This window comes from Serratia sp. T13T92, from assembly GCF_047530105.1.
Classification (GTDB): domain Bacteria; phylum Pseudomonadota; class Gammaproteobacteria; order Enterobacterales; family Enterobacteriaceae; genus Chania; species Chania fonticola.
In genome coordinates this window covers 1-57,671 of record NZ_JBLJAK010000016.1, presented here as the reverse complement: position 1 = coordinate 57,671, position 57,671 = coordinate 1, and the positions used below count along the sequence as shown (strand labels likewise).

48 protein-coding genes (1 of these 48 running past the window's edge) are annotated in these 57,671 nt (G+C 50.4%); 20 read left to right on the top strand and 28 right to left on the bottom strand.

The window, feature by feature from the left end; all coding sequences use genetic code 11:
* The 12 genes from ACMV5I_RS16070 to galU (ACMV5I_RS16015) form a co-directional block, all read right to left on the bottom strand.
* Window positions 1-601, bottom strand: the start of a protein-coding gene (locus ACMV5I_RS16070; RefSeq protein WP_414824829.1) for an undecaprenyl-phosphate glucose phosphotransferase. It extends 824 nt beyond the left edge of the window; the window shows 601 of its 1,425 coding nt (coding positions 1-601); the start codon lies at window positions 599-601; its stop codon lies beyond the left edge, outside the window.
* A gap of 217 nt (window positions 602-818) precedes the next feature.
* Window positions 819-2,276 (bottom strand): oligosaccharide flippase family protein, encoded by a 1,458-nt coding sequence (locus tag ACMV5I_RS16065; RefSeq protein ID WP_414824804.1) that lies wholly within the window; start codon window positions 2,274-2,276, stop codon window positions 819-821.
* A 140-nt stretch (window positions 2,277-2,416) separates the two neighbouring features.
* Complete coding sequence (locus ACMV5I_RS16060; protein WP_414824803.1) at window positions 2,417-3,739, bottom strand: hypothetical protein; 1,323 nt, start codon at window positions 3,737-3,739, stop codon at window positions 2,417-2,419.
* A complete protein-coding gene (locus ACMV5I_RS16055) occupies window positions 3,723-4,898 on the bottom strand; it encodes a glycosyltransferase family 4 protein (RefSeq protein WP_414824802.1) in 1,176 nt (391 codons plus the stop codon). The genes ACMV5I_RS16060 and ACMV5I_RS16055 overlap by 17 nt, the downstream gene beginning before the upstream one ends.
* A gap of 106 nt (window positions 4,899-5,004) precedes the next feature.
* Window positions 5,005-5,745: a WecB/TagA/CpsF family glycosyltransferase gene (locus tag ACMV5I_RS16050; protein WP_414824801.1), complete on the bottom strand. Its 741-nt coding sequence runs from the start codon at window positions 5,743-5,745 to the stop codon at window positions 5,005-5,007.
* The gene (locus tag ACMV5I_RS16045) at window positions 5,696-6,661 is read right to left on the bottom strand and encodes a glycosyltransferase family 2 protein (RefSeq protein ID WP_414824800.1); all 966 of its coding nucleotides are present in this window, start codon (window positions 6,659-6,661) and stop codon (window positions 5,696-5,698) included. Before ACMV5I_RS16045 ends, ACMV5I_RS16050 begins: the two co-directional genes overlap by 50 nt.
* The gene (locus ACMV5I_RS16040; protein ID WP_414822362.1) at window positions 6,658-7,818 is read right to left on the bottom strand and encodes a hypothetical protein; all 1,161 of its coding nucleotides are present in this window, start codon (window positions 7,816-7,818) and stop codon (window positions 6,658-6,660) included. The genes ACMV5I_RS16045 and ACMV5I_RS16040 overlap by 4 nt, the downstream gene beginning before the upstream one ends.
* Window positions 7,819-7,930: 112 nt before the next feature.
* Window positions 7,931-10,108 carry a tyrosine-protein kinase Wzc gene (gene wzc / locus ACMV5I_RS16035; RefSeq protein WP_414824799.1) on the bottom strand — a complete coding sequence of 726 codons (2,178 nt, stop codon included), beginning with the start codon at window positions 10,106-10,108 and terminating at the stop codon, window positions 7,931-7,933.
* Between the two features lie 16 nt (window positions 10,109-10,124).
* Complete coding sequence (locus tag ACMV5I_RS16030) at window positions 10,125-10,559, bottom strand: protein tyrosine phosphatase (protein WP_414822360.1); 435 nt, start codon at window positions 10,557-10,559, stop codon at window positions 10,125-10,127.
* 23 nt (window positions 10,560-10,582) lie between these two features.
* Window positions 10,583-11,719, bottom strand: coding sequence for a polysaccharide export protein (locus ACMV5I_RS16025; RefSeq protein ID WP_414824798.1), 1,137 nt, complete (start codon window positions 11,717-11,719; stop codon window positions 10,583-10,585).
* Window positions 11,720-12,033: 314 nt separating this feature from the next.
* A complete protein-coding gene (galU, locus tag ACMV5I_RS16020) occupies window positions 12,034-12,930 on the bottom strand; it encodes a UTP--glucose-1-phosphate uridylyltransferase GalU (protein ID WP_121606397.1) in 897 nt (298 codons plus the stop codon).
* Window positions 12,931-13,122: 192 nt separating this feature from the next.
* Complete coding sequence (galU, locus tag ACMV5I_RS16015; protein WP_414824797.1) at window positions 13,123-14,022, bottom strand: UTP--glucose-1-phosphate uridylyltransferase GalU; 900 nt, start codon at window positions 14,020-14,022, stop codon at window positions 13,123-13,125.
* A 667-nt stretch (window positions 14,023-14,689) separates the two neighbouring features.
* On the opposite strand from galU (ACMV5I_RS16015), the gene ACMV5I_RS16010 reads away from it, so the two are divergent.
* Window positions 14,690-16,276: a TerC family protein gene (locus ACMV5I_RS16010; protein WP_414824796.1), complete on the top strand. Its 1,587-nt coding sequence runs from the start codon at window positions 14,690-14,692 to the stop codon at window positions 16,274-16,276.
* 77 nt (window positions 16,277-16,353) lie between these two features.
* Here ACMV5I_RS16010 and dcuC read toward each other — a convergent pair whose 3' ends face one another.
* A complete protein-coding gene (gene dcuC / locus ACMV5I_RS16005) occupies window positions 16,354-17,709 on the bottom strand; it encodes an anaerobic C4-dicarboxylate transporter DcuC (protein ID WP_141131766.1) in 1,356 nt (451 codons plus the stop codon).
* A gap of 569 nt (window positions 17,710-18,278) precedes the next feature.
* On the opposite strand from dcuC, the gene ACMV5I_RS16000 reads away from it, so the two are divergent.
* The 7 genes from ACMV5I_RS16000 (at window position 18,279) to araD (ending at window position 26,105) form a co-directional block, all read left to right on the top strand.
* Window positions 18,279-19,346 carry a zinc-binding dehydrogenase gene (locus tag ACMV5I_RS16000; RefSeq protein WP_261445440.1) on the top strand — a complete coding sequence of 356 codons (1,068 nt, stop codon included), beginning with the start codon at window positions 18,279-18,281 and terminating at the stop codon, window positions 19,344-19,346.
* 133 nt (window positions 19,347-19,479) lie between these two features.
* Entirely contained in the window at window positions 19,480-20,397 is a 918-nt protein-coding gene (locus ACMV5I_RS15995; protein ID WP_261445441.1) for a substrate-binding domain-containing protein, read from the top strand.
* A gap of 182 nt (window positions 20,398-20,579) precedes the next feature.
* The gene (locus tag ACMV5I_RS15990) at window positions 20,580-22,070 is read left to right on the top strand and encodes a sugar ABC transporter ATP-binding protein (RefSeq protein ID WP_414824795.1); all 1,491 of its coding nucleotides are present in this window, start codon (window positions 20,580-20,582) and stop codon (window positions 22,068-22,070) included.
* Window positions 22,067-23,056, top strand: coding sequence for an ABC transporter permease (locus tag ACMV5I_RS15985; RefSeq protein WP_021805043.1), 990 nt, complete (start codon window positions 22,067-22,069; stop codon window positions 23,054-23,056). Before ACMV5I_RS15990 ends, ACMV5I_RS15985 begins: the two co-directional genes overlap by 4 nt.
* 16 nt (window positions 23,057-23,072) lie before the next feature.
* Entirely contained in the window at window positions 23,073-24,563 is a 1,491-nt protein-coding gene (locus ACMV5I_RS15980; protein WP_414824794.1) for an FGGY-family carbohydrate kinase, read from the top strand.
* Window positions 24,550-25,419, top strand: coding sequence for an L-ribulose-5-phosphate 3-epimerase (locus ACMV5I_RS15975; protein WP_121606391.1), 870 nt, complete (start codon window positions 24,550-24,552; stop codon window positions 25,417-25,419). Before ACMV5I_RS15980 ends, ACMV5I_RS15975 begins: the two co-directional genes overlap by 14 nt.
* A complete protein-coding gene (araD, locus tag ACMV5I_RS15970) occupies window positions 25,413-26,105 on the top strand; it encodes an L-ribulose-5-phosphate 4-epimerase (RefSeq protein WP_121606390.1) in 693 nt (230 codons plus the stop codon). The genes ACMV5I_RS15975 and araD overlap by 7 nt, the downstream gene beginning before the upstream one ends.
* A gap of 209 nt (window positions 26,106-26,314) precedes the next feature.
* Here araD and ACMV5I_RS15965 read toward each other — a convergent pair whose 3' ends face one another.
* The 4 genes from ACMV5I_RS15965 to udk all read right to left on the bottom strand — a co-directional run bounded on the left by ACMV5I_RS15965 (window position 26,315) and on the right by udk (window position 30,700).
* Window positions 26,315-27,319: a LacI family DNA-binding transcriptional regulator gene (locus tag ACMV5I_RS15965; RefSeq protein WP_202712353.1), complete on the bottom strand. Its 1,005-nt coding sequence runs from the start codon at window positions 27,317-27,319 to the stop codon at window positions 26,315-26,317.
* A 155-nt stretch (window positions 27,320-27,474) separates the two neighbouring features.
* Window positions 27,475-29,316 (bottom strand): outer membrane assembly protein AsmA, encoded by a 1,842-nt coding sequence (gene asmA / locus ACMV5I_RS15960; RefSeq protein ID WP_414824793.1) that lies wholly within the window; start codon window positions 29,314-29,316, stop codon window positions 27,475-27,477.
* A 34-nt stretch (window positions 29,317-29,350) separates the two neighbouring features.
* The gene (gene dcd, locus ACMV5I_RS15955; protein ID WP_021805049.1) at window positions 29,351-29,932 is read right to left on the bottom strand and encodes a dCTP deaminase; all 582 of its coding nucleotides are present in this window, start codon (window positions 29,930-29,932) and stop codon (window positions 29,351-29,353) included.
* A gap of 126 nt (window positions 29,933-30,058) precedes the next feature.
* A complete protein-coding gene (gene udk, locus ACMV5I_RS15950) occupies window positions 30,059-30,700 on the bottom strand; it encodes a uridine kinase (protein ID WP_021180590.1) in 642 nt (213 codons plus the stop codon).
* Between the two features lie 256 nt (window positions 30,701-30,956).
* Here udk and ACMV5I_RS15945 point away from each other — a divergent pair, with 256 nt between their 5' ends.
* Window positions 30,957-31,598, top strand: a complete 642-nt coding sequence (locus ACMV5I_RS15945; RefSeq protein WP_024486866.1) for a phosphatase PAP2 family protein — start codon at window positions 30,957-30,959, stop codon at window positions 31,596-31,598.
* A 242-nt stretch (window positions 31,599-31,840) separates the two neighbouring features.
* Here the strand turns inward: ACMV5I_RS15945 and apbC are convergent, their stop codons facing one another.
* The gene (apbC, locus tag ACMV5I_RS15940) at window positions 31,841-32,953 is read right to left on the bottom strand and encodes an iron-sulfur cluster carrier protein ApbC (RefSeq protein WP_021805051.1); all 1,113 of its coding nucleotides are present in this window, start codon (window positions 32,951-32,953) and stop codon (window positions 31,841-31,843) included.
* 160 nt (window positions 32,954-33,113) lie between these two features.
* On the opposite strand from apbC, the gene metG reads away from it, so the two are divergent.
* Window positions 33,114-35,144, top strand: a complete 2,031-nt coding sequence (gene metG, locus ACMV5I_RS15935; RefSeq protein WP_024528561.1) for a methionine--tRNA ligase — start codon at window positions 33,114-33,116, stop codon at window positions 35,142-35,144.
* A 339-nt stretch (window positions 35,145-35,483) separates the two neighbouring features.
* On the opposite strand, the gene ACMV5I_RS15930 is transcribed toward metG, so the two are convergent.
* Window positions 35,484-35,849, bottom strand: a complete 366-nt coding sequence (locus tag ACMV5I_RS15930; RefSeq protein WP_164721872.1) for an endonuclease domain-containing protein — start codon at window positions 35,847-35,849, stop codon at window positions 35,484-35,486.
* Window positions 35,850-36,077: 228 nt separating this feature from the next.
* Here ACMV5I_RS15930 and ACMV5I_RS15925 point away from each other — a divergent pair, with 228 nt between their 5' ends.
* The 7 genes from ACMV5I_RS15925 to sanA all read left to right on the top strand — a co-directional run bounded on the left by ACMV5I_RS15925 (window position 36,078) and on the right by sanA (window position 43,543).
* Entirely contained in the window at window positions 36,078-37,151 is a 1,074-nt protein-coding gene (locus tag ACMV5I_RS15925) for a sugar ABC transporter substrate-binding protein (protein ID WP_414824792.1), read from the top strand.
* Between the two features lie 135 nt (window positions 37,152-37,286).
* Window positions 37,287-38,510, top strand: a complete 1,224-nt coding sequence (locus tag ACMV5I_RS15920) for an MFS transporter (RefSeq protein WP_414824791.1) — start codon at window positions 37,287-37,289, stop codon at window positions 38,508-38,510.
* A 139-nt stretch (window positions 38,511-38,649) separates the two neighbouring features.
* Window positions 38,650-39,057 carry a CidA/LrgA family protein gene (locus ACMV5I_RS15915; protein WP_021180584.1) on the top strand — a complete coding sequence of 136 codons (408 nt, stop codon included), beginning with the start codon at window positions 38,650-38,652 and terminating at the stop codon, window positions 39,055-39,057.
* The gene (locus ACMV5I_RS15910) at window positions 39,054-39,749 is read left to right on the top strand and encodes a CidB/LrgB family autolysis modulator (protein ID WP_261457011.1); all 696 of its coding nucleotides are present in this window, start codon (window positions 39,054-39,056) and stop codon (window positions 39,747-39,749) included. The genes ACMV5I_RS15915 and ACMV5I_RS15910 overlap by 4 nt, the downstream gene beginning before the upstream one ends.
* A gap of 137 nt (window positions 39,750-39,886) precedes the next feature.
* Window positions 39,887-40,771, top strand: a complete 885-nt coding sequence (gene cdd / locus ACMV5I_RS15905) for a cytidine deaminase (RefSeq protein ID WP_414824790.1) — start codon at window positions 39,887-39,889, stop codon at window positions 40,769-40,771.
* 156 nt (window positions 40,772-40,927) lie between these two features.
* Window positions 40,928-42,625 (top strand): NAD-dependent malic enzyme, encoded by a 1,698-nt coding sequence (locus ACMV5I_RS15900; RefSeq protein WP_141131753.1) that lies wholly within the window; start codon window positions 40,928-40,930, stop codon window positions 42,623-42,625.
* Between the two features lie 165 nt (window positions 42,626-42,790).
* Window positions 42,791-43,543, top strand: a complete 753-nt coding sequence (gene sanA, locus ACMV5I_RS15895) for an outer membrane permeability protein SanA (RefSeq protein ID WP_074028798.1) — start codon at window positions 42,791-42,793, stop codon at window positions 43,541-43,543.
* 301 nt (window positions 43,544-43,844) lie between these two features.
* On the opposite strand, the gene mglC is transcribed toward sanA, so the two are convergent.
* The 7 genes from mglC to ACMV5I_RS15860 form a co-directional block, all read right to left on the bottom strand.
* Window positions 43,845-44,855: a galactose/methyl galactoside ABC transporter permease MglC gene (mglC, locus tag ACMV5I_RS15890; protein ID WP_046808124.1), complete on the bottom strand. Its 1,011-nt coding sequence runs from the start codon at window positions 44,853-44,855 to the stop codon at window positions 43,845-43,847.
* Between the two features lie 11 nt (window positions 44,856-44,866).
* Complete coding sequence (gene mglA / locus ACMV5I_RS15885; RefSeq protein ID WP_021180578.1) at window positions 44,867-46,375, bottom strand: galactose/methyl galactoside ABC transporter ATP-binding protein MglA; 1,509 nt, start codon at window positions 46,373-46,375, stop codon at window positions 44,867-44,869.
* Window positions 46,376-46,502: 127 nt separating this feature from the next.
* On the bottom strand, window positions 46,503-47,495 hold the full coding sequence (mglB, locus tag ACMV5I_RS15880) for a galactose/glucose ABC transporter substrate-binding protein MglB (RefSeq protein WP_021180577.1): 993 nt from the start codon (window positions 47,493-47,495) through the stop codon (window positions 46,503-46,505).
* Window positions 47,496-47,752: 257 nt separating this feature from the next.
* On the bottom strand, window positions 47,753-48,790 hold the full coding sequence (gene galS / locus ACMV5I_RS15875; RefSeq protein WP_024485749.1) for an HTH-type transcriptional regulator GalS: 1,038 nt from the start codon (window positions 48,788-48,790) through the stop codon (window positions 47,753-47,755).
* Between the two features lie 129 nt (window positions 48,791-48,919).
* Window positions 48,920-50,101, bottom strand: a complete 1,182-nt coding sequence (yeiB, locus tag ACMV5I_RS15870; RefSeq protein ID WP_414824789.1) for a DUF418 domain-containing protein YeiB — start codon at window positions 50,099-50,101, stop codon at window positions 48,920-48,922.
* A 67-nt stretch (window positions 50,102-50,168) separates the two neighbouring features.
* Window positions 50,169-50,834, bottom strand: coding sequence for a GTP cyclohydrolase I FolE (gene folE / locus ACMV5I_RS15865; protein WP_021180574.1), 666 nt, complete (start codon window positions 50,832-50,834; stop codon window positions 50,169-50,171).
* A 316-nt stretch (window positions 50,835-51,150) separates the two neighbouring features.
* Complete coding sequence (locus tag ACMV5I_RS15860; protein WP_414824788.1) at window positions 51,151-52,308, bottom strand: YbfB/YjiJ family MFS transporter; 1,158 nt, start codon at window positions 52,306-52,308, stop codon at window positions 51,151-51,153.
* A 105-nt stretch (window positions 52,309-52,413) separates the two neighbouring features.
* On the opposite strand from ACMV5I_RS15860, the gene ptrR reads away from it, so the two are divergent.
* The 3 genes from ptrR (at window position 52,414) to fghA (ending at window position 55,390) form a co-directional block, all read left to right on the top strand.
* Complete coding sequence (gene ptrR, locus ACMV5I_RS15855) at window positions 52,414-53,316, top strand: putrescine utilization regulator PtrR (RefSeq protein WP_261143209.1); 903 nt, start codon at window positions 52,414-52,416, stop codon at window positions 53,314-53,316.
* Window positions 53,317-53,407: 91 nt separating this feature from the next.
* Window positions 53,408-54,532: an S-(hydroxymethyl)glutathione dehydrogenase/class III alcohol dehydrogenase gene (locus ACMV5I_RS15850; protein WP_024485753.1), complete on the top strand. Its 1,125-nt coding sequence runs from the start codon at window positions 53,408-53,410 to the stop codon at window positions 54,530-54,532.
* Window positions 54,533-54,547: 15 nt separating this feature from the next.
* Window positions 54,548-55,390 (top strand): S-formylglutathione hydrolase, encoded by an 843-nt coding sequence (gene fghA, locus ACMV5I_RS15845; RefSeq protein ID WP_174333418.1) that lies wholly within the window; start codon window positions 54,548-54,550, stop codon window positions 55,388-55,390.
* A gap of 184 nt (window positions 55,391-55,574) precedes the next feature.
* On the opposite strand, the gene gsiD is transcribed toward fghA, so the two are convergent.
* Window positions 55,575-56,480: a glutathione ABC transporter permease GsiD gene (gene gsiD, locus ACMV5I_RS15840; protein ID WP_024485755.1), complete on the bottom strand. Its 906-nt coding sequence runs from the start codon at window positions 56,478-56,480 to the stop codon at window positions 55,575-55,577.
* A gap of 12 nt (window positions 56,481-56,492) precedes the next feature.
* Window positions 56,493-57,413 (bottom strand): glutathione ABC transporter permease GsiC, encoded by a 921-nt coding sequence (gene gsiC / locus ACMV5I_RS15835; protein WP_414824787.1) that lies wholly within the window; start codon window positions 57,411-57,413, stop codon window positions 56,493-56,495.
* Between the last annotated feature and the right edge of the window lie 258 nt (window positions 57,414-57,671).

The window sequence follows — 57,671 nt, the reverse complement described above, 5'->3', positions numbered from 1 at the left end:
CAAGAAATGTGACATCTGCATCATATACCACATTATCCTGACTTGTTATAGTACTCTCTGAGCTACTATAAAAACCTTTTAGCAAAAGTCCGAGCCAAGGAGCCGAAGTAAGTGATTTAGCCAAATGAACGCCAGGTAAAGTTCTCCCAACTATAACGACATTTCTCGTATTGTATCCCATGGAACGAAGAGAATTGATGGTAAGTCTTATAAGATAGCGAGCAAGGCAACCAAATATCAGAACTAAAAAATACCAAAGAAGGAAAGATGAATCATCGATATTAAAGTATTCAAGCCCCCCTGTAAATAACATTATAATTACAGTAATAATGGCACTTAAAGACCAGTTCTTGACAAACCCTAGCAACTCTTTAAATAAAGACATTCCTCGCCAAGAGCGATAAAAGTCAGAGACACCACCGATTAACTGGAATATAACAATTGCTAATAACGCAATGATATTACTATGGATACTAAAACTTTCATTATTTATGTAACACAACGCTAGTATACTAAAATATATTATTGATAAATCAGAAATCCTTTGCAAAAGTGAAATCACTGATGCATTAGCTTGTCTCGTATGATTTACAGTCGACATCATTTTATTCACTTAATTGATAAGCCTATCGGTTAGCTGCTATAATAATTCAAAAATAGCGAAGCAATAAAACAGGTAAGATAGCAGTACAATTTAAATAACAAATAAAATATAACACTATAAAATACCTTTTATTCTATAACTATAATTCTACCTCAAAGAAGCATAATTAGCTTTCGATATTACATGTCTTAACCACTACTAAAATAAAGCCTATTTATTCTTTTCTATCATCGCTAATCATTTTACCCTTGACTACATTAATCAACAGAGGACTGAACAATGCTGTAATAAGCACTCCTTTGATCAGTATTGATACGTAATTATTGATATATACTTTACTTTCAAAACCCGTAATATAAGAGAGTATGCATATAGATAGAAAAAGCAAAAATATTACAGTATGTATTGTCAAATATTTTATTGAACTCTTTGAAAAACATTCTTTATACATAATATAATAATTGATATAAAAATTAATATAAAATGCAAGTACAATTAACATTGATAATGACACAAGGTTTTTTTGTACTATACCGATAAAGATCATCGTGACCATTATCCCCATGGAATACAGTCCCGTTTTGAATAGTACTTTAGCTTTCCCCATTCCTTGAAAAAAACTTCCACTTGTAGATAATACGACTTGCACAGGTATTGAAAGAGCTAATATTTTTATTATGCTTGCAACATCTGACCATGAGTCACCTAATATTATATCTACTATTTCCTTAGAGCAGATAAATATACCTAGACCTAAAAAGGAGCCAATTATGGCTAGTTGCCTAGAAAAAGCCCTATGGACACTTTCTATCACAGATAAATCTTTACTCCCTTGTATAACTGGTTGTATAGCAGGTGTCATCGCGAATGTTAATAACATTAATGGATAACGCATCAGTTGATAACTTCGGTCATAAATACCAAGTGATGACATACCTAAATATCTACCAACAAGTATATTATCCAAGTTTCTTGAGAAGTAGTTCACAAAATTAAATAAAAATTGGTAGATAGCAAAGTGATATATGATTTTTATTTGATGAATTTCCTTTCCAACCTTCGCTCTTCCGAAGAAAGTATCCTTAGATGATATGTAATATGATAAAAATCTAAATGAAGCAGTAAGCAGACCTTTAATAGACAAACAAATCAATGGTGAAAATATTGAGTACGCGAAAAAAATCAAAACCAAAATTAACGTAACCATTTCACTAAGCACATCGCAAACACCAATTCTTATAAATTGCCTATCCTTTTGCATACTTGCCAATGGTAAAATGGATGCACAGAAAAATAAAATACTAAACGCAACATAAGGTACTGCCAGAGAAATTTCACTATCATTATAAAATGAGACTAATAAAGGGGTAGCCGAATAAAAAACAATGGAGAGAACACATCCTAGTAAAATTGTGAATGAAAAAATCCCATCTCTCTGTTCGATTGAAAGATTATTTTCATTAATAAGTGCTGGTCCAATTCCAGCTTCTGACAACAATTGAAAGAAAACATAGAAAACCTGAATCGATGCTACAATTCCAAATATTTCAGGAGGGAAGAGACGTGAATATATTACAAGTGAAAGAACTTGAAAAATGTAATTTAAATAACGCCCTCCCATACTCCTTATGACAGAGTGATGAAGTGACTTAGTGACTTTACTTTCTGTCATTATCATTCCTTATCTACTACAGTTTCCCGATAGTATCATCCTTGATGTTATAAAAATCCACATATGCAGCATTAATTTTAAATGTAAAGTATCGGTGATAATATGTTTATATAACTTATTTTTCCCTTAACAACTACCAATTAATTTTTAATGGCACTATCACTCATTCCAATGTTACCACTGATAGCATATTTAGCAGGAATACTAATAAGATTCCAAGTCCTCTTTGTACAACCTGTTAAATCACACCCAGTGATAATTAGTTTTTGATTTTCGGAATTACCGCAAGTTGTTAAGCTATATGCAGGTGAAACGACACCGTCTTTATGGTCATTTTGTCCAATTGCGGTGTAAACACCATTAAGAATTAATTCTGCATCTTTTCCTTCCATGTAAAAATGGGAAGAATCCTTTGACTCCTCTGCTTTCGAACCATTTCTTCTGAAAATTGCCCCACTAATTATCCATGTGGACTCAATTGATTTGACACCGCAAAAAGCAGCTCTATCACATATACCAGATGTAATTACATTGTTTTTCGCTCGGAATGCAGAGTAGTTACTCCCTCGATTCCACTCATTTTTTATATTTATAAATACATTATCATTCGCTCCTTCTTGTAAATTCACCCCATCATCATGATTGTTATTAATTGTACCGCCTTGAATTTTTGAGTCTAGTATATTTTGCACACCTCTAAAATTTGATGAAATCATACAACTGTTTAAATCAACTCCAACGTATCTATTGTTTTCACCAATAGCAATTCTAAAACCATAAAAACCGCAATAGAAAGCTCTAAACGTTCCTATTAAAGATTTGTCTACAACCTGTAGTCCATCAATTTTGTAAGACGGCCCGCCATATTGGACTATTCCAAAGAACGTTGCATTAGTATTAAACTTAAAAATAGCCTTCCCGCCATCAGCGAGCACAATCCCTGCTCCAACACCAAGAATATCCTCTTTATTTTCAACAGTATAAGGAAGCGAAGAATAGCCAACTAGCCAACAGCCCTTTGGCAGTACAACATCTTTTATTAGATAGTACCCCTTAACATTAGGGAAATAAACATGTGGGGAGATTCGCAAAGCCTTAATTAAAGCCTTCGAATGGTCCAACCTTGGTTTCGAAGAATTAGCATCCGCTATTTCATAGTCAGACATGAAATCTTGAATACTTACTAATTTTTTATTCATACTTCTGATGCTATTAATTTTGCCGTCCATTATTTGTGCTTCGTTGCCAAACTCCTCATCATCTTTGTCATTTTTATGTTCTCCTTTTTCAAGGTCATGCCCAACTCCAGCACGTGTATTCCCCATAACAAACGGGGTTGCTATGGTGCTTAATATAATTTTTTTAAGCAGGCCCCTTCTCTGAAGGGAGTGTTTTTCTTTATTCGAACCGCCTTGCCCCCGTTCATTTACAAGCCAATGAATAGCTTTACGAACATTTATCATAAATTTTTTCTAATTGAGATTTATAATCTTCAGGATCGTGCTGAGCAATTATCCTGTCTAAAGAGTTTGTACTTTTAACTTGTATCAATCCACGTTTAGAATTTAATTCTAGTATTGCATTTTCAATCCCAGAGATAATTGTATTTCGAAAACTATCTTTTTTCTCTTGTGAATCTATTGCTAGCTCTGAATATTTATTAAGAGGAAGCTTAATCACCCAACCACAGTGTTCATTGTTTATCTCTGTGAGAGCCCTAACGTTTGTAGTTATTACAGGACAACCGCTTGCTTGCATTTCTAAAACTGAATATCCATATGTATCTGACCATGTGGGAAGCAAGCCCACATGACTTTGCTGCATTAAGTTAAGTACTTCATAATTACTCAAAGATTGATGATGCACTATCCATGGTTCTTGCTCAATTATTTCTGAAACCTTCTTGTAAAAACCCTCATCATCCTTCCATTCTTTTAATACATAATTATTTTTTCTTGCTAGATCTCCAATCACCGTAAGGCTCAATTTAATATTATTTTTTCTCACAATATTATTTAGTGCTATTACAGTTTCTGCACCACCTTTCCTATAAAAATCTCCACCAACAAATAAAACCCTAATTTCATCAGTTTCATTTAATTCTTTTTTGCTATTATTCGATATCAATATTTTCTGAGGAGGAGCTACAACATGAATCTTATTCTCTATCGTATCTTTATACTCCGAATAAACATTCAGAATATTTTTTTGGATTTTTTTTGCTGATTGTGATAATGCAATAATAGCCTTACAGTGTTCAGATGCAATCCATTTTAATTTTTTTTCCACCGCAGGACATCGTTTGATTCCATCAACATAATCTGGGTTATGATGGATGCTTATTAGCTCTCTACAGCGAGGTAAGCTAGTTTCAAATGTTGTAACCCAGTTTTTCTTTTGAGGTGTAATAAAATTAAAAAAGTGCATCATTTTAACGCTACTCGGCACTATACCTATAAATATAAACTGAAAGTTAGAGAAGTCTGCACCGCGTAATTTATCTATATAATAAGCATAGCGAGCAAAATTAAATCTAGATAAGTTTACATAATTATTTTTTGTTTTATTAATAATGCATCGCTGCTCTGGATATTTATTTTGTATATAACCAATTCTATTCATTATTCCACCATGTAGACAGTGTATAAAATTTCGACATTTAATATCGTCACCGTTAGTATGCAGCACAATATCAATTTATAGTTATCATCTAACATTTGAGAATAAATTATTTTCTAAAATAATTCACAATGCAATATTTAAAATAGTCATAGTAAAATGCACTAACTGACAAAGGGTAATATAAAACATATCTTTTTAGTAATTTAGGCTCATCCCAAATCCGATAGGCCCAGCGTAAATTTAGCTTATTAATTAATTTGGGATAGTAGTTAATGCCTTTCTTGCATGTCTGATGGAGAAAACCTCCGCAAGTAAAACCAATCCCCTGCCAACCTGCATATTTCAATTCGACTATAAAGTTCTCTTGATGTGGTGTTCCCATGCCAGCAATTACATATGTAGGGTTAATTTTTATAATATAGTCAATATATGCTAGTCGTTCCGTTTCATTTAGAAAGAAACCATGCCTTACATCAATGATTTTTATATTCTCAAAGCTCTCAGTTAATATAGCTTTTACCCTCATTGCGACACCTTCTTCGCTACCAATAAGGACCAATGTTTCATCATGCTCACTTGCATGATTAAAAACAATTGGAGCTAATGATGTCATGTCAAAACTAACTCTTGATGCTTTAATTTTTATAGAGCGCATCATTTTTTCAAAAATTATCCCATCACAAAATATTGCATCTATATACTTAAATGAGTTAGTGTTTTTTCTAAAAACATAGTAAGAATAACAATTTAAAAATGTATATATTTTATTCTTTTTAGTTAAATTAATGCATGCTTCTTCAGTGACTTTTTCTTTTATTATTTTTATGTTCTCTATATTCCATGACATAACATTTCAACCTTTTATAATTAATATAAAATAAATTTTGCAATGAATATGGTATAACTAATACAGTACAATATGTAAGTAATTTATTTACTGTCACTACTTCTTTTTTTAATTTCATTGCAGCTTTTAAACTGTATTTTTTATTATTATTTCTTGCTGCTTTTAAAACCACAAAATTATAATAAAATTCATTTATAGCCGATGGAGACATTCTATCTTCATTTTCGATCAACCAATTATACGAATAATCAAAAGACTCCCCTTTTAAGTTTGGTCTATCTTTCGAATTCCAAAATATTGCTGTTCCAACTGTATCAACAAACTCTATCTTTAACCCGCTGAATTCGAAAGACAAACATAAGTCGTAGTCTTGATGCCTTATATATTTTTCATTAAATCCATTATCATCAAAAAATGACCTTCTAACTGTTAAAGTCGAAGTTTGCATTAACTCTTTGGACGTAAATAGGTAATCACTGATATGCTCATTGTCTTTAATCGGTCTACTAGGAACTATTGACTCAAGTTTATTGTTAAAGTAAACAAGGGCTTTGTTATAGTACACATCAGACTCTGAGGATACTGCATTTGCTAGAGATATCAGTTTACCTGGCATAAAAATATCATCGGAATCAAGGAAGCTAACCCATTTTGTTTTTGCCAGTCTAGCCCCCTGATTTCTTGTCACTGCTGCATTGCTTTTGAAACTGTTATTAATCATCATTATCTTTGTAGAGTTCAGTTTTTCTACAGCCGCAATGATTTCATCTATGTTATCACTATAATCATCAACAATAATTATTGAATCTAATAGCTCTTCACTAAGTTCCTGGCTGAGGACACTCTCTAAAGCTCTGACTAATTCTGTCACTCTTTTAAAATTTGGAATGACGACAGTAAATTTACTATTATTCAATTTATTACTCCTTCCTCACTATCCTCTTGCCTTTTTTTCTTAAAATCACTATCAATACCAATAAATAAAATAAGTGACAAAGCCACGTATACATTATTTAATGAGGAAACGGATAGAGCTGTAGCGAGCAAGATCAAAATTACACAAATCTTGTGTTTTGTTTTAAATTTGTATAGATATACCCATATAGGGATAAGTAGCATGAAAAAACCAATTATGCCATGATCATAAATCACTCTAAGTAGAAATGAATGCAATATCACTGAATAGCATTCTCCATTTCCTGCATAACTAAATAACGACTCATAGTAAGCTAGATCATGGCATGAGCCTATTGATAGAGGAGTTATTGCCTCTGAACCTATAAAGAAACGCCACCAAGGCCAGTCAGAAACTGAGTAGATAAACTCTAATAAAAATCTATATCTATCAATAGACTCTAGTGATGAGCCTGATGTTAACCTCTCACTAAATATGAAAAACACCAAAGAAAGAACTATTGGAATTAAAACCATATACAACATCTTTCGTATATCTAACTTCCTATCCATAGAAAATAAAATTGCTATCAGAAGTGCTGAAAATGAAGATCTTGAACCTGATATAAAGCATACAACAAGTATAATCATAGTATCAAGAATACCTAATTTCCCTCTTATTATATTCACTAGATAATATGTCAATATCAACATTATTAATTCAAAGTTATTTTCAATCAACAATGTTGGTCTTTCAACATTTAATAGGAACTTATCTGCACTGTACTTAATCAGGAATAATATAACTATAAATCTGTAAAATTTAACCACATTCTCTTCAGAAAACACTCGCCTCTTATAAAAAAAACCAAGCAGTATAAGATAATAATAAGACTTATAGGCCTGAATGAAATCTATTATATTTTTTTGCGTAACTAAAAGCACAAAAAATAGCGAGTACAGCAGATAAAAAAGTGATAACAATGAAAAGACAAGTGCTATTTGGTTAATCCCATACTTAAAAAAAGCAAGGAGAGCAGCTATGAAGAATATTATTTCCAGAAATCCGGTTTCAGGTATTATCAAGAAACCCGAGAGGTAAGTAGCCCCCAATAAGCATAACAACGTTATCGAGTATAATGAAAACCACTCACACCGATTTTTAGTTTCTAAATACATATTTTTTTATCTTCATAATTTATCTAATATTAATTAAAGTTTAGAATATTATTGGCGAGAACAACCTAAATGCTGAACTCGCCTTGAATGACTTTTATATCATGTAATAAACCTAATCTTTTGACTTGTATTCATAGTTATAATAGTCATAGCCATAGTTATAGTAATTAGCCGCCTTCCTCATAACAGCATTAAGAATCACGCCCTTAATTTCAATACCATTTTGCTCAAATCGTCTAAAACTAACCTCCACCTCTTTAGGGCTATTCAACTCAAATCTAGCAACCATTAATGATGTTCCAACGTGCTTACCGATAATTGCCGCATCTGTAACTGCAAGAATCGGAGGGGTATCAACCAAGACTAAATCATAATTCTTTGATGCCCAGTCCAATGTAGCTGTAAATCTTGAGTGCATCAGTAGTTCTGAAGGATTTGGTGGGATTTGACCCCGAGGAAGAAAATCGAATCCCTCATGCTTGGTTTTCTGAATGACCTTTGATAAATCTAGTCTACCCGCAAGAACATCAGATAGCCCTATCTTACCCTCTACACCAAGTAGCTCATGCGCGTAACCCTTTCGCATGTCACTATCAATAAATAAAACCTTTTGTCCACTTTGGGCAATTACTGCGGCCAAGTTGGCGCTAATGAACGTTTTCCCTATCCCAGGACTAGCACCTGAAATCATTAGAATATTATTCTTTGATTCCATCATTGCAAAGTGCAAACTCGTACGTAAACTTCGTATTGCTTCTATGGCTAGATCCGCTGGATTACCAAATGCTAATAGTGAGTTAGAGTCTGTATTAATCTTCCTTCCTTTATGCTTGCTGACAAACTCCAAATCTCTCTTTCTCTGCCATTCAGATAATGGAACACTTGCATAAACATTAATACCCAAAGATTCTAACTGTTCAGGACTTTCAATTCCTCTATGTAAGAAAGAGCGCGTAAGTATATAACCTATAGACAAGACTCCACCGAAGATAACGCTTAGGATAAGAATAATTATTTTTTTCGGTTGAACTGGAGTAGGCTGAGTTATTGCATGGTCGATTATTCTTACATTACCTACAGTACTAGCCTTCGAAATACTTAACTCTTGCTCTTTATTCAACAGCTGCATGTATACTTCTTGCCCTGACTGAACATCACGGCTAAGGCGTAGTATTTCCTGTTGTGTTTTGGGCATTGAGCTAACACGTTTATTTAGTTTTTCACGTTGATCTTCTAAGGTCTGCCTTTTTTCTAAAAGAGCCCGATAAGATGGGTGTTCCTTTGTATACAGTTTTGATATTTCGGCTTCTTTAAATGTCAACTCATTTAATTGCGTATCGACTGATACTATAGAATCTAAAACAGACTTTGCTTCTAAAGATAGATCAACAGAGTCGTTCTGTTGTCTATATTTATTTAACGTATTCTCTGCAGAATCAAGTGCATTTCTAACTTTGGGAAGCTGCTCTCGCAAGAAATCAAGACTACGAGCATCTTCTTCAGATTTTCTTTCAACATTTTGTTCTAGATAGTTTTTAGTAATTCTATCCAATATCTTTTGTATTTTGATAGGGTTTTCGCCAGTTAATGTTAATCCTAGCACCCCAGTATTTTTTCCCTTATCTGCAACATCAAACTGCTTTAGCAATAAATTGATTGCTTCTAACTCTGTATTTTTACTGATATCAAATAAAGTTCCTGGCTTTGCATCAATATCGCTGACCAAAATAGAAAAACCATTTTTGCTGAGTATACTTCCAACTTTGCCTTCAGCAAAATTACTACCATCCCTGGTTATTGTATATTCATTATTCTCACCTACGTTTAAACTCAACGTAGGATCTGCTGCCCAAGACTCCGGCAATTCTAGCCTCGACACAACAATCCTAGCTTGATCTCGTTTCATTAACCGAGCCAGCCCTTTCCCAATAATTGGAAAGTGTCGTTCTTCTATTACTGTCCGTAAATTTAAGTCATCAACTGTTTTACTTAAAATCATTCTTGACTTTAGCAGTTCAATTTCAGGCGCTGATTCTGGCTGCCCACTTGGAAGCATCTGATTAATATTATTCAGTAATGAATTACCAACACTTTGTTCAACTTGGACCATAGCATCTGCACGGTAAACTGGCGATGCAAAAAGACTGTACAAAATACCAATTGTTAAGAATGTTGCGGTAACACCAATAATTAGCCATTTATTATCAACCAATTCACCAATTAGGCGTCTTACGTCAATTTCATCAGATTTTTCATTTCTAATATTATTTGCTTTATTTTTTTCTAACATTTGAAGTCCTGGCTAGCTATCTGCTTAGTGCTTTAGCCCATTTTTGGGCTGATTCATCAAGAAGTTGGTACACAAACTCAAAAGATTCTCGACTTTGGCGATATGGGTCTGCAATTTCTCGTTGGTTCAGCCAATGACCAAAAAGCATAGTTTTACCCCGAACCTCTGGAGCTAATCTGCATACGCCATCGATATGACCTTTCTCCATAACTAGTATTAAGTCATATTCTCGACACATCTTGCCAGTGAGTTGTTTTCCCTGATGCCCTTCAAGAGAGAGTGAATGGTTTTTAGCAACATCAGTTGCTGTCGCATCTGCCGGTTTACCAACCAAAGCGCCTAGTCCAGCGGAAGATATTTCTTTATCTGGCAATACCTGTTTTAGCAAACGCTCCCCCGTGGGGGAACGGCAAATATTACCTACACAAACCACTAGAATAGAATTAAACATATTGCCATCCTACATAATCACTACTATGGCCAGTTACGTACACGCAATGCACCTTCGCTTAAGTTGTTAAACCCACTTATTGTAGGCACTAACTGCATAATCAAACGGTTCCAACGCGCAACAGGCGCTGTAGTAACATAAACTATATCATACGGCTGTAATTGGAATTCTGTACCCATTACCAAAGCCGTCGCGTCAGAGGCATTTAGCTGATAAATGCTGGCAAGCTTGCTGCCTTCAGTACCCCGTAGTGGGCGAATAACAAAAATCCCAGTTGCATCCGATACCGTCTGGTCCATACCTTGAGCATTGCCTAAGGCTTCTGTCAACGTCATGCCACTGCGGTCCATCTTCAAGGTAGTCTGTTGCTTGACTTCACCCATCACGAATACTTTCAGATCGTCATTACGCGGAACATAAAGAATATCACCTGGATAAAGCAGATGGTTCTGCATCAGGTCACCCTTCTGCATTAGTGCCTGAAGCGATATACGCTGCTCTTTGCCATTGTGTGTTAACACCACGTTTCGCCAGTCAGCATTTTCTGCAAGCCCACCTGCTGCGTTGATTGCATCCATCACGGTTAACGGCACATTGGTAATCGGCTGTTGGCCTGATTTTGCCACCTCGCCCGTCACATACGCTTTTTGCGAACGGAAGGCCGCAATGCTTACATCTACCTGCGGGCTTTCAATATATTGAGCAAGACGTCCTGCGATATCATTTCGCACTTGGCTAGCAGTTTTTCCTGCTACTTTCACCTTGCCAATATATGGGTAGAAGATAGTACCATCTGCATTCACCCAGTTACCTGTGTCACTGGCGCTACGGTACTGGCCTGCGGGAGTGGTTAGCTCAGGGTGATCCCAAACGGTCACCATCAGCACATCGCCCACACCAATGCGGTATTCATAGCTCTGCAGGTCACGTTCCAGTGCCGGGTTATTTTGCGCGGTGACAGATTTTGGTCGCATTTTATCAACCAAGCTCGGCGTCATCGGGTAGATATTGACCAATTCGTTCAGATTAAAATCGCTGTCTTCCTGCTTAACAACGTTTTTACCGCTTGTAGAGAGGTGGGTGCCAGGGACCACGGTACAACCGCTGATCACACTGATCGATACCAGGAGCGGTATCAGCTTCCATTGTTTCTTTGCCATCGAATTTTCATCACTTTCAAAGTAAGTAAACTTGCAACGCTAAACACCTGGCCAACCATGGCCGCTTGGGGTGGTGCTTAGCAAAATTTTTTGTTTGCGCTATGTACGGCAGTCCTGCGATACATGCATGAAAGCACTCATTGAGCAAACGTTGAGCCTGGGTTTGCTAAGATGCCTCTCAGACTCGTAGTGAGTGGCGCATGCACCAGGAGTGTTTTCATGTGCGAACCGTCTCGGACAAGTCAAAAGGCCCGCCGAGATTTCCGCAGGCCTCTAACTATAAAGATTTTTTAGCTCTTTTTCAGTACAAATTACTACAATTTTAGCTGCTCGGCCCATTCACGGAAGGCTTTGCCCTGCGTAGGGTGGCGTAGACCATAGGTCACAAACGCCCGGAGATAACCTAGTTTTTCACCGCAGTTGAACGACTCTCCCACCAGCTCCATCGCTTCTACCGTCTGTTGTTTCATCAGGTCAGCAATCGCATCGGTCAGTTGAATTCGGCCCCAGGCGCCTGGCTGAGTTTTTTCCAAAATCGGCCAGATGTCGGCAGAGAGCACATAACGACCTACAGCAGAATAATTGGATTTCAGCTGCACTTCGCGGCTTGGCTTCTCAATGATCGACGTCATGCGTGAGCTTTCACCTGGTTTTAGGGTCGTGGTCTCACATTCTGCCACCGAGTAGTCATGCAGCACATTTTCATCCGCAGGCTGTACCAGTACTTGGCTCAGCCCGTTATCTTCGAAGCGGGCAATCATATGCGCCAGGTTGTCTTTGTGCATATCGGCCTTGGCGTCATCCAGCAGCACGTCCGGCAGCACCACCACAAAAGGTGAATCACCTACCAGTGGTTTGGCACACAGTACCGCATGCCCCAGCCCTTTCGGTTGTCCTTGGCGGATGTGCATCAGGGTTACGCCCTTCGGCGTGATGGATTTAACTTCATCCAGCAGCTGACGCTTCACGCGCGCTTCAAGCATCGCCTCAAGCTCATAAGACGTGTCGAAATGGTTTTCGATCGCGTTCTTGGAGGAGTGGGTAACCAGAATGATTTCTTTGATCCCGGCAGCCACGCATTCGTTGACGATATATTGGATCAACGGCTTATCTACGATCGGCAGCATCTCTTTCGGGATCGCCTTGGTCGCAGGCAACATGCGCATACCCAGACCAGCAACAGGAATGACGGCTTTCAACTTCTTCGACATGGTGTTCCTCTTAAATCTCGTGGTCGTGCTAACCGGCTAAGGTAATTCAGATTGATGATAAAGTGGCAATGTTGCTGATTTGATAGAAAACAAACTCACCAATCCTTTCTAACCCATGGATTATCCTGACGGGCGCTGCATGCAGCGCCCCTACGTTGTAAGCCCGGTAAGGGCTTGTCAGTAGTCTCGTAATTACTTACTGTTCAGGGTCTGTTTCATCCACTGGGTGAAGTTTGCGCCTTCGGAAGGGTGGCGCAGGGCATACTGTACAAACGCCTTCATATAGCCCAGTTTGTCACCGCAGTCGTGGGATTTGCCGCTCATATGAAAAGCTTCTACCGTTTCCTGCTCCATCAGCATGGCAATAGCGTCGGTCAGTTGGATTTCATCGCCAGCTCCCGGAGGCGTTTTCTCCAGCAACGGCCAGATATCGGCTGAGAGGACATAGCGCCCCACTACGGCCAGGTTAGATGGCGCATCTTCCCGCGCAGGTTTCTCAACCACCGCGGTCATTGGTGTACTTGCACCAGCGGCTAACGCCACACCGCCGCAATCGACCACACCGTATTTTGAAACGTCCTCTTCTGGCACTGGCTCAACCATAATCTGGCTAAAACCGGTTTGCTCGAAGCGCTGGATCATTTTGGCCAGGTTTTCTTTCTGCAGATCGGCGGTAGAGTCATCCAATAATACGTCCGGCAGCAGCACCACAAATGGGTTATCCCCAATCATCGGTTGCGCGCATAACACCGCGTGGCCCAGCCCTTTGGCTTGCCCTTGGCGCACTTGCATCACCGTTACATCTGGCGGGCAGATACTTTGTACTTCGGCAAGCAGTTGGCGTTTTACTCGAGCTTCCAACGTCGCTTCCAGCTCAAAGGAAGTATCAAAGTGGTTTTCGATCGCGTTTTTCGATGAGTGTGTAACCAGTACGATATCCTTGATGCCAGCCGCAACGCATTCGCTCACGATGTACTGAATCAATGGCTTATCGACCACAGGCAGCATTTCTTTAGGGATCGCCTTGGTTGCGGGCAGCATACGGGTGCCCAAACCTGCTACTGGGATCACGGCCTTCAATCTTTTTTGCATAAATTTTTTCCACCGACAAATAACAAGTAAGTGTAACAGAGCCAGGAAAAGTGGTTACCCATAACGTCCAACTGAATTTTTAACTATAAAAATCAATCAATTACAATATTAAATTGACGTTTTAGGCACGCTACCGCCCTTGGCTTGCAGCTACCAATGCACTGTAGACAATGTTTGAACTGACAAGCGTGCAATCGACTCCACGCTTGTAGATGAACCTTGGGTTCTGTTCAGAATTTAATGAGAGGCAAGTCGCAGAGTAAGGAAAAGGCAGTGCCTTCCTGGCCAAGTGGTCAGTCTTGCTATCATTTATAGGATGCTAAGATTCTTATACTATTGACCCAGTGAAACAAGTCTTAGTGGCTTTATTAAGACCTTTTCAGAATAAGACTACTAAGGATACTCGATTTTTAAGATTTTACTCGTTTAACTACTTTATAACAAATTGATTATAATGCTTATTATCTAAGCGCAGAATTTATAAGCAGCTATTTGTTCTATGTTTTCTGGTGCTTACCTCCAGTGACAAGATCCTGGTACTGTCTAATTATTCAACTAACATAGATTACCCGCACCCAGTGCGGATTTAATGTTGAAATCCCCTCCCTCAGCGTCCATCATTCTCAATGCGGCATAAGCCGTCGAACTAAAAGGTGAAATTAGGCGTATGGAATGGATCGCAGATCCAACAATTTGGGCCGGCTTGGCCACCCTGGTTGTACTGGAAATCGTACTGGGCATTGACAACCTGATCTTTATCGCCATTTTGGCGGAGAAATTACCTAAGAAACAACGTGATAAAGCCCGCATTGTCGGTCTTTTACTGGCGTTGGTGATGCGCCTGGCGCTGCTAGCCTCGATATCCTGGCTAGCCACCCTGACCAAACCGCTGTTTGTGGCCATGGGGCACGCTTTCAGTGGCCGCGACCTGATAATGCTGGTCGGGGGTATATTCCTGCTGTTTAAAGCCACTATGGAGCTGAACGAGCGGCTGGAGGGTAAAGACGAAGAACACCATGGGTCACGCAAAGGCGCGCGTTTCTGGCCGGTGGTCGCGCAGATTGTGGTGCTGGATGCCGTCTTCTCGCTGGATTCGGTGATCACCGCCGTCGGGATGGTCGATCATCTGGCCGTGATGATGATCGCGGTGTGTATCGCCATTGGTTTGATGCTGCTAGCCAGCAAGCCTCTTACGCGCTTTGTGAATGCCCACCCCACCATTGTTATTCTGTGCCTCAGCTTCTTGCTGATGATTGGTTTCAGCCTGGTGGCCGAAGGCTTTGGCTATGCCATTCCGAAGGGCTATCTCTACGCAGCGATCGGTTTCTCGGTGATGATCGAAGCCTTGAACCAGTTTGCCCAGTTTAACCGCCGCCGTTTCCTTTCCAAGGTGCGGCCTTTGCGTGAGCGTACCGCAGAAGCCGTATTGCGCATGTTAAGCGGTAAGCATGAAGAAGCCGAGATCGACAGCCATTCGGCACATCTGCTGGCAGACAGCTATAACGAGAATGGTGAAATCTTCAACCAGCAGGAACGCCATATGATCGAGCGGGTGCTGGGCATGGCACAGCGCACCGTCAGCAGTATCATGACTTCGCGGCACGATGTGGAATACCTTGGGCTTAACGGCCCGCTGGATAAATTGACGCAGCTGTTGGAGAAAAACCAGCATACGCGCATTGTGGTAACCGAAAATAGCGCCAGCGATGAACCATTAGGGGTGATCCACACCATTGATGTGTTGAAACAACAGTTGCAGCAATCACCGCTGGATCTGCGAGCCTTGGTGCGCCAGCCGCTGATCTTCCCGGAGCAGTTAACGTTGCTGTCTGCGCTGGAGCAGTTCCGCCAGGCCAAAACCCACTTTGCGTTTGTGGTGGATGAGTTTGGTTCGGTCGAAGGGGTGGTGACGTTAACCGACGTGATGGAAACCATCGCCGGTAATCTGCCAGAGGCCGATGAAGAGGTTGATGCACGCCATGATATCCAGCAAACCAGCGAAGGCTACTGGATTGCCAATGGCCATATGCCGCTGGAAGATCTGGTGCTGTATGTACCACTGCCGATAGAAGAAAAGCGGGAATATCATACCTTGGCAGGTTTGCTGATGGAGCATTGCCAGCGCATTCCACGCGAAGGGGAACAGTTGAAGATTGGCGACTATCTGTTTGAACCGTTGGAAATCAGTAGCCACCGCATCGTGAAGGTGAAGATCACGCCGTTAATGACACCTAACGAAGAGGACGAAGAGTAAATCTTTGCTGGGCACCCGCTTGAGGTGCCCAGCATTGATGTCAAATAGGCGCAGCATGCCGCCCCCACAGGCATAGCTTACAGGTGCACTGGCACCAACAACTCAGTAGCCACAATCACCACCACCAGCCCGACAATCACCGGTACCGAGGTGCGTTTCACCACTTCGAACGGTGAGATTTTTGCCATACCGGAAACCGCTACCACTACACCAGAAACCGGCGAGAGCGTACGGCCCAGGTTGGAAGCCTGCAGCATCGGGATCACCAGGTAAGCCGGGTTAACCCCCATCTGTGCCGCCAGTTTCGGGATCAGCTCAACAAACGCATAGAACGGCGCATTACCAGAGCCGGTCGTCATCGCCGCCAGCATGGTGATCACTACCAGCACCAGCATCATGATGATACCGCCGGTGCCAAATGACTGTGCCAGGCTGATCAAGCCGCTGATGAAGCCAACGGTGCTCAAGCCTTGGGCAAACACCCCTGCCGCGACCAACAGCATCACCACGCTGGCAAACGCATCGGCCATGCCACGGTAAGCCACTTCTAAACCGGCAAACACCGTTTTGGCATTGAAGCTGCGGATAAACTCGATCACCGCGGCCATGAACATACAAATCACCAATACGGTAATGATGTGCAGCTCCGGTCCCCATTTACCATCAAAGACCAGTACCCCCAGGATCGGGGTAAACGGCAAGATGGCGTAAAAACCGGGAGCATTGGTAGTGATTTCACTCACGTCCATGATGTGGTGCTGTTCGTTGGCTTTACGGTCGAGGTAGCGCTGCCAGAAGAAGTGGGCAATCGCCATACAGACAATGGCGGCGATGGAGATCGGCAGCGTGGTTTTGAAGGCGAAATCCACCAGCGGCATTTCGGCCGCCTTGGCTGCCAGCACCACATCACCCGAAGTAGGCGAAAGGATAATGGCTGCAGGAGAAGCACAGATAGCCGCCGCCGCGCCACGGCTGATCCCCACGTTAACCATCAACGGGAACAGCGTTGCCATCAGTAGCACGCCCAGCCCTGTCGCCGAAGAGACGGCCAGTGACATCAGGCAGGCAACAAAGTAGGCCGCAATCATCAGCAAATACGGGGAGTTGATCATCTGCAGCGGGCGGGAGGCCAGCTTGACCACCACGTCATTGGCGCCAATGTGCGTCATATAGGCGGCGAAGCCACACAGCATCATGATCATCATGCCGAGATCGCCACCGCGGCTCATCAGCAGGATTTTGACATATTCGAAAATATCGGTGGCGCGCCAGCCGGTCGAAGTCGCACTGGCGGGCAGCAGATTTTTGCCCATAAATGCACTCACCGCCAGCAGCACCAGGCCGCCAACCATTAACACCCCGGTGGCAGAATAGCCCTTGATGATGTAACGGCCAACGAACACCGCCACCAAGGCTCCAATCAGAAGTTCCATTGTTATTCCTCGATTTAATTATTTTATTTCAGCTCATCGCCCGATAGCAGCCGAATAACGCCACACTCTGCCGAAAATCAGTACAGGATATTATGACATTCATCAATGTTGCGGGGGGAAACTATCAACAAATCGTGAAATTCCAAGCCAGGTTGCTTTGGCGATAGCCTTCCACCTGGCGGGTAGATACCGGAAACTGCAGCCAGACAGCCCAGAGTAAGCCAACTGACCATCCAGCCGGATAATAATTGATTTAATTTCAATAAATTAAATGACTCACCGCTCCCCTATCTTACATACAGCCGACATAACATTGTGATCATGATCTGAATTTGTAGAATCTTTACGCCAGATGTTAACGATGTGTGAGTTTGATCAAACAAATGTTTTCTCCAGTTTGGTTATATGATCGCCAATGTTCACGTTGTCATTTTTGGTAAATCGTTCAAACTTGTTCATAAGACAATGAATGATATCACTTAAATAAGTATTAGCCTTTTTATTTCCCTAAAAATGACAACGTCAACATTGGTTTCGTATCACTATCTAGCATGATAATGGAGAGGAAAATGAGTCAGTTACCCGAAAAGATGAGCGCGGTAGTTTGCCATGGCCCGCAGGATTACCGGTTTGAACAAGTCCCTACCCCACTACCTAAAGCCAAAGAGTTGGTGATCAAGGTCGAAGGTTGCGGGATCTGTGCCGGCGATTGTAAGTGTAAAAACGGTGCCCAGATGTTTTGGGGTGAAAACCCTTGGGTAAAACCGCCGGTCGTACCCGGCCACGAATTCTACGGCCGCATTGTTGCCATGGGAGAAGGCACAGAGCAGAAGTACAAGATTGGCGAACGCGTCATTGCCGAACAGATCGTACCCTGCTGGGAGTGCCGTTACTGTAAGTCCGGCAGCTATTGGATGTGCGAAACGCACAATATCTACGGCTTCCAAAAGGACGTGGCCGAGGGGGGAATGTCGGAATACATGCGTTTTTCCGCTAATGCCATCGTGCACAAGATCCCGGAAAGCCTCAGCCATGAAGATGCCGTGCTGATCGAGCCGATGGCCTGTGCCATCCACACCGTTGCCCGTGGGGATATCCAGTTAGACGACGTTGTGGTGCTGGCCGGTGCCGGGCCGTTGGGTCTGTGTATGGTGCAGGTTGCCAAGTTGAAAACACCGAAAAAGCTGATCGTGATTGATGCCATCGACGAACGTTTGGAACTGGCAAAAGCGTTCGGTGCCGACGTGGTCATCAACCCGCTCAAGGAAGATGCCGATAAAATCGTCAAGGCATTAACCGACGGCTACGGTTGTGATGTTTACATCGAAGCAACCGGCGCACCGATCGGCGTGACCCAAGGATTGCAGATGATCCGTAAGCTCGGCCGCTTTGTCGAGTTCAGCGTGTTTGGCAAGGAAACCACCGTAGACTGGTCCATTATCGGCGATCGCAAAGAGTTGGATATTCGCGGGGCGCACCTGGCACCTTACAGCTATGAAATTGCCATCGATCTTTTTGAACGCGGTCTGGTGACCTCCAAAGGCGTGGTGACCCACAGTTATTCACTAGAAGAGTGGGATCAGGCATTTGCCTTGGCAGATTCAACGGATTCCATCAAGGTTATTTTAGTTCCTTAATATTGAGTGATTAGTTTTAAGCAAACAATGATAACGCCCTTTGATGGCGAGGCCGACCTCTGGCCGATAACGACCTAATTATTATAAATAACACTGAAAGAAAGACACCGCCCCTACAACAGGAGAATAAACTATGTTTTCATTATTCAAGAAAACCTTACCCGTGATACTCGCCGGCGGCATGCTGCTGGCCAGCCAATCGGTATTAGCCAAACAGATCACCATTGGCGTTTCATTCCAGGAAATGAATAACGACTATTTTGTCTCCATGAAACAGGCATTAGAGCAGGCCGCCGGTGATATTGGCGCCAAGCTTTATATTGCGGATGCCCATCATGATGTCTCAAAGCAGATTAATGATGTGGAAGATATGCTGCAAAAGAAAGTCGATATTTTACTGATTAACCCGACAGATTCGGTTGGCGTGCAGTCGGCGGTCATCTCGGCCCACAAGGCCGGAGCGGTGGTCGTGGCGATCGATGCCCAGGCCGAAGGCCCGTTGGATTCCTTTGTCGGTTCGGAAAACTATGATGCCGGTTTCCAGGCGGGTGAATACCTGGCCAAATCCCTGGGCAACAAAGGCAAAGTGGCGATCCTGGACGGTATCCCGGTGGTGCCGATCCTGGAACGCGTCCGTGGCTTTGAAGACGCCATTAAAAAGCATCCGGAAATGAAGATTGTCACCAAGCAGAACGGCAAGCAAGAGCGTGATACCGCACTGACCGTAACCGAAAACATGCTGCAATCCACTCCCGATCTGGCCGGTATCTTTAGCGTCAACGACGTAGGTGCCCTGGGTGCATTGGCAGCCATTGAGAGTAACGGTGCCAAGGTCAAGTTGGTCAGTGTCGATGGCCAGCCTGAAGCGATTAAGGAGATCCTGAAACCGAACTCACCGTTTATCGCCACCTCCGCACAGTTCCCACGCGACCAGGCACGTATTGCCTTGGGGATTGCGCTGGCCCGCCATTGGGGTGCCAACGTGCCAAGCACCATTCCGGTGAAAGTGAAGCTAATCGACAGCAGCAACGCCAAAGGCTTTAGCTGGTAAACGCCTGGCCTCGAGTTTGATGACCACGCGGCAATGCTGCTGAATGTGTAGTTTGCCTCAAACCAACGCATTGATTATCAAAGCGGGCGCAGAATACGGCGCCCCTACAACACAACGAGCCGGTTGAGGTTTGTACCCGCCCCATTTCACAACTGTGGGTATAAAACCCGAAGGAGTTAACCGTGACGGCGTTATTAGAATTAAAACAGATCAAGAAGTCCTTTCCGGGCGTGAAGGCGTTGGACGGTATTGACCTCACCATTCAACACGGCCAAATACACGCCTTGCTAGGGGAAAACGGAGCCGGTAAATCGACGTTGGTGAAAATCCTGTGTGGTATTCACCAACCGGATTCAGGCGAAATAATCATGGAGGGTACCAGCCGCCAGTTTGATAATTATCGGCAGGCCATTAACGCCGGAGTGGGGATCATATTTCAGGAGTTCTCGCTTATTCCTTATATGAACGCCCTGGACAATATTTTCCTCAACCGGGAAATCAAGAACCGCTGGGGATTATTAGATCGCAAAGCCATGCGCAAAAAAGCCGAGGCTATTTTCAAACGGCTGACGGTGAATATCGATCTGGATTGCCCGGTGGCGCAGTTGAGCGTGGCGCAGCAGCAGTTTGTCGAGATTGCCAAGGCGCTGTCGCTGGACGCCCGCATACTGGTGCTGGATGAGCCTACCGCCACCTTGACGCCGGGCGAAGCCGATCACCTGTTCAGCGTAATGAACGATCTGAAACTGCTGGGCGTCGGCATGATTTTCATCTCGCACCACCTGGATGAAATCTTCACTATCTGCGACCAGATCACCGTCTTGCGCGATGGCACCTATGTGCAAACGCTGCCCACGGCCGACACCAACGTGGATGAACTGGTGAAGCTGATGGTCGGGCGCAAAATCGAAAATGCCTTCCCGGTGAAATCGCACCCTGTCGATACCTCAGTTCGCCTGCTGGAAGCCAGCATTCAGCGCACCAAGCATCAGCAGGAAGATCGCTTCCACCTGTTCAAAGGCGAGATCCTGGGATTTGCCGGGTTGGTGGGCTCGGGCCGTACCGAGACGGTCTCTGCGCTGATCGGTGCCAGCGCCTGCTATCGCAAGCAGGTCAGCCTGAGTGGGCAACCAACCACCCTGCGTAACCCGGCTTTGGCATTGAAGCAAGGCATTGGCCTGCTGCCGGAAAGCCGTAAAACCGAGGGGCTGGTGCTGCCCTTTTCCGTAGCACAGAACATCACCCTCAACCGCCACGAACGGTTCGGCAAGATATTCGTTAACGCCCGCAAGGACGACGATATCGTTCAGCGCCTGATCCGTGCGGTAGGCGTGAAAACCCCGGATGCGGATACCGCCGTCAACACCCTGAGCGGCGGCAACCAGCAAAAAGTGGTCATTGCCCGCTGGCTGAACAATGACTGCAACATCCTTATTTTTGATGAGCCTACCCGTGGCATTGATGTCGGCGCCAAATCCGAAATCTATCAGCTGATGCAACAGCTCACGCAGAAAGGCATTTCTATCATCATGATTTCATCCGAGTTACCGGAAATCATCGGCGTTTGCGATCGCGTGCTGGTGTTCCGTGGCGGCCACATTGTTGCCGAATTGGCAGGGGATGAAATCGAGTCTCATAACATCATGCTTCATGCAACCGGGAGTGCATTATGATCGGAATTGAACAATCCCCACCTACCCACGCGGCCCAGAAGCAGAGCCTCGGCAAGCGCTGGGAGAAGTTGCTGCACCACCCCGCGATGCTGCCTTTTATCGGCTTCGCCATTCTGTTCCTGCTGATGAGCGGGCTTAATGACAGCTTCCTGACGGTCAACAACCTGACTAACGTGGCACGCCAGGTGTCGATCAACGCCATTATTGCCGTGGGCATGACCTGCGCAATCCTGACTGGGGGCATCGATCTCTCGGTCGGGCCGGTGATGGCACTGTCCGGTTCAATTGCCGCTGGCTTGATGCTCGGAGGGATCCCTATTCCTCTGGCGATGGTCGCCGCGTTGGCGATCGGCGCCCTGTTTGGTCTGGCCAACGGTGCCTGCATTGCCTATCTGCGCATGCCACCGATTATCGTCACCCTGGCCTCAATGGGTATCGCCCGTGGTTTGGCACTGCTGTACACCGGCGGCTACCCGATTTCTGGCTTGCCGGACATGTTCTCCTTCTTCGGCCGCGGTTCCGTATTAGGTATTCAAGTACCAGTGCTGATCATGGTCGGCGTTTATATTCTGGCCTACCTGATGCTTAACCACCTGCCGTTTGGCCGCTATGTCTACGCCATTGGCGGCAACGAAGAAGCCGCGCGCCTGAGCGGGATCCGCGTGCCCCGTTACAAAGTCCTGGTGTATGTGGTGAGCGGAACGACCGCTGCACTGGCTGGGTTGGTACTCACTTCACGCCTGATGAGCGGGCAGCCCAACGCCGGTGAAGGTTTTGAGCTGGATGCCATCGCCGCCGTAGTGCTTGGGGGGGCCGCCATCTCCGGTGGCAGAGGCGCCATTATCGGCACGCTGGTAGGCGCCATGATGCTTGGCGTACTGAATAACGGCCTCAACCTGATGAGCGTGTCGCCTTACATCCAGAACGTGGTCAAGGGCGGCATTATCCTCGCCGCTATCTACCTCAGTTCCAGCCGCCGTAAATAAGCTAAGGAGAACCGATATGGGATATTTTCTGGGCATTGATATTGGCGGCACGCTGATCAAGGCGGGTCTATACCGAGCTAACGGTGAGGAAATTGCCGTAGCGGAATGTGATGGGGAAACTGTTTCCCCACAACCCGGTTTCTCTGAACGCGAGATGGAACCCTTGTGGCGTGACCTTTGCCAGACCATTCACCAGGTACTCAGCCTCGCGGATATAACCGGCGATCGGGTGCGTGGCGTAAGCTTCTCATCACACGGCAAAGGGCTATATGCGATTGATAAAAAGGGCCTGCCGGTCCGCAACGGCATCGTTTCTTCGGATACTCGTGCCGGGGCGATGGTGGTTGAGTTACAGCAGCAAGGTATCGAAGCCGTCACCTACCCCCGTAGCCTGCAACCCATCTGGAACAGCCATCCGGCAGTGCTGTTACGTTGGTTGAAACAGCATGAGCCCGCGCAATATGAGGCGATTGATCGAGTGCTGATGGCTCATGACTACCTGCGCTTTCGCCTGACGGGTGAAGCAACGGCGGAGATCACCAACATCTCCGGCAGCAACCTGTTCAACCAGCAAACAGCCGACTACGACCCAGTGTTGATGGCGGCATTCGGCATTGAGGAAGTGGCCGACAAAACCGCGCCACTGCTAGGTTCCGCCGAGCTTGCCGGGCAAGTGACCTCTACTGCTGCCGCCCAATGCGGATTACCGGCAGGAACGGCGGTGTATGGCGGCCTGTTTGATGTGGTTGGCGCGGCCTTGTGCTCGGGAGTGGTCGACGATCGCACCCTGAGCGCCGTGGCGGGTACCTGGTCGATCGCTACCTGCGTAACGGAGAACCTGATCCCCTCCTCCCATCCTTTTGCCTGGGGGCGTTATTGCATGGAGGGCCGCTACTTTGTTCACGAAGGCAGCCCAACCTCGGCGAGCAATCTGGCCTGGTTCTTACGGCAGTTTTGCGACAACGATCATCAGCGTTATGCGCAGTTCAACCGTTGGGTACAAGAACGCAGCAAACAGCCGAGTGACATCACATTCCTGCCGTACCTGTTCGGCTCCAACCTCGGTAGCAATCTGCCGGGCGGGCTGATTGGCCTGGGCGGGCACCATGACATGGCCGATATCGTGCATGCGATCTATCAAGGCATCGTGTTCTCTCATCTGGTTCATCAGGATCGTCTGGTGGCGCTAAATCCACGCGTAGAGCGTATTCGCATGACCGGCGGCCCCACGCAGTCCGACGTCTGGATGCAGATGTTTGCCAACGCCGGTAATTTGCCGCTGGAAGTGGTGAATATCCAGCAAAGTGGCTGCCGTGCCGCAGCGATCTGTGCCGCCGTGGGTGCCGGGGAGTACAGCAGCTTTACCGAGGCCGTGCAGGTTATTCAGCCTGAAGTACATACCTATTACCCCGACACGGCGGCTAACCGACGCTTACGCGATCGCTTTGCGGGCTACCTGAATATCGCCCACGTTTTAAATGAGGCCAACCAGCATGCAAACCACTAATAACGTCTCGCTTGGGCTGTACGAAAAAGCCTTACCAGCGGATCTTGATTGGGCACAACGCCTGGGTATTGCCAGCGAGCTGGGTTTCCAGTTTATGGAGATCTCCATTGATGAACAGCCGGAGCGTCAGCAGCGCCTGGACTGGGATCGGCAACAGCGGCTGGCGCTTATCAACGCCCGTTTTGACAGTGGCATCACGGTGCCCAGCATGTGCTTATCCGCCCATCGTCGTTATCCGTTTGGCAGCCATGATGCCGCTATCCGCCAACAGGCACGCACGTTGATGGAAAAGGCATTGGATTTCGCCGTCGACGTCGGGATCAGGAATATTCAGCTAGCGGGGTATGACGTCTATTACGAAACTGCCGATCGCCATACACGCCAGCGTTTTATCGAAGGTATGCAATGGGCGGTAGAGCTGGCGGCCAAGGCACAGGTGATGCTGTCCGTGGAGATCATGGATACCACCTTTATCAACAGCATCAGCAAATGGCGCGAATTTGCCAGGCAGATTGAAAGCCCGTGGTTTACCGTCTATCCCGATATCGGCAACCTCAGCGCCTGGGGCAATGACGTCGATTTTGAGCTGGAGCAAGGCATCGACAAAATCACCGCCATCCATTTAAAAGATACTTTGCCAGTGCTGCCTGGCACCACAGGGCAATTCCGCGATGTGCCTTTCGGCAGCGGCTGCGTGGACTTTGCTCATACCTTTGCCGTGTTGAATCGGCTCAACTATCGCGGCCCATTCCTGCTGGAAATGTGGACACGCAACGATGGCCAGGATATCCAGCATATCACCCAGGCCAAGAGCTGGATCGAGCAGCAGATGAAACAGGGAGGCATCACATGTTAAGTGAGTTGAAGCAGCAGGTATTGGCGGCCAATCTCAGCCTGCCGGGTTATGGTTTGGTGACCTTTACCTGGGGTAACGTGTCGGCGATCGATCGCCAGCAGGGGCTGGTGGTGATCAAACCTTCGGGGATCGCCTATGAGGTGATGACGATAGACGATCTGGTGGTGGTGGATTTGGACGGAGTTATCCAAGAAGGGCAGCGTAAACCGTCCTCGGATACCGATACTCATTTGGCGCTGTATCGCGCCTTTCCCGAGATTGGCGGCATCGTCCATACCCACAGCCGTAATGCCACCATCTGGGCACAGGCTGGCCAGGCGATCCCGGCCCTGGGCACCACCCATGCCGACTATTTTTATGGTGACATTCCCTGCACCCGCCCTATGCGTGAGGACGAGATTGCTGGCGACTATGAGCGGGAAACTGGCCAGGTGATTATCGAGACGTTCCAACAGGCGAAGCGCGATCCGCAGCAGGTGCCGGGGGTGTTGGTCTATTCTCACGGGCCGTTCGCCTGGGGAAAAACGGCGGCGGATGCGGTGCATAATGCGGTGGTGATGGAGGAAGTGGCGGCAATGGCGATGGCCACGCGGCAATTGACTCCGACGATCCCGCCAATGCAGCCCGCGCTGTTGGATAAGCACTTTTTACGCAAGCACGGTAAAAATGCTTACTATGGGCAGTAATGGGGTGGATTAGCCTGATAACTCAGCGAATTACCCCTCACCCTAACCCTCTCCCACAGGGAGAGGGGACCGATCGAGTTCGTTGATTGCCCTGAGTAAGACCTTGCCTTTCTTGTTTTTACTCCCTACTTTCCGAAGCTACACGGGCTACGTATGCGCACCGTACAGCTCCCTCTCCCTGTGGGAGAGGGTTGGGGTGAGGGGCAACATCACTCGACAAGCAACATCCCGGTAAAGAATTCCCGCCTCAATGGCTGATCGCTGTGATTATTTTTAATCGCATTAAACAATAACTCCGCCGCGATTTCCCCTAACACCTGCGTATCGTGATAAACCCCGGCAATATGCTGCCCATAATCCCGCGCCTTGGGCGGTTCATCGATCGAGAAGAATTTCACCCGATGGTAAATACCCAACTGATGACATAAAGAAATTGCACCCAGCGTGATAATACCGTTGAGGCCCACGATATAATCCGGTTGATGCCGTTCATCGGCAAGATATTCTTTTACCCGTGCCGCCTGCGAAATAAAATCATAGTCGCCATGGATAATGGTGATTTTACTCCCCTTCTCCTCCAGAGCATCAATAATTCCCTGGGTTCGCGCCAAGGTAATTTCCGAGTCGGCCGGGCCACCCAGGATCAGGATATTACTTTCCGGCTGCTCGGCCAGATATTTCCCGGCCAGTTTGCCAATCTCTTGGTTGTTGAGGAACACGCCACTAAGCTGTTGATTATAAATGTCCCTGTCGATCAGGATCAGCGGAGTATGATAGCGTTCGGCCTGATCAAGGTAGGCGGGTTGATAGTGCCGATCGTCGCGTACGGCAGAGAGCAAAATGCCCCGCGCCTTATAACCGAACAGGGCCTGCACCGCCTGCATTTCAGCCTCTTCGCTGCCGTCGGTATCAAACAGCATAATCTGATAGCCCTGCATGCGGGCAATGCGCGATACGGTTTGGATCAGGTTGGAATAAAAAGGGTTATACATGCTGCTGGTAACAATGCCGATAATTTGGCTACTGCTTTTCTTTAATCCCTGAGCGAAAGCATTGGGAACATAATTAAGCTCTTTGGCAATAGCATGAATTTTCTCTAGCGTTTCAGACTTTACCAGTTCGGGTTTATTAAAAGCACGGGAGACAGTGATATTGGTCACGTTGGCTCGGCGGGCAATATCCACAATGGTGGCATTAGAATTCGCTTTTGACACCGTCAATCCTTGCTTTATTCATTAACAGATCCCTTATTGTAGGGAAGCCATCAGCAGTATGCCAGATGAATATCAAAGGTATCGATTTTGTCGTTTGGGGGGCAAACCCGCGCTCACCATAACCTAAAGAGAGCGCGGGCAGTGTTTGATAAGGTTTACAGCTTATCGAGCAGCTTTTTCAGATCCTGGCCATCCTGGGAGCCTTTATTCTTCTCCGCCCACTTGTTCAAGGCATCTTTGGCTCGATCCTGCAGTTTCTTACGCAATAGCTGATCGACCTGTAGCTGATAATTGAGCTGATCCCAAGGGCCATAGACACGCAGTGGGATCGGCGTTTCGCGCAGTTGTGCGATTAACGCATTGTTGCCCTGCCAACCCCCCGTTACCAGTACGTTCATGGTTAAATCGCACTGTTTTCCAGGCATATTGAGCGTACCGCTGCCGGTCAGGCTCATCACCGGTGACTCTGCCTGTAGCCCACTGAGCGTGATCTGCCCTTTGCTCAAGCTGGCCTTGGCGCTCATTTGTTGCACCGCGGTGTAGCGCTGGTTGTTATCCTCACCACGCACGCTACTGTCATTACGCGCCACGGCTTGCTGGATAAGCTGTTGGATATTCAAACCATGAAGTTGCGCATTCTGCATGGACAGCTCCGCCGTTCCTTGCCAGCGATGTTCGAAAGCCTTGGCATTGAGACGGTCGCCGCTCAAATCGCCCTGCATGTTGAACGTGCCGGTCAACGCCGATGGCATGTCGAAGGCCTTGAGTACCTCGCCCAGCTCAATTTGCCGTAACTGCGGCTGCAGTTTAATCAGCGGCTTATCAGTTCGCGCATCCATCGAACCAGGCAGGGAGAAATCACCACTGGCCAACTTGCCAGACAGCGTAGTCACCGTCATTAATCCCTGTTGGTTGCTTGCCTGCACCGCCAGCTGATTAATCGACATCCCACGATAGGTAACCTGGTCCGCCTTCAGCTTGAGTTGCGCGTTGAAGTCACGTAACACCTGTAAATTCTGTTGCGGATCGTCCGCCTGATTGGCAATCACCGGGGATGCAGTCACCGGCGGCGGCAGCTTCTCCTCATCAGGGGTTTTTGTCTGCCAGCCCGAGAGTGCATCCAGATTGAGTTGTGTGGCACTGAGATCCAAGGTGTAAGCAGGCACTGGTCCGAACTGCGCGCTAGCACTCCCAGTCAACTGGCTATCATTGGCACTGAGCATCAGTTGGCTCAAGACAATCTGCTGCGAAGCCTGCTGATAAACCGCCTGTACGCTCCCTTCCCCCTTGATGGCACCGGCAAGAATATCTGCGCCCTCAAGCTGGTAGCTAAACTGCGTGACCTGCGCGCCTATCTGGCGGGGAAACTGTTGCAGATCGAGATTGGCCGCCAGGTTGAAGCTCAGATCGCGTTGGTCGCGATTCACCCTGCTGGAAAGCTCTATCTGCGCCTGATGCTTGTCATTCTGCTGCAGGGTCAGATTGATATCACGAACGTTAATCTGCTCGTTGTTGGCTCGCTGCCAGATCAGCAAGCTGTCCACCACCCGCAGGTTGTCGATATCAAATTTCCACAGGGAGCCCGAGCTATCATCCGCCTGGTTACCACCGGGGGCGATAGGGGCATTGGGCTGGCTTTGCTCTGCGCTGTCGGGGGTCAGGCGGATAACGGCATTTTTCAGCATCACCTGCTTAACGTAAAGCTGGTGGGAAAGGAGCGGCAGCAGTTTGACATCCAGACGCATATTATCTGCGCTGACCGCCGGAGCCGCAGCCCCTGGCGCCGTCAGCGTCATTCGCCCGGCAAGAATGCTCAACTGCGGCCAGACGTGCCAACGAAGGTCGCCTTCCAGCGTCAGATGATAGCCACTGCTCTGCTCAACCTTCTTGATCATATAGCCGCGGAAATCATTCGGATTAACCAACAGCACCAAGGCAGACATCCCTGCCACCAGCACCACCAGCAAAATCACCAAAGTCGTCAGTAGTCTTCTCATGCCATCCTCGTGTCAGCGTAATACCGGTTCGCTGTTAATCCTTGTCAATACGACTGGCCACGGCCCCTTGCTGATCCCTGTATTTCGCGTCCTGGCGGCTATTGTATGGCCGTGACGCAGGCCCGGAAAGCGGTTCGAAACTCAGCGCACCGATCAACATGCCAGGGCGTAATGCCAACGGCAGCTTACCTGAATTATAGAACTCCAGCACAATACAGCCTTGCCAGCCTGGATCGATACGGTGTGCGGTAACGTGCACCATCAATCCCAGGCGGGCTAACGAAGAGCGGCCATCGAGCCAGCCAACCAGATCGTTAGGGATGGTGACCGACTCCAGCGTCACCGCCAGCGCCAGTTCACCTGGATGAAGGAAGAAGGCTTCGCCTTCCGGCAGCACAATTTCGTCGCTCATTACGCGGTCGAGGGCAGCGCTCACTTCATCCTTTGGGCCACTGAGATCGATAAAGGCAGCGGTATGGCCACGGAACACGCGGAACTGATTGCCCAGACGGACATCCACTGTGGCCCCGTTAATACGCTCAATGGGAGGACGCGGTGAAATCACCAGTTTTCCGTTATCCAGCCAGGCTTCGATATCGCGGTCGCACAGTCTCATTATTTTCTCCATTCCATCAAGGCGCATAAACTTATACGAAAATTGCCACACAACGGGCTCAAGGTCTATGTCAGGGCTCAAATAGTTCGCTAAAGGCCAGCAAAAACAGGCTGGCCTGTTAATGAGTTATTCAAAGAATTGGCTGATTTTTGCCTTCAGGATATCTATCGCGATACGGTTTTTACCCCCGCGCGGTACGATAATATCGGCGTATTGCTTTGAAGGCTCAATAAACTGCAGGAACATTGGGCGGACGGTTTTCTGGTACTGCGCCATCACGGAATCCATGGAGCGGCCACGCTCATTCACGTCGCGCTTCATACGGCGCATCAGGCAAATATCCAGCGGGGTATCGACAAAGATCGAGAAGTTCATTTCCTGGCGCAGGCGGATATCCGTCAATAACAGGATCCCTTCCAGGATGATGACTTTCTTGGGCTCGAGATGGATCGTCTCTTTCTTACGCGTATGTTCGGTGTAGCTATACAGCGGCAGCTCAATCGCCTGGCCGGATTTCAGCATTTGCAGATGCTGGAACAGCAGATTGTGATCCATGGCGCTGGGGTGGTCATAGTTGGTTTTGACCCGCTCTTCCATGGTCAGGTGCGTCTGGTCTTTGTAGTAACTGTCTTCCGGGATCACACCGATATGTTGATCGCCAACCTGATCGCGAAGTTCGCGGTATAACGTACTGGCAATAAGGCTTTTTCCGGAGGCTGATGCGCCAGCTATACCAATAATGACGCACTGATGCGACTTGTCAGTCATAAAATTAAAGACCTGATTTCATATGTGGGGAAAGGGGGTATAAAACAGGTCAATTATAGGGAGTTAGTGCTCTCGGCGCCAGCGTTTAGACGGTAAGGCGGGAGATTATCCCCACAAACCGGCGTAATTGACATGCAGAGTATCTTTTGCCGCGGGATTTAAGATTTTTTACGCTACTGCAAATCGGCGACTCAGGGTACAATTCACGCCATCATCAAGACCGTCTTCGATCCTATTTCTTAGAGTACAACCGCACATGAACTGGCATTTTCTGACTTTTTTTGGTGACAGCATGCTGCTGCTGCCCTGCGCAGCCATCGTCTTTATTATTTTACTCCTGTCCCCTACCAGTAGAAAACCAACCTGGCAATGGATGCTGTTGTTTGGCGGCGTGGGTGCCGTAGTTTGCGTATCGAAGCTGGCGTTTATGGGTTGGGGCATCGGCAGCCGCCACTGGGATTTTACCGGGTTCAGTGGCCACTCGGCCCTGTCTGCCAGTATCTGGCCGGTTTTGCTGTGGTTGCTCTGTGGGCGTTTTTCATCGCCAGTCAGACGCACCGCGGTGATCGTCGGCTATCTGTTGGCCGCCGTAGTCGGTTATTCACGTTTGGTGATCCACGCCCATTCTACTTCTGAGGTGATCACCGGTCTGGCGCTCGGCTTTATCGTCAGCAGCACCTTCTTAATACTACAACGTGGCACGCAGCCACCGCGGCTGTCCTACCGCAAAATCGCCGTTACGCTGGCGCTGCCCCTTGTCCTGATCAATTCCGGCACTGCGGCACCGACCCAGGGGTTACTGGAAAGGATTGCCGTGACTATTGCACCGGTAGAAAAACCTTTTGTCCGGGCTGATTTGCACAAAAAACCACAGGTTTCAGCACCTCAGAGTCGTTAATGACCCCTCCCCCCAACACTCCCATAGGGAGAGGGAACCGATCGAGTTAGGTTGAAAGTGTAGTGATTCTTCATCAGTACCAGCTGACTGACCCTGTTCATCCTGGTTAAAGTGACGGTCGAGCTGCCTGATCACCTTATTACTTCCAAAAGAGCAGGGGCTATCAGCTCCCTCTCCCTGTGGGAGAGGGTTGGGGTGAGGGGGAGACGAGAGCACTAAACTAACAATTTAATGCAGGGCAATCACAGAGCGCGGAAGGAGATCTCGGTAGGGATGGCTTCCCCCTGCCAATACATTTGAGCAGCGACGCGCCCCGCCAGTTGACGGTACATCTCGGCAAACTCGCTGTCCGGGCGGCTGACCACGGTCGGTTGCCCGCGATCCAGATCTTCCCGCAACGAGATATGCAACGGCATCTGCCCCAACAGGCGGCTATGGTATTTCTGCACCAGTTTCTCTGCCCCACCGGTACCGAAAATTGGCTCGTGGTGACCACAGTTGCTGCACACATGCATGCTCATGTTCTCAACGATGCCCAATACTGGCACATGCACCTTTTCGAACATCACAATGCCTTTGGCGGCATCAAGCAGGGCGATATCCTGTGGTGTCGTCACCACCAGCGCACCGGTCACCGGGATATTCTGCGACAGGGTCAGTTGGATATCCCCGGTCCCTGGCGGCATATCCAGCACCAGATAATCCAGATCCGGCCACAGCGTATCCTGCAACAGTTGCAGCAGCGCCTTGCTGGCCATCGGCCCGCGCCACACCATGGCGTTGTCGTCGGTCACCAGGTAGCCGATAGAGTTGGTCGCTAAACCGTGCGCCATGATCGGAGCCATATGCTGGCCGTCCGGCGAGGTTGGGCGTTCATGTTCAGTCCCCAGCATGTTGGGGATCGACGGGCCATAAATGTCCGCATCCAGGATCCCCACTTTGGCACCTTCGGCGATCAGTGCCAGCGCCAGGTTGACCGCGGTGCTGGATTTCCCCACCCCGCCTTTGCCTGAACTGACGGCAATTATGTTACGCACGCCCTTCACACCGGCCTGGTCATTGGCGCGTTTCAAGGTGGTGATATCGTGTTTCAGCTTCCATTCGATAGCTTGAACGCCGGTCACGCGCAGCAGTTCGGCGCTTACCGATTCTTTCAGCGCCTCAAACCCGCTTTGCCAGGCAAACGGCATGACCAATTCGATATGCAGGACATTGTCCAGTAGCGTGCAGTGGTGGATGGCTTTCAGTGCGGTCAGGTTGTTTTTTAACGTCGGGTGTTCGAAGGCGGCCAATACTCCGGTCACCAGGGCGCGCAGAACTTCAGGGTTGGTCTGCTCAGGGGATTTGGCGTTCATCCCGGCTCCTTGATTTTGAATGGATAGCAACCTGATAAGCATATCAGAACTGCAGGGTAACTCGCTCGTATAACCCGAAAGAAACCGCCCTAGCAGCAGAGAGCGCGATCGGGTAACATCAAAGACCCTTTTCACTCATTAAAGAAAGCAACTTTTCATTATGGCTCAAGTCGCGAAAAAATTATTGGTGACGTGCGCGCTACCGTACGCAAATGGTTCCATCCATCTCGGCCACATGCTCGAGCACATCCAGGCAGATATCTGGGTTCGTTACCAACGAATGCGCGGCAACGAAGTTCATTTCATCTGTGCGGATGACGCGCACGGTACGCCAATCATGCTCAAAGCACAGCAGATGGGTATCCCGCCGGAAGAGATGATCGCGGAAATGAGCCGCGAGCACCAACAGGATTTCGCCGGTTTTGGCATCAGCTATGAGAATTATCATTCGACCCATAGCGAAGAAAACCGTGAACTGTCAGGTGTGATCTATGGCCGCTTGAAAGAGAACGGTCATATCAAGCGACGCACCATTTCTCAGCTTTACGATCCCGAGAAAGGCATGTTCCTGCCGGATCGTTTTGTGAAGGGCACTTGCCCGAAATGTAAATCTCCGGATCAATATGGCGATAACTGCGAAGTTTGTGGCGCAACCTACAGCCCAACCGAGCTGATCGACCCTAAATCCGTGGTTTCCGGCGCTACCCCGGAAATGCGTGATTCTGAGCACTATTTCTTCGACCTGCCTGCTTTCAGCGACATGCTGCAAGCCTGGACACGCTCCGGCGCGCTGCAAGAGCAGGTGGCAAACAAGATGCAGGAATGGTTCGAATCCGGTCTGCAACAGTGGGATATCTCCCGTGATGCACCGTATTTCGGCTTCGAAATCCCGGATGCCCCAGGCAAATATTTCTACGTCTGGCTGGATGCGCCAATCGGTTACATGGGCTCGTTCAAGAACCTGTGCGATAAACGCGGCGATCTGGATTTCGACGAGTTCTGGCGTAAAGACTCCACTACCGAGCTGTATCACTTCATCGGTAAGGATATCGTCTACTTCCACAGCCTGTTCTGGCCAGCGATGTTGGAAGGCAGCGATTTCCGCAAGCCAACCAGCCTGTTTGTGCACGGCTATGTGACGGTGAACGGCGCCAAGATGTCCAAATCGCGCGGCACCTTCATTAAAGCTGGCACCTACCTCAAGCACCTGGATGCCGATTGCCTGCGTTATTACTACGCCGCCAAGCTCTCTTCACGCATCGACGATATCGACCTGAATCTGGAAGACTTCGTGCAGCGAGTGAATGCGGATATCGTGAACAAAGTGGTCAACCTGGCCTCCCGTAACGCTGGCTTTATCAACAAGCGTTTTGCCGGGCAGTTAGCCGATCACCTGGCCGACCCTGCGCTGTACCAGACCTTTGTTGATGCTGCCACCAGCATTGCGCAGGCCTATGCCAGCCGTGAAACCAGCCGGGCGATCCGCGAGATCATGGCGCTGGCCGATCTGGCCAACCGCTATGTCGATGAGCAGGCTCCTTGGGTCGTAGCGAAAGAAGAAGGCCGCGACGCCGATCTGCAAGCTATCTGTTCGATGGGCATCAACCTGTTCCGCGTACTGATGACCTACCTGAAGCCGGTACTGCCTGCATTGACCGAACGTGCCGAAGCGTTCCTCAACTGCGAACTGAGCTGGGATGGCATTGAGCAGCCGCTGCTGGGCCATCAGGTGAGCACCTTCAAGGCGTTGTTCAACCGTATCGATCTCGACAAAGTGAATGAAATGGTAAATGCATCAAAAGAAGATCTGGCAGCCAGCCAGAAGGTTGTCAGCGGCCCGCTGGCGGACGATCCGATCCAGGACACCATCAGCTTTGACGATTTTGCCAAGGTCGATATGCGCATCGCGCTGATCAAGAGCGCCGAGTTTGTTGAAGGCTCCGACAAGCTGCTGAAGCTGCAGTTGGATCTGGGCGGTGAATCACGCCAGATCTTCTCCGGTATTCGCTCTGCCTACCCTGATCCTTCACTGCTGGAAGGGCGTTTGACGATTATGGTGGCCAACCTGGCACCGCGTAAAATGCGCTTTGGCGTTTCCGAAGGGATGGTGATGGCGGCTGGCCCTGGCGGCAAGGAGATCTTCCTGCTCAGCCCGGACAGCGGCGCACAGCCTGGCATGCAGGTTAAGTAAGCTTTTGTAATATATAGCAAAGTCCCCTCTCCCACAGGGAGAGGGGACTGATCGAGTTCGTTGATCTCTCTGAGTTATACCCAGCCTTTCTTCTTACTCCTTACTTTCCGACCTAGTAATACCTACCTTCTATTTACTCCTTACTTTCCGAAGCCGCACGGACTAACTATACGCTCCGGACAGCTCCCTCGCCCTCAAGGGGACTGATCGAGTTCGTTGATTTCTCCGAGTCATACCCAGCCTTTCTTCTTATTCATTTCTTTCCGAAGCAGCACGGGCTAACTATATGCTCCGGGCAGCTCCCTCGCCCTACGGGAGAGGGTTGGGGTGAGGGGTATCTCAGAAGCCAGAATGAGGGGACATACGACCCTGCAGATGCCATAAAATCACCTGTCTCACACCCTCCCAATTAAGTAAAACCTCATCGTTCCAAAAACGAATCACGGTAAAACCCTGCTGCTCTAAAAAATGGGTACGCTGCTGATCATAAGCCACCTGCACCGAATGCTGGCCGCCATCCAGCTCAACAATCAGCTTCGCCTGCCAACACGCAAAATCGGCAAAGAAAGGCCCAACCGGAAATTGTCGCCGAAACTTAAACCCCGCCAAGCGGCGATCGCGCAGTTGCAGCCACAAGGCTAGTTCTGCCTCGGTCATATCAGATCTTAAACGGCGTGCCTTAATCAGCGTGATTGCACTCTTCATCAGCCAAGATTACCGCCACCAGCACCGTCGATCTCCCGGCTCCTGCCAAAACTGCGCACCCCATCCAAACCAATCGTTATAACACCTGAGAAAAATTCATAAGCCGGTGGATTCCCAATTGCCAGGCATCTGGTTATGATGCTGCATTGCATGCTATAGACGTCTAGACAGAAAGATATCTAAACATCCAATTTTACCGGGAACTCTTCACCTGCTTCGGAGCCAATAATGAAAACGATAAAGACCTCACTGCTCGCCCTCAGCCTGCTGACCAGCCTGCCCCTGCTGGCCGCTGAAGCCACGCTTGCCCCCGTTCCTGACGCTATTGCCCAGCATCAAGGGCAGATCCGCGTGGCGGTGATCCGTAACCTGGGTTCCGATGACAACACCACCCAGTTTTTGGCCGGAGCAATCCAGGAGGGGCGCAAGCTCGGTTTCAAGGTCGATACCTTCCTGAGCAACGGCGATGACGCGCGTTTTCAGGACTTCGTCAACCAGGCCATCAGCCAGAAGTATGACGGCATCATTCTTTCTCAAGGCCGCGCGCCCTATTCCACCGATCTGGTCAAGCGCATCGCTGCGGCAGGTATCGCGGTGTCGGCCTTTGATACCGACGTTAGCGGCGAGATCCCCGGCGTCACCGTTTCCCAACAGGATGATGCCTCGCTGGCCAATGAATCCTTCGGCCAGTTGATCAAAGACTTCGACGGTAAGGCCAACATTATCAAGCTGTGGGTTGCAGGCTTCCCGCCGATGGAGCGCCGCCAGGCCGCTTACCAGCAGTTGCTCAAGCAAAATCCGGGCATTCATGAGTTGGAATCGATCGGGGCGGTTTCCTCCGACGTCCAGGGCGATACCGCCAATAAAGTCGGTGCGGTGCTGGCCAAATACCCGAAAGGCAAAATCGACGCCATCTGGGGCACTTGGGATGCCTTCAGCCAGGGAGCCTATAAAGCGCTGCAAGAAAATGGCCGCACCGAGATCAAGCTCTACAGCATCGATATCTCCAACCAGGATCTGCAACTGATGCACGAAGCCGGTAGCCCGTGGAAGGTCAGCGTTGCGGTTGATACCAAGCTGATCGGGGCGGTCAACCTACGCCTGATTGCCAACAAGCTGGCGGGTGAGCCAACGCCTGCCACCTATCAGTTTAAAGCCGCCGCCATCCCGCAGGCCTTGCTGGTCAGCCAGACCGGTCCAATCAACGTAGCCTCGCTGGGCAAAATTATTCCAGGCTGGGGCAGCAGCGAAGACTTCATCCAACCCTGGTTTGCCACCCTGCAGGCCAAATCCGGTAAATAATGCTGTTTTACCGAGGGGCTACAGACGTAGCCTCTTTTTTTTAAACAATTTTTCCGTTGCCCTCTTCTCTACACCACAAAATAAGCTACTGTAGTTGCATTGACGTAATAACTGTATGCATCAACAGGTTTGGTTATGAAGGGATTCCCCCCACTGATTAAAATATTGCTGGCAAGTTCGCTGGTGCTGACCATAGGCCGTGGCGTCACGCTGCCCTTTATCACCATTTACCTGACCGAGCACTTCCATCTGCTGCCGAAAAACGTGGGCATTATCTTGGGCGTCAGCCTGACTATCGGTATCATCAGCAGCTTTAATGGCGGCTATCTGGTCGATCGCTTTAATAAAAATCCGCTGATCCTGCTCGCCATCCTGCTATTTTCGCTGAGCTTTTTTGCTATCCCATGGGTCTCGCGCCCCGCTGGCGTTATCCTGGTGCTGGCCATCTTGCATACCGCCTATGCGGTGCTCAGCATCGCCATCAAGGCCTGCTTTGCCAGTTGGTTGCCGGTAAATCAGCGTATCAAGGCGTTCTCGATCAACTATACGCTGGTGAACGTTGGCTGGGCCGTCGGCTCATCGTTGGGCGTGATGGTAGCCGGTTACAGCCCACTGCTGCCGTTCTACCTGTCCGGCGGGTTGGCGTTACTGACTGTGATAACCCTGAGCTTCCGCCTGCGCAGCTATCCATCGCCACCGATAGAAGACACTGGCAACACTCCACCGTCGGTTCTCAACTTCCGCCAGACGTTGAAGGTGCTACGCGGCGATCGGCGGCTGATTTATTTCACCCTTGGCAGCACGTTAGGCGCGGTGGTGTTTGGCCAATTTACCGGCTATCTGTCGCAGTATCTGATCATCGTTAGCGATGCCGAATTTGCTTACAAAGTGATTGGCGTGGTGATGATCGTCAACGCCTGCATCGTCATCGCCCTGCAGTATCTGCTGAGCCGCGGTATGCGCCAGGACAACATGCTGCGCTGGCTGATGCTGGGCACGCTGTTCTTCGTCCTGGGGCTGATCGGCTTTATGCTGGCAGGCCTTTCGATATGGTTATGGGTGCTGGCCATGGCGATTTTCACCCTGGGGGAAATTATCGTCATTCCGGTCGAATATATGTTTATCGACTTTATCGCCCCGCCTCACCTGAAAGGCAGCTATTACGGCGTGCAGAGCCTGAGTAATCTGGGAGGTGCCATCAACCCGGTGATGTGCGGTTTCCTGCTGAGCTATGCGCCACCGCCGGTCATGTTCCTGGTGTTGATCGCCGCCGCGTTGTTCAGCCTGCTGTTCTTTTTCCTCGGCCATCGTTTGGCGGAACAGCAAAAGCCGCTTGCCAGCCTAAACAACACGGAATAGCCTGGCCCGCTACACTTAAGGCGGGCCGTAATCTTGCCAAAATGGCATGATAGGCATAGCGAGAATTCATGATGCGTTTTGTGGCGTAGCTCACAGCTTAATTGTATGATGAATGCGTCAACATCAACGAGAATGCACTATGGGCAACCTATTTAACCTGTGTTGGAAATATGTCAGGGCGATCGTGCTGATCTACCTCAGCCTGTTCGCCGGTAACGCCATTGCGGCGCTGCTGCCGATCGCCATCCCCGGCAGCATTATCGGGATGTTGATCCTGTTTGCCCTGCTCTCCTCACAAATTCTACCGGCCAAATGGGTCAAGCCTGGCTGCCATCTGTTTATCCGCTATATGGTGCTGCTGTTCGTGCCAATCGGCGTCGGTATCATGAAGTATTACGACCAGATAGTTGACGATTTAGCTCCGCTAATCGTGTCTTGCCTGATCAGTACGCTGCTGGTGTTTGTGGTGGTTGGCTATACTTCACATTACTTCCACCGCGAGCGTCCCATCCTCGGTAAAGCAAAAGATGCGGGGGATGAGCAATGATGCAAAATATCTGGTGGTCCTTACCACTGACCCTGGTGGTGTTTTACGCGGCACGCAAGCTGGCGCAAAAGCTCCACATGCCGTTGCTGAACCCATTATTGGTCTCGATGGCGGTGATTATCCCGCTGCTGTTGCTGACCGGCATTCCTTATGAACGCTATTTTCAAGGCAGCAAAATCCTCAACGATCTGCTGCAACCGGCGGTGGTCGCCCTTGCCTTTCCGCTATACGAGCAGATCCATCAGATCCGCGCGCGTTGGAAATCCATCATCACCGTCTGTTTTATTGGCAGCATGACCGCAATGATCAGCGGCGGTGCCATTGCCCTGCTGATGGGGGCCAAACCCGAGATTGCCGCCTCGATCTTGCCCAAATCGGTGACGACTCCGATAGCCATGGCGGTAGCCGAGTCGATTGGCGGCATCCCGGCCATCAGCGCGGTGTGCGTAATTTTTGTCGGTATTCTGGGGGCGGTTCTTGGCCATTCGCTGCTTAGCCTGTTGCGGATCAACACCAATTCATCGCGCGGTTTGGCAATGGGTACCGCCTCGCATGCGTTGGGGACAGCACGCTGCGTAGAAATGGATTACCAACAGGGCGCATTCAGTTCGCTGGCTCTGGTTATCTGCGGGATTATCACTTCCCTGGCCGCGCCGTTCGTGTTCCCGATACTGCTGCGGCTGTTTGGTTAACGGCTAAAAACCTGCGATACGTCTCGCATTTATAAGTTTCATTGCAGTTGTTTCATTAAAAAATAGATACAAGTCACATTTTGTTGTGGGCCGGTTGCCTAAAATGTTAACCCGTTAACTTGTAGAGAGACTTCCTTATGCATTCTCGCTTTCACTCCGCCTACAGCGAATTGCCTGCTGCCTTGCAAACCGCCCTGCTGCCTTATTTAGATGCGCCTGATTTCGCAGCCATGTTCAAGGCCGAGCAGATCGCAGCGATCAAGCAACAGTGCGGGTTGGATGACGATGCTCTGGCCTTTGCTCTGCTGCCATTAGCGGCGGCCTGCTCGTTAACGCCGATTTCGCATTTCCACGTCGGGGCGGTGGCGCGTGGCGTCAGCGGCAACTGGTATTTTGGTGGCAACATGGAATTCCGTGGTGCACCTATGCAACAAACCGTGCATGCGGAGCAGTGCGCTGTCACGCATGCCTGGTTGCGCGGCGAAGCCAAACTGGTTGCGGTCACCGTCAACTACTCACCCTGTGGCCACTGCCGCCAGTTTATGAATGAACTTAACAGCGGCACCGAGTTGGAGATCCACCTGCCTGCACGGGCAACCGCCACGCTGGGTGATTACCTGCCTTACTCCTTCGGCCCGAAAGATCTGCAAATCAGCGAGTTGCTGATGGATCCGGTCGATCACGGTTTCCAACTGACGCTGGATGATGAACTGGCGAAAGCTGCCCTGGATGCCGCCAATCGCAGCCATGCTCCTTACAGCACCGCCCATAGCGGCGTAGCGCTGGAAGCCGAAGACGGCAAGGTTTACGCAGGTCGCTATGCAGAAAACGCCGCGTTCAACCCTAGCTTGCCGCCATTGCAGGCCGCCCTGATCCTGATGAATGTCTCCGGTGGCGATTGCCAGAAAATCCGTCGTGCCGTATTGGCAGAAGCGGAAGGCGCAATCCTGACCCAGTGGGATGCCACCCGCGCCACCCTGGCGGCCTTGGGCTGCGAAGACGTCCAACGCGTCACCTTCTGATCCCTCAGGCGGAGCCAGCGTGCTCCGCCGCAATCCGTCTAAAAAAACAGCAACAAGCGACAATTCCTCATTATTTACTAACAAATGCTGTACATATTTTGCCGATATCTTAGGATCGGCAGTAATAAAGCTTACCCTAGGCAAAGAGTAAAACTGATGGAACTGGAATACGAAAGCAAACGCCCTCTCTACATCCCCTACGCTGGCCCCATTCTGTTGGAGTTCCCGTTACTGAACAAAGGCAGCGCCTTTTCCGAAGAAGAGCGCAGTAACTTCAACCTGCACGGCCTGCTGCCGGAAGCGATAGAAACCATCGAAGAACAGGTGGAACGCGCTTACCGTCAGTATCAGGATTTCAAGAACGATAACGACAAGCACATCTACCTGCGCAATATTCAGGACACCAACGAAACGCTGTTCTATCGCCTGCTGGATTCGCACCTGAGCGAGATGATGCCCATCATCTATACGCCAACCGTGGGTGAGGCCTGTGAGCATTTCTCCGATATCTATCGCCGCGCGCGTGGGCTGTTTATCTCCTACCCCAATCGCGATCGTATCGACGATATGCTGCAAAACGCCACCAAGCAGAACGTAAAGGTGATTGTGGTCACCGACGGGGAACGCATCCTTGGCCTGGGCGACCAGGGCATCGGGGGCATGGGTATTCCAATCGGTAAGCTCTCCCTGTACACCGCCTGTGGCGGCATCAGCCCGGCCTATACCTTGCCGGTGGTGCTGGACGTGGGCACCAACAACCCACAGCGCCTGAACGATCCGCTCTATATGGGGTGGCGTCATCCGCGTATTTCTGGCGATGAATATCACGCCTTTGTGGAAGAATTCATCCAGGCGGTGAAACGCCGTTGGCCGAACGTGCTGTTGCAGTTTGAAGATTTCGCCCAGAACAACGCCACACCGCTGCTTAATCGCTATCGTGATGAGCTGTGCTGCTTTAACGACGATATCCAAGGCACCGCCGCCGTGACGCTGGGCAGCCTGATTGCCGCCAGCCGTGCTGCTGGTAGCCAACTACGCGATCAAACCGTTGCCTTCCTGGGTGCCGGTTCCGCAGGTTGTGGTATTGCCGAGCAGATCATTGCCCAGATGAAATCCGAAGGATTGAGCGAAGAAGAAGCCCGCGCCCGCGTGTTCATGGTTGACCGCTTTGGCCTGCTGACGGATAAGCTGCCGAACCTGCTGGATTTCCAGAGCAAGCTGGTGCAGAAAAGTGCCAGTCTGCAGCAATGGCAGGTGGAGAGCGATGCGATCTCCCTGCTGGAAGTGGTGCGCAACGCCAAGCCGACCGTGCTGATCGGCGTCTCTGGCCAGCCGGGGCTGTTTACCGAAGAGCTGATCCGTGAGATGCACAAGCATTGCCCGCGTCCGATCGTGATGCCGCTGTCCAACCCAACCTCCCGCGTGGAAGCCCGGCCAGAAGATATCATCAACTGGACCGACGGTGCTGCACTGGTCGCCACTGGTAGCCCGTTCTCACCGGTAACCTATAAAGACCAGCTGTTCCCGATTGCCCAGTGCAACAACTCCTATATCTTCCCAGGGATTGGCCTTGGCGTATTGGCTGCAGGGGCAAAACGGGTCACCGATGCCATGCTGATGGCCGCCAGCCGAGCCCTGGCCGACTGTTCTCCGCTGGCTACCGACGGCCACGGCGCACTACTGCCGAATATCGATGATATTCAAGGCGTATCCAAATGCATCGCGATGGAAGTGGGCAAAGCTGCTCAGTTGCAGGGTGTAGCAGTGGTGACGTCGGAAGAGGCGTTGTCTAAAGCCATCGAGCATAACTTCTGGCGTCCGCAGTATCGTATCTACAAGCGTACCTCGTTCTAAGTTCCTCACCGGGCCTGTTAATCAGGCCCGGTTCTCACGCCTAGACAAGATTATGCTGAAAAATGCAGCGTAATACCTGCGGTAAACGGCTCATTGCTTGCGTCTGCCGGGCAGGTAAAGTAGCCTTGAGTCTTACTTTAGCCCTCGTTCGCGCAAGGCATCAACATGTGGAAACGCCTGATAATTAGCCTGTTCATCATCATTTCGGTGCTGATGCTGTCGGCTATCGCGCTCGATCGCTGGATAAGCTGGAAAACCGCGCCTTACATTTACGAAGAAATGCAAACGCTACCACACCGTCAGGTGGGGGTGGTGCTTGGCACCTCCAAATATTACCGTACCGGAGTGCTGAACCAATATTACCGCTACCGTATTCAAGGGGCGATCAACGCCTATAACAGCGGCAAGGTGAAGTACCTGCTGCTGAGCGGCGATAATGCCCAGCAAAGCTACAACGAGCCGATGACCATGCGCCGCGATCTGCTGGCCGCTGGCGTTGCGCCTAGCGATATCGTGCTCGACTACGCCGGTTTCCGTACCCTCGACTCCATCGTCCGTACGCGCAAGGTATTTGATACCAACGACTTCATCATCATCACCCAGCGTTTCCACTGCGAGCGCGCCCTGTTTATCGCCCTGCATATGGGCATCCAGGCGCAATGCTATGCGGTACCTTCGCCAAAAAACATGATGACGGTGCGCGTACGCGAGATCTTTGCCCGCCTGGGAGCCTTGACCGATCTGTATATCCTCAAGCGTGAGCCCCGCTTCCTTGGCCCATTAATCCCGATATCTGCGATGCACAAGGTGCCGGAAGATGCACCGGGTTACCCGGCTGTGTCGCCGGAGCAGTTGGTAGAGCTGGAGCACAAGCTCGCGGCAGAAAAGCTTAAAGCCCAGCAGCAGAAGAAAAGCTGAGTTTGACCTCACGCTTCAGCGAGCGCCCCTCACCCTAACCCTCTCCCAAAGGGCTAGGGGACCGTATGTGCCACAAATTAACTCCTGCGTCTGACCACAACACCGAATGCGTCATGGCCACAAATAAACTCCTGTCCCTGAACGCAGCTCCGTTCTGCCCCCTCTCCTTTTTGGGGAGAGGGTTGGGGTGAGGGGGAACAGCGACGACTGGAATAACACTAAGATGGTATATCTGTCGTGTTACATAGCAAAAGCAAAACGGCCAGCAGATGCTGGCCGTTATCGTAAAGCGCAAACAGACTTATTTTTTCTTGGCGTACTTCAGGGAGTCCAACGCTACCGCGAAGATGATAATGCTACCCTTGATAATGTACTGCCAGTAAGGGTTCACGCCGATATAGGTCAGGCCATAGTTGATGACGGTAAAGATGATCACCCCGGTCACCACGCCCAGCACCGTACCTACCCCACCGGCGAACGACACCCCGCCGACCACACAGGCCGCGATAGCATCCAGTTCATACATAAAGCCGAGGTTGTTGGTGGCACTACCGATACGGCCCGCCTCCAGTAAACCGCCAAAGGCATAGAACACCCCGGACAGCGCATAAATCATGATCAGGTTCAGCGGGACGTTGACGCCAGAGACTTTCGCCGCTTCCGGGTTGCCGCCGATGGCGAAGATATTCTTGCCGAAGCGGGTTTTATTCCACAGCACCCAGACAAAGGCGATCGCAATAATGGCGTAGAAGGTGATATATGACAGCTTGAAGTCACCGAATCGCAAGAACCCTTGGGCAAAGGTGGAGAATTTCGGATCGAAACCGGCCACCGGTGAAGCCCCCACGTAATCGTAATACAGGGAGTTGATCCCATAAACGATGATCATGGTGCCCAACGTGGTGATAAACGGCGTCACGTTGAGATAGGCGATAATCAAGCCGTTGACCAGGCCAATCACCGCGCCCACGGCGCAAACCAGCAAGATCACCAGCGGGATCGACCAGGTTTCCATCTGCGGGAACACTTTGTTGACGTTATCCATCGATTGCAGCAAGGTCGCGGCAATTACCGCTGCCAACCCTACCTGACGCCCGGCGGAAAGGTCTGTCCCCTGCGTGACGATCAGCCCGGCCACGCCCAGCGCAATGATAATACGCACCGAGGATTGGGTCAGGATATTACTCAGGTTCATCAGGCTTAAAAAGGTTGGGTCCTGGATAATAATAATCGCCAGTAACACCAACAGGACCAGATAAATGCCACCCTCTTTAAAATAGGTGAACAAGGTTTTTTTATTTAGTGCGCTCATAATTACGATCCTTAAAGATGCAAGGAGGCTAGCCGCAATATTTCATTTTGCGAGGTCTGTTTGGTATTCACAATGCCCGCAACCTGACCATTACTCATCACCAATATTCTGTCGGTAATTCCCAAAAGCTCCGGCATTTCGGAAGAGATTATAATGATCCCCTTGCCCTTCTTCGCCAATTCGGTCATTAACTGGTAAATTTCAAACTTGGCCCCCACGTCGATACCGCGCGTTGGCTCATCCATCATCAGGATTTCCGGCTGTGTCAGCAGCCAGCGGCCAATGATCACCTTTTGCTGATTACCGCCGGAAAGCGAACCGATATTGGTATGGTGGCCCGGCGTTTTCACCCGCATGGCATCGATCACCCATTGGGTGTCGCTTTTCATCCGGTTATTATCCAGCAGGCCCATCTTGTTTTTGTATTGCCGAATATTGGCAATCAACGAGTTAAAGCCAATATTCAGGTAAGCATAAATACCGGTGGAACGACGCTCTTCCGTCACCAGGGCAAAACCGTGGTTGATGGCTTCGTTAGCACTGTTATTGTTGATATTTTTACCGTGCAGCTTGATGGTGCCGGCCACCTTCTCGCGGATGCCAAACAGGGTTTCCACAATGTCGGTGCGCTTGGCGCCCACCAGCCCGGCAATGCCCAGGATCTCCCCCTGATGCAGATCAAAGGAGATATCGCGGATCGAAGGCTGGCGCAAAGAGGTCAGGCCTTTCACCTCTAAAATCACCTCTCCCGGCGTATTCTGACGGTCGGGGAAACGCTGGCTCAGCGAACGCCCAACCATCATCGAGATAATCTTGTCCATATCCAGCCCTTCCAGCGGCTGGGTGGCGATCCATTGGCCGTCGCGCAGAATGGTGATTTCATCACATAGCTGGAAGATCTCTTCCATCTTGTGCGAGATATACACGATGCCGCAGCCACGCTCTTTCAGCTTACGGATAATGGTGAACAGATGATTCACCTCCTTCTCGGTCAGAGAAGAGGTTGGCTCATCCATAATCACAATTTTAGCGTTGTAGGAGAACGCCTTGGCAATTTCGATCATCTGCATCTGGGATACCGAAAGCGTGCCGACTTTGGCGCGGGGATCGATATCAATATCCAGTTCGTCGAAAATTTCCTTGGTGTCTTTGTACATCTTGTCCTGATCGACAAACAGCCCTTTGGTCGGGTAGCGCCCCAGCCACATGTTGTCCATCACGGTACGTTGCAACACCAGGTTCAGTTCCTGGTGCACCATCGAAACGCCCTGTTCCAACGCCTCTTTGGAACTTTTGAAATCGACTTCCTGCCCCTGAAACAGAATACTGCCGGAGTCTTTTTTATAAATGCCAAACAGGCATTTTAATAAGGTGGATTTTCCGGCGCCGTTCTCCCCCATTAGTGCATGAATGGAGTTTGGACGTACGCGTAAATTCACTTTGTCTAATGCCTTTACGCCGGGAAACGACTTACTGATATCCGTCATTTCCAGTAGCCACTCACGAGAGTTTTCGGCCATAAATAGTCCTGGCTAATTCTGGAACCAGCACTCTCCCAAGCTGGCTTGCAGCAGTGGAGAATTAACGGGTTCTTCTAATAAGTTCCCCCGCCTAAACACCGGCGGGGGCATTTCTCTCTATCTCGGTTTATTTCACAAACTGAGACAGGTTATCTTTATCTACACCCACGTAAGGAATACGCACGATTTTATCGACGATCTTCCATTGGGTGCCGTCAGCAGCAGGTTTGCCCGCGGCCAGGTTCTTCGCCAGATCGAAGGTCGCCTTCGCCTGATTGTCGGCATCGTTCAGCACGGTACCGGCCATCGCCCCGGATTTCACCATTGCCAGTGCTTCTGGCAGGGCATCGACACCGAAGACCGGAATGCTGCTCTTGTTGTGAGCTTTCAGGGCTTCAACCGCACCCATGGCCATCGCGTCGTTGTTAGCGATGACCACTTCGATCTTGTTGGCGTTAGGGCCAGACAGCCAGGCATCCATCTTGTCTTTAGCCTGAGCGGTATCCCACATCGCGGTGTCCATCTGCAGTTGCTGAGTCTTATCGCCTTTTTCATTCAGCGTTTTGATCACGTAAGTGGTACGCGCTTCAGCATCCGGGTGGCCCGGCTCACCTTTCAACAGCACATATTGGATCTGGCCGTCTTTGTTCAGATCCCAGGCAGGGTTGGCTTTCCAGTGTTTGGCAATCAGTTCGCCCTGGATCACGCCAGACTCTTTAGAGTCGGTACCGACGTAATAGGCTTTGTCGTAGCTATCCAACGCCTTGCGAGAAGGTTCTTTGTTGTAGAACACCACCGGGATATCGTTGGCACGCGCCTTGTCAATCACCACCGGAGCAGCGGCAGGGTCCACCAGGTTGATCGCCAGCGCTTTTACGCCTTTGGCAATCAGTACGTCGATCTGGTCATTCTGCTTGGACTGGTCATTCTGTGAGTCATTCATCAGCAGCGTGACATCCGGAGAAGCCTTGGCATCTTTCTCGATCGCCTTACGCACCACCGACATAAAGTTGTCGTCATATTTGTAAATCGTGACGCCAATGCGGGTATCAGCATGCGCAGCTGCGCCAAACATCATGCTTGCGGCCAGCGCGGCCAGGGTGAAAACCTTCTTATTCATTGTCTGTCTCCGGTTTGTAGAGGGTCGTACTCGGTATTAAGCCTTTAGCCACAATGCACACAGTTGGGCGTGGCAGTTTCAAAAGAATTCCTGTCATCCATGTTGCTTGTTATTCCTGTGATGCTGTGTCAGCGCCAGATTAAAAGTTTGGCTGGCAAGAGCCTTTGCGCTGGAAAACGACTAGAGCATAGACGGCACTATGTTAATAATCTGTGAATTTTCTCACAGATTGAAAACGGTTACACAATATTAAATGTTCAGAGAGTGACCGAAGCCTCACTTTGCCACGGCGCGACAGAGTGGCGGCGTACCAGCGTCGGCATGAACAGGTGTGAAGCCTGAGGTTCAAGCAGCCCGGCAGCGCCCTTCAGCGCCAGCTCCGTAGCCAGGGTGGCCATTGAAACGATCGGATAACGGATGGTGGTCAACTTGGGGCTGGTATAGCGGGCAATGGGGATATCATCAAACCCCACCAGCGAGAAATGCTGCGGCACTGTGATACCGTTTTCTTTCAGCACCGCCATCGCACCGGCTGCCATGGCGTCGTTATAGGCGAATACGGCGCTCAGGTGCAGGTTGCGGCCCAGCAGTTCAACCATTGCCGCTTCACCGCCTTGCAAATCCGGTGAGCCGTAGGCCCGCCAGCTATCCGGTGGGGAAAAACCGGCCGCGGCCATCGCCTGGCTATAGCCTTGCTGGCGCAGCGGGCCGTCTTCGATGGGGTGATCGGAGCCCAGATAACCGATCCGCTGATGCCCCTGCGAGAGCAGCAAGCGCATGGCAACTTCTGCGCCAAACACATTGTTCAGGCCAACGCAGCGGTGCTCATAGCCCGTTACAATTCTGTTAATTAACACCATGCCGGGGATCTGATCCATAAAGGCGATCAGTTCCGCGTCGCCTAACGCTTTTGCATGAACAATCAAGGCATTGCAGCGTTGACGGATCAGCACCTCGATGGCATGGCGCTCTTTGTCCGCCTGATGGTAACTGTTGCCGATCAGCAGATATTTGTGGTTTTGCTGCGCCACCGTGTCTACCGCTTTCACTAACGCGCCGAAGAACGGATCGGAGACATCCATCACCACCACGCCCAGCGTTTCACTGCTCTGGGTAGCCAACGCCTGCGCGTTGGCGTTTGGCCGATAACCCAGTTCCGCCACCGCCTTCAGCACCTGTTCGCGGGTCTCTTTGCTGGTCAGGGCACTGTTGTTCAACACTCGCGAGACGGTAGCGACGGACACACCCGCACGCTTCGCCACATCGCGAATGGTGGTTGAATGCACAGAATTCATGAAACGTCCCGAGGTCGACAGAGTAGACAGTGGCGTTATCCTACCCCGATTGTCATCCTCCTCAGCGTGAATTCCGTCACAGGAAAGAAAACGTTTACATACAATTTTTTAACCTACCTGCGCCAGATCTCATTTTGTCGGCTGACGGAGACTTTCGCCCGCAGCAAGGGAAGTCAGCTTGCGCCATAGCCATTCCATCGGGCCCTGTGCGAAGTAACGCAGCCACAGCGTGGAAAACAGCAGGTTGGCCAGCCACACCAAGGGAACGACCGCCAATAGCTGCAAACGGTCGAGCTGTTGATAGAGGCCGAAACGAAAGAACAGCGTGCTGCAAATCAGGGTTTGTAGCAGGTAATTACTTAGCGCCATCCGCCCGACCTGGGTTAACCAGTGGCTGATACGCAGGCGGGAAAGCGTTGGCCAAAAACCGTAGACCAAAGCCAGGTAGCCAATGGCCTGCAGCGGCGAGCCCAACTCACGCGGCACCTGCAACAGAAAACCACTCCAGCGATAATCCCAATTCAGATGCCACTGCAACAGCACACCGGGCAACTGGATCAGCAATGAAAGCGGTATCAGCCAGGCGGCCTGACGGCGGTAGTAAGCCGGTGAATAGCTGTTACGCAGCCAACCGCTGCGCATCATGCCTGCACCAAACAGCATCAGCCCGGCCAATTGCCAGCCATACTGCGCACCGATGGCTATCAGGCTGGAAGAGAGCAGATCCAGACGGCTGTGCCAGGCTTCCGGCCCGCCTTGCAGCTTCCAGAACTTCTCATACTGCAATTCGGCCACGCTCGGCTGCCAGAAACTGCCCGGCTCACCGTGAGAGATAAACCCTAGCAGCAGCAACACCGCCACGCCGATCAGATACAGCACCGCACCGGTTTTCAACAGGGTGAAGGTATTCTGTGCGTCACGGATCATCCGCCAGCACACCAGGCCGATCAGCCCGTAGGCCAGCAGGATGTCCCCATCCCATAAGAAAATGGCGTGCCCGAGGCCAATCAGGACCAACCAGGATAACCGGGCGCGGATCCAGACTTTGCCCCGCCGTAGCAGCAGTTGCAGCCCGGCCCCAAACAGCAGCGCGAACATGGCAAGGAACTTGACCTGAGCGAACAGATCCAACAGTGCCCAGGTCCAGATATCGCGTGTGGAGGGCATCCCCAGATAGGCAGGGTTGAGATAGGCGGCTTTCGGCAGGCCAAATGCGCTGATATTCAGCAGCAGAATGCCAAGGATGGCGATACCGCGTACGCAGTCCAGCGTAGCAATGCGTGGTAGCCGGGGAGTTTCGTTAGCGTTCATGTTATTCCGCTGTATTTCAATCAGTAAAAAGGCGCCCACAGGCGCCTTCATCGTCACAGCTCAGCCATCAACCGTGATGGTGACGCACCGCACGCAGGAACTCCTGGCGCGTATTCTGGCTGGATTTGAACAGCCCGCCCAGCGACGTGGTGGTGGTAGCACTGGTAGCGTCACGAATACCACGAGCTTTAACGCAGTAATGCACTGCATCGATCGATACCGCCACGTTGTTGGTGCCTAACAGCGTTTGCAACGCCACCAGGATCTGCTGAGTCAGCCGCTCCTGTACCTGCGGGCGGCGGGCAAAGAACTGCACGATGCGGTTGATTTTCGACAGGCCAATCACCGAGTCTTTAGGAATGTACGCCACGGTGGCTTTACCATCGATGGTCACAAAGTGATGTTCGCAGGTGCTGGTCAAGGTAATATCACGTACCGTTACCATTTCGTCCACTTTCATCTTGTTTTCGATGACGGTGATCTTCGGGAAGTTGGCGTAATCCAGACCGGAGAAGATCTCATCGACATACATTTTCGCAATACGGTGTGGCGTTTCTGCCAGGCTGTCGTCGGACAGATCGAGGTTCAACAGCTGCATGATTTCCGTCATGTGCTCTTTGATACGGCGCTTGCGCGTCTCGCGATCCAACACTTCCCCACATAACGGGGTTTCCAGGCCGCGCGCTTCAAGCGCCGCGTGCACCAGTGCAGCTTCATTACTTAACGATGTCATGGCGATGTATCTCCAGCAGGTGGCCCCGGCAATATCCCCGTAGTCTTTCAAATTGCAGCGTTATTATTGGCTGTTGGTTACTTGCCCCGTGTGATGAGGACGCAGTATACAGCGCCCCTACTAAATCCAGGGAAAGAGCTAACTGCAGCTTGAAAGACGACGGATAGATAACGTGAACCCGATCAATATTTTCCCCCACTCTAGAGGAGAGTGAGACGTTTATCCAGTGATTGTGTTTCATCCTGGTATGAAAAATCCGCATCCAGCCCGTAGCAGGCTGGCTGCGGCTATCCCACATTTTTTGTATGTATTTTACTCAAGATAAAGTTGGCTTGTTTGCCGTGGCCCGCGCCGGGGTATTGATCACCAGCACACCGGCGATCATCAGCCCCAGTACTGCCACATACAGCGCGGGTTCCAGGCGATGCGTCAGTGCCGTTGACACCGCAGAGAGCATCGGGCCAACCAACTGGCCGATGGCATAACCCGTGGTCAACAACCCGGCCATATAACGTGCGTGATTCGGAGCCAATTCCCTACCGTGCTGGATAGATAGCTGTACCACACTGAGGAACCCACCGCCGGTTAGCATGGCCCCTATTGCCAGGCCGGTAACGCCCGGCACCACTTCGGCACAAAGCACGCCCAGTGCCTGTACCCACAGCGTGATCGCCAGGCGGGTCTGCGTGGTGAGCCGATGACGGGTTGCAATACCGATAATAATCCCCAGTACCGCCGCACCGCCAAAAATCGGCCAGACAAACTGGGCGAACAGGCTGTCAGGGAAACGAGCCGCCGCCATCTGTGACAGGAAGGTCGCAGGCAGGATATAGCCAAAGCCCGCCAGGCTGTAGCTCCACACCAGGCACTTTAATGCCGGGGTGAGCACCAGTGGCTCAGGCTTCACATCGGGACGATGCAGCTCCCCTGCCCTTGGCAAATTAATGCTGATCGCGGCAATTAACACCAACGCCAATGCGCCATATACCAGCCAGGCCTGCGAAGCGCTCAAGCCCCAGCTGTTGATCGCCACCGCCAGCATGCCGCTGATGAATATCCCGGCCCCAGGCCCGGCAAAGACTGCAGCACTCAACGCTGGGCGGCCATAATGCGCCAACCGCTCGTTAGTCCAGGCCGCCACCAGCACCATCGACCAACCGCTGGCCCAACCAATCGCAAAGCGCACTGCACCGTGCAACCACTCCCCCGATACCAAGGCAGACAGCAGCGTCAGTGCCACCGCTCCCCACACGCCAAGCCACAGACGGCGCTCCACATGGCGGCTGGCACGCATCGCGTCATAGGCACCGCACAGGTAGCCCAGGTAGTTCAACGCCGCCACCAGCCCGGCCCCGGTCAGAGTGAACTGGTGCTCAGCAATCATCAGCGGCACCTGCGGGGTAAAGGCAAACCGGCCAATCCCCATCGCCACGATCAAAGCAATAAAACCACTCAAGGCTATTTTTAGCGCCATCGCTGTATCCAACCTGTTAAAAGAAAGTTGCGGCTAGCATGCCGCAGTATTACACTCACAAAAACTGAATAATACTCATCAAGTTCATCACGAAAAGAGAAGGTTATGGATCTCACCCAACTGCGCATGTTCTGCTGCGTGGCCGAAACCGGCTCCGTCGCCCGTGCCGCCGAGCAATTGCACCGCGTACCGTCAAACTTGACCACGCGCCTGCGTCAGCTCGAGCAGGAACTGGGCACCGATCTGTTTATCCGTGAAAAGCAGCGCCTGCGCCTCTCGCCGATGGGCCATAATTTTCTCTGCTACGCCCACCGCATTCTGGCGCTAAGTGAAGAAGCCATGAGCATCACCCATGCCGGGGAACCGGCCGGCAACTTTGCGCTTGGCTCGATGGAAAGCACCGCCGCCACCCGGCTACCTACTTTGCTGGCAGCTTATCATCAGCGATTCCCGCAGGTTTCCCTTTCGCTGGCTACCGGCACCTCCGGGGAAATCATTGAGCGTGTACGCGCGGGAACCTTGGCTGCCGCCTTGGTTGATGGCCCGTTGCAACATGATGAACTGAACGGCTGCGTCGCTTTCCCCGAACGCATGGTGGTGATCACCTGCCTGGACCATCCGCCCATTCACAGCGCTCAGGATGTCAAAGGGGAAACCCTGTTTGCCTTCCGCGCCAGCTGCTCTTATCGCCTGCGCTTGGAGTCCTGGTTCAAGCGTGACGGTTCATTGCCAGGTACCATCATGGAGATCCAGTCTTATCACTCCATGCTGGCCTGCGTGGCCAGCGGTGCCGGGCTGGCGATGATCCCGTATTCGGTGCTCAACCTGCTGCCCGGCTACAAGCGAGTCAAAGTTCATTCACTCCCTGCCGACATTGCCGAAACTGCCACCTGGCTGTTATGGCGGCGTGATGCGTTTGGGCCAAACGTCCGCGCGTTAAAACAACTGATTATAGAACAGGCTGAAAGTTCGGAGGTGGAGGCCGAGTCCATCCTCCTGACAGAGTAGGGGCGCCGCAAGTGCTGCCCATTCAGATATCAATGAATTAATTCGGGTCGAACATGTTCGACCCCCTAAAAGTAACGATTAGGAGAACATGATGGAATTTATCAAAACCCGTGCTGCCGTGGCTTGGGGGCCGAACCAGCCGCTGAAGATTGAAGAAGTCGATCTGATGCCGCCACAGAAAGGTGAAGTGCTGGTGCGCATCGTCGCTACCGGCGTTTGCCATACCGATGCCTATACCCTGTCAGGCAAAGATCCGGAAGGCGTGTTCCCGGCGATCCTGGGCCACGAAGGCGGCGGCATAGTCGAAGCGATCGGCGAAGGCGTGACCAGCGTTGCCGTCGGCGACCACGTGATCCCGCTCTACACCCCAGAATGCGGCGAGTGCAAATTCTGTAAATCCGGCAAAACCAACCTGTGTCAGGCCATCCGCGCCACCCAGGGCAAGGGCCTGATGCCGGACGGTACCACCCGCTTCTTTAAAGACGGCAAGCCGATTTTCCACTACATGGGCACCTCTACCTTTGCTGAACGCACCGTAGTACCAGAAATCTCACTGGCAAAAATCAGCAAAGAAGCGCCGTTGGAAGAGGTTTGTCTACTTGGTTGTGGCGTCACCACCGGCATGGGTGCAGTGATCAACACCGCCAAGGTCAAGGCTGGCGATACCGTGGCTATCTTCGGCCTGGGCGGCATCGGGCTGTCGGCGATTATCGGCGCTCAGATGGCCGGTGCCAGCCGCATCATCGGTATCGATCTCAACACCAGCAAGTTCGAACTGGCTCGCAAGCTGGGCGCGACCGACCTGATCAATCCAAAAGATTACGATAAACCTATCCAGGACGTGATCGTCGAGCTGACCGACGGCGGGGTCGACTTCTCCTTTGAATGTATCGGCAACGTCAACGTGATGCGTTCAGCGCTGGAGTGCTGCCACAAGGGCTGGGGTGAGTCGGTCATTATCGGCGTTGCCGGTGCCGGTGAAGAGATCGCGACCCGTCCGTTCCAACTGGTGACTGGCCGCGTCTGGCGCGGTTCTGCCTTTGGTGGCGTGAAAGGCCGCAGCCAACTGCCGGGGATCGTGCAGCGTTATCTGGACGGCGAGTTCGCACTGAACGACTTTATCACTCATACCATGGGGTTGGAGCAGATCAACGAAGCATTCGATCTGATGCATGAAGGCAAATCGATCCGTTCCGTGATCCATTTCGATAAATAAGCCAGGAGGCAGAGGATGACGATGTCATTAGAACTTCTCGAAGAGCACCGCATGTTCGGTGGTTGGCAACAACGTTACCGCCACGCGGCGCAGAGCCTGAATTGCAACATGACGTTCAGTATCTATCTGCCACCACCGCGCGACGATAATCCGCCGCCGGTGCTGTATTGGCTGTCGGGTCTGACCTGCAATGATGAAAACTTCACGTTGAAAGCCGGTGCCCAGCGCGTTGCCGCCGAGCTAGGGCTGGTGCTGGTGATGGCAGATACCAGCCCACGCGGCGATGAGGTGCCGAATGACGAAGGTTACGATCTGGGCCAGGGGGCGGGGTTCTACCTCAATGCCACTCAGGCACCCTGGGATCAGCACTTTCGCATGTATGACTACATCAGCGATGAGCTGCCAGCACTGATCAAGCAGCATTTCAGCGTCAGCGATCGTCAATCCATTGCGGGCCACTCGATGGGCGGCCATGGTGCGTTAATGATGGCAATGCGTAACCCGCAGCGTTTTCGTTCGGCGTCGGCCTTTGCGCCGATCGTCAACCCTTGCCAGGTGCCTTGGGGCCGTAAAGCCTTTGCGGCCTATCTGGGGGATGACGAAACGCAGTGGCTGCAATATGACAGTTGCCATTTGCTGGCCAGCGGGGCGGAGCAGCTCCCGATGTTGATTGACCAAGGAGATGGGGATCAGTTTCTGGCAGATCAGCTGCAACCGGCCAAGCTGGCGGAGTTGGCACGCCAGCGCGACTGGCCGTTAACCCTGCGTATTCAGCCGGGTTACGACCACAGCTACTTCACCATCGCTACCTTTATCGAAGATCATCTGCGTTTTCATGCCGAGCATCTGTATAAATAATCGATACTCCCCTCACCCTAACCCTCTCCCTCAAGGGAGAGGGGACCGATCGAGTAAGTTTGAAAATGCAGTGACGCACCTTGGATGAAGGAGTGATCGAATTTGCTGAGATAGCCTCTTTAACTTCCAAAAGAGCAGGGACTTTCAGCTCCCTCTCCCTGTGGGAGAGGGTTGGGGTGAGGGGTCATCCCTTCAGTTTCGGATCCAACGCATCACGTAGCCCATCGCCTAACAGGTTAAACGCCAGTACGGTAAAAAAGATTGCCAGGCTGGGGAAAATCGCCACATGCGGGGCAATCACCATATCCGCCCGCGCTTCATTGAGCATCGCACCCCATTCCGGCGTTGGCGGCTGCGCCCCCAATCCCAAGAACGACAGGCTGGCAGCGGTAATGATTGAAGTACCGATACGCATGGTGAAATAGACCACGATCGACGAGATGGTGCCCGGCAAGATATGCCGCAGAATGATGGTCCAGTCCGAAGCGCCGATACTGCGCGCCGATTCAATGTAGGTCAGGTGCTTCAGCACCAGAGTATTGCCACGCACCAGACGCGCAAACGCCGGAATGCTGAAGATGGCCACGGCGACAATCACGTTGGCCATGCCGCTGCCCATGATCGCCACCACGCCAATCGCCAGCAGAATACCGGGGAAGGCAAACAGCACGTCGCTGATGCGCATTACGATGCGATCCCACCAGCCTTCGTAATAGCCCGCCAACAGCCCGAGCACCGTGCCAATCACGCTGCCAACTAGCACCGAGAACACCCCGGCAGCCAAAGAGATCCGCGCTCCCATCAGAATACGGCTGAAAATATCCCGGCCCAGCGAATCCACCCCAAGCCAGTGCACCAGCGAAGGCCCTTCATTGAGCCGATCGTAATCAAAGAAGTTTTCCGCATCAAAAGGCACCAGATGCGGTGCCAGCAGCGCAGCGGCCACCAGCAGCAACACAAACACGCCGGCCACCATTGCGACCTGCTGGCGACGAAAGCGCCGCCAGAACTCATGCCAAGGCGTACGCACTGCGTTGGGATTAATCACCGGCATTGCCTTGAGCGCGGCATTACGCCGCCAATACTTCATCATACGGCCTGCCTATTGGTAACGAATCGAAGGGTTGATTGCCGCATACAGCATATCCACCAACAGATTAATCAGAATAAATTCCAGCGAGAACAGCAGCACTTCGGCCTGGATCACCGGGTAATCGCGCATTTCTACCGAATCCACCAGCAAGCGCCCCAACCCCGGCCAGTTAAATACCTTCTCGACCACGATCGAGCCACCCAGCAGGAAACCAAACTGTAGGCCCATCATGGTGATCACCGGGATCATGGCGTTGCGTAGCCCGTGTTTGACGATCACCAGTGTCTCCGGCACGCCCTTGGCGCGGGCGGTGCGCATGTAATCTTCCTGCATCACCTCAACGAACGAGGCGCGGGTGAAGCGGGCCATCACCGCCGCTACCGCAGCGCCCAGCGTGATTGAAGGCAAGATGTAATGCAGCCAAGTATCCGCTCCGACCGTCGGCAGCCAGCCGAGGTTGACCGAGAACACCTGCATCAGCAACATCCCCAACGCAAAGGCCGGGAATGAGATGCCCGACACGGCCAGCGTCATCCCCAGCCGATCCGGCCAGCGGTTGCGCCATACGGCGGAAATCATGCCGATCGCCATGCCAAAAATCACCGCCCACACCATGCTGGCGATGGTCAGCCAGAAGGTTGGCATAAAGCGCGAGGCGATCTCTTCACTGACCGGGCGTTTGGACACCATCGACGTGCCGAAATCGCCCTGCAAAATATTGACAAAGAAATGCACAAACTGCTGTGGCAACGGCTTGTCCAGCCCCAGATCCTGGCGCACCAGTTGGACAACGGCTTCGTCGGCCTCCGGCCCCGCCGCCAACCGCGCCGGATCGCCCGGCAGCATGTGGACAAACAAGAACACCAGCACGGCCACGATCAGCAGCGTCGGGACCAGGCCCAGCAGGCGTTTTAGAAAATAATTAAGCATTCCCCTCACCCTAACCCTCTCCCACAGCGAGAGGGGACTGAATGTGCTACTGATTAAGTTCCGTTGCTAACCTCACCACCGGAACAGTGCCATAAATTAACGCCTGTAACTGTTCACAACACCCATCTGCTCCCTCTCCCTGTGGGCTGTCTCTTATACACAACTCGGCATCTTACTGTTTTTTATGGGAATTATTTCAAGCGAATCAATAGGGCACTCGGAAAAATTCTCTTTAAAATCAGCCTGCTATGTTTCTCA

Coding starts and splice junctions, on each gene's coding strand:
- ACMV5I_RS16065 (WP_414824804.1), bottom strand. CDS start 2,276: ATGACAGAAAGTAAAGTCACTAAGTCACTTCATCACTCTGTCATAAGG.
- ACMV5I_RS16060 (WP_414824803.1), bottom strand. CDS start 3,739: ATGATAAATGTTCGTAAAGCTATTCATTGGCTTGTAAATGAACGGGGG.
- ACMV5I_RS16055 (WP_414824802.1), bottom strand. CDS start 4,898: ATGAATAGAATTGGTTATATACAAAATAAATATCCAGAGCAGCGATGC.
- ACMV5I_RS16050 (WP_414824801.1), bottom strand. CDS start 5,745: ATGTCATGGAATATAGAGAACATAAAAATAATAAAAGAAAAAGTCACT.
- ACMV5I_RS16040 (WP_414822362.1), bottom strand. CDS start 7,818: ATGTATTTAGAAACTAAAAATCGGTGTGAGTGGTTTTCATTATACTCG.
- wzc (WP_414824799.1), bottom strand. CDS start 10,108: ATGTTAGAAAAAAATAAAGCAAATAATATTAGAAATGAAAAATCTGAT.
- ACMV5I_RS16030 (WP_414822360.1), bottom strand. CDS start 10,559: ATGTTTAATTCTATTCTAGTGGTTTGTGTAGGTAATATTTGCCGTTCC.
- ACMV5I_RS16025 (WP_414824798.1), bottom strand. CDS start 11,719: ATGGCAAAGAAACAATGGAAGCTGATACCGCTCCTGGTATCGATCAGT.
- galU (WP_121606397.1), bottom strand. CDS start 12,930: ATGTCGAAGAAGTTGAAAGCCGTCATTCCTGTTGCTGGTCTGGGTATG.
- galU (WP_414824797.1), bottom strand. CDS start 14,022: ATGCAAAAAAGATTGAAGGCCGTGATCCCAGTAGCAGGTTTGGGCACC.
- ACMV5I_RS16010 (WP_414824796.1), top strand. CDS start 14,690: ATGGAATGGATCGCAGATCCAACAATTTGGGCCGGCTTGGCCACCCTG.
- dcuC (WP_141131766.1), bottom strand. CDS start 17,709: ATGGAACTTCTGATTGGAGCCTTGGTGGCGGTGTTCGTTGGCCGTTAC.
- ACMV5I_RS16000 (WP_261445440.1), top strand. CDS start 18,279: ATGAGTCAGTTACCCGAAAAGATGAGCGCGGTAGTTTGCCATGGCCCG.
- ACMV5I_RS15995 (WP_261445441.1), top strand. CDS start 19,480: ATGTTTTCATTATTCAAGAAAACCTTACCCGTGATACTCGCCGGCGGC.
- ACMV5I_RS15985 (WP_021805043.1), top strand. CDS start 22,067: ATGATCGGAATTGAACAATCCCCACCTACCCACGCGGCCCAGAAGCAG.
- ACMV5I_RS15980 (WP_414824794.1), top strand. CDS start 23,073: ATGGGATATTTTCTGGGCATTGATATTGGCGGCACGCTGATCAAGGCG.
- ACMV5I_RS15975 (WP_121606391.1), top strand. CDS start 24,550: ATGCAAACCACTAATAACGTCTCGCTTGGGCTGTACGAAAAAGCCTTA.
- araD (WP_121606390.1), top strand. CDS start 25,413: ATGTTAAGTGAGTTGAAGCAGCAGGTATTGGCGGCCAATCTCAGCCTG.
- asmA (WP_414824793.1), bottom strand. CDS start 29,316: ATGAGAAGACTACTGACGACTTTGGTGATTTTGCTGGTGGTGCTGGTG.
- dcd (WP_021805049.1), bottom strand. CDS start 29,932: ATGAGACTGTGCGACCGCGATATCGAAGCCTGGCTGGATAACGGAAAA.
- udk (WP_021180590.1), bottom strand. CDS start 30,700: ATGACTGACAAGTCGCATCAGTGCGTCATTATTGGTATAGCTGGCGCA.
- ACMV5I_RS15945 (WP_024486866.1), top strand. CDS start 30,957: ATGAACTGGCATTTTCTGACTTTTTTTGGTGACAGCATGCTGCTGCTG.
- apbC (WP_021805051.1), bottom strand. CDS start 32,953: ATGAACGCCAAATCCCCTGAGCAGACCAACCCTGAAGTTCTGCGCGCC.
- metG (WP_024528561.1), top strand. CDS start 33,114: ATGGCTCAAGTCGCGAAAAAATTATTGGTGACGTGCGCGCTACCGTAC.
- ACMV5I_RS15930 (WP_164721872.1), bottom strand. CDS start 35,849: ATGAAGAGTGCAATCACGCTGATTAAGGCACGCCGTTTAAGATCTGAT.
- ACMV5I_RS15925 (WP_414824792.1), top strand. CDS start 36,078: ATGAAAACGATAAAGACCTCACTGCTCGCCCTCAGCCTGCTGACCAGC.
- ACMV5I_RS15920 (WP_414824791.1), top strand. CDS start 37,287: ATGAAGGGATTCCCCCCACTGATTAAAATATTGCTGGCAAGTTCGCTG.
- ACMV5I_RS15915 (WP_021180584.1), top strand. CDS start 38,650: ATGGGCAACCTATTTAACCTGTGTTGGAAATATGTCAGGGCGATCGTG.
- ACMV5I_RS15910 (WP_261457011.1), top strand. CDS start 39,054: ATGATGCAAAATATCTGGTGGTCCTTACCACTGACCCTGGTGGTGTTT.
- cdd (WP_414824790.1), top strand. CDS start 39,887: ATGCATTCTCGCTTTCACTCCGCCTACAGCGAATTGCCTGCTGCCTTG.
- ACMV5I_RS15900 (WP_141131753.1), top strand. CDS start 40,928: ATGGAACTGGAATACGAAAGCAAACGCCCTCTCTACATCCCCTACGCT.
- sanA (WP_074028798.1), top strand. CDS start 42,791: ATGTGGAAACGCCTGATAATTAGCCTGTTCATCATCATTTCGGTGCTG.
- mglC (WP_046808124.1), bottom strand. CDS start 44,855: ATGAGCGCACTAAATAAAAAAACCTTGTTCACCTATTTTAAAGAGGGT.
- mglA (WP_021180578.1), bottom strand. CDS start 46,375: ATGGCCGAAAACTCTCGTGAGTGGCTACTGGAAATGACGGATATCAGT.
- mglB (WP_021180577.1), bottom strand. CDS start 47,495: ATGAATAAGAAGGTTTTCACCCTGGCCGCGCTGGCCGCAAGCATGATG.
- galS (WP_024485749.1), bottom strand. CDS start 48,790: ATGAATTCTGTGCATTCAACCACCATTCGCGATGTGGCGAAGCGTGCG.
- yeiB (WP_414824789.1), bottom strand. CDS start 50,101: ATGAACGCTAACGAAACTCCCCGGCTACCACGCATTGCTACGCTGGAC.
- folE (WP_021180574.1), bottom strand. CDS start 50,834: ATGACATCGTTAAGTAATGAAGCTGCACTGGTGCACGCGGCGCTTGAA.
- ACMV5I_RS15860 (WP_414824788.1), bottom strand. CDS start 52,308: ATGGCGCTAAAAATAGCCTTGAGTGGTTTTATTGCTTTGATCGTGGCG.
- ptrR (WP_261143209.1), top strand. CDS start 52,414: ATGGATCTCACCCAACTGCGCATGTTCTGCTGCGTGGCCGAAACCGGC.
- ACMV5I_RS15850 (WP_024485753.1), top strand. CDS start 53,408: ATGGAATTTATCAAAACCCGTGCTGCCGTGGCTTGGGGGCCGAACCAG.
- fghA (WP_174333418.1), top strand. CDS start 54,548: ATGACGATGTCATTAGAACTTCTCGAAGAGCACCGCATGTTCGGTGGT.
- gsiD (WP_024485755.1), bottom strand. CDS start 56,480: ATGAAGTATTGGCGGCGTAATGCCGCGCTCAAGGCAATGCCGGTGATT.
- gsiC (WP_414824787.1), bottom strand. CDS start 57,413: ATGCTTAATTATTTTCTAAAACGCCTGCTGGGCCTGGTCCCGACGCTG.